Origin of the sequence: Vibrio variabilis (assembly GCF_003263785.1) — a bacterium.
GTDB classification, from domain to species: domain Bacteria; phylum Pseudomonadota; class Gammaproteobacteria; order Enterobacterales; family Vibrionaceae; genus Vibrio; species Vibrio variabilis.
The window spans coordinates 173,015-215,891 of record NZ_JYJK01000130.1 but is presented as its reverse complement, the minus strand read 5'-3'; the positions used below and the strand labels follow the sequence as shown (position 1 = coordinate 215,891).

At 46.9% G+C, this 42,877-nt stretch carries 31 protein-coding genes and 7 pseudogenes; 23 read left to right on the top strand and 15 right to left on the bottom strand.

Translation table 11 applies throughout. The features are described 5' to 3' along the window. Nucleotides 1-15 precede the first annotated feature (15 nt). On the bottom strand, nt 16-1,563 hold the full coding sequence (leuA, locus tag TZ48_RS22325; protein WP_112480830.1) for a 2-isopropylmalate synthase: 1,548 nt from the start codon (nt 1,561-1,563) through the stop codon (nt 16-18). 415 nt (nt 1,564-1,978) lie between these two features. Here leuA and TZ48_RS22315 point away from each other — a divergent pair, with 415 nt between their 5' ends. The 7 genes from TZ48_RS22315 to TZ48_RS22285 all read left to right on the top strand — a co-directional run bounded on the left by TZ48_RS22315 (nt 1,979) and on the right by TZ48_RS22285 (nt 12,334). Further along, nucleotides 1,979-2,629 carry a TetR/AcrR family transcriptional regulator gene (locus tag TZ48_RS22315; protein WP_112480828.1) on the top strand — a complete coding sequence of 217 codons (651 nt, stop codon included), beginning with the start codon at nt 1,979-1,981 and terminating at the stop codon, nt 2,627-2,629. 18 nt (nt 2,630-2,647) lie between these two features. Next, nucleotides 2,648-3,967, top strand: a complete 1,320-nt coding sequence (locus TZ48_RS22310) for an efflux RND transporter periplasmic adaptor subunit (RefSeq protein WP_112480826.1) — start codon at nt 2,648-2,650, stop codon at nt 3,965-3,967. Beyond that, nucleotides 3,964-7,065 (top strand): efflux RND transporter permease subunit, encoded by a 3,102-nt coding sequence (locus TZ48_RS22305; RefSeq protein ID WP_112480824.1) that lies wholly within the window; start codon nt 3,964-3,966, stop codon nt 7,063-7,065. The genes TZ48_RS22310 and TZ48_RS22305 overlap by 4 nt, the downstream gene beginning before the upstream one ends. 155 nt (nt 7,066-7,220) lie before the next feature. Continuing rightward, nucleotides 7,221-7,763, top strand: coding sequence for a phosphatase PAP2 family protein (locus TZ48_RS22300; protein ID WP_112480822.1), 543 nt, complete (start codon nt 7,221-7,223; stop codon nt 7,761-7,763). Beyond that, the gene (locus TZ48_RS22295; protein WP_112480820.1) at nt 7,764-8,807 is read left to right on the top strand and encodes an MJ1255/VC2487 family glycosyltransferase; all 1,044 of its coding nucleotides are present in this window, start codon (nt 7,764-7,766) and stop codon (nt 8,805-8,807) included. It abuts the gene before it with no gap. 556 nt (nt 8,808-9,363) lie between these two features. Next, on the top strand, nt 9,364-10,323 hold the full coding sequence (leuO, locus tag TZ48_RS22290) for a transcriptional regulator LeuO (protein WP_042496454.1): 960 nt from the start codon (nt 9,364-9,366) through the stop codon (nt 10,321-10,323). A gap of 205 nt (nt 10,324-10,528) precedes the next feature. Then, on the top strand, nt 10,529-12,334 hold the full coding sequence (locus TZ48_RS22285; protein ID WP_112480818.1) for an AMP-dependent synthetase/ligase: 1,806 nt from the start codon (nt 10,529-10,531) through the stop codon (nt 12,332-12,334). A 73-nt stretch (nt 12,335-12,407) separates the two neighbouring features. Here the strand turns inward: TZ48_RS22285 and TZ48_RS22280 are convergent, their stop codons facing one another. Next, nucleotides 12,408-13,697, bottom strand: coding sequence for a peptidoglycan DD-metalloendopeptidase family protein (locus TZ48_RS22280; protein ID WP_112480816.1), 1,290 nt, complete (start codon nt 13,695-13,697; stop codon nt 12,408-12,410). Between the two features lie 129 nt (nt 13,698-13,826). On the opposite strand from TZ48_RS22280, the gene tyrS reads away from it, so the two are divergent. Then, nucleotides 13,827-15,014, top strand: coding sequence for a tyrosine--tRNA ligase (tyrS, locus tag TZ48_RS22275; RefSeq protein WP_112480814.1), 1,188 nt, complete (start codon nt 13,827-13,829; stop codon nt 15,012-15,014). Between the two features lie 135 nt (nt 15,015-15,149). Here tyrS and grcA read toward each other — a convergent pair whose 3' ends face one another. Further along, on the bottom strand, nt 15,150-15,527 hold the full coding sequence (gene grcA, locus TZ48_RS22270; protein WP_112459559.1) for an autonomous glycyl radical cofactor GrcA: 378 nt from the start codon (nt 15,525-15,527) through the stop codon (nt 15,150-15,152). 372 nt (nt 15,528-15,899) lie between these two features. Here grcA and nfo point away from each other — a divergent pair, with 372 nt between their 5' ends. The 3 genes and pseudogenes from nfo (at nt 15,900) to TZ48_RS22255 (ending at nt 18,430) form a co-directional block, all read left to right on the top strand. After that, nucleotides 15,900-16,748, top strand: a complete 849-nt coding sequence (nfo, locus tag TZ48_RS22265; RefSeq protein ID WP_112480812.1) for a deoxyribonuclease IV — start codon at nt 15,900-15,902, stop codon at nt 16,746-16,748. Nucleotides 16,749-17,104: 356 nt separating this feature from the next. Further along, a pseudogene (gene ung, locus TZ48_RS22260) lies at nt 17,105-17,781 on the top strand (uracil-DNA glycosylase). A gap of 97 nt (nt 17,782-17,878) precedes the next feature. Then, nucleotides 17,879-18,430 carry a hemerythrin domain-containing protein gene (locus TZ48_RS22255; protein WP_112480810.1) on the top strand — a complete coding sequence of 184 codons (552 nt, stop codon included), beginning with the start codon at nt 17,879-17,881 and terminating at the stop codon, nt 18,428-18,430. Between the two features lie 95 nt (nt 18,431-18,525). On the opposite strand, the gene TZ48_RS22250 is transcribed toward TZ48_RS22255, so the two are convergent. The 7 genes and pseudogenes from TZ48_RS22250 to TZ48_RS22220 all read right to left on the bottom strand — a co-directional run bounded on the left by TZ48_RS22250 (nt 18,526) and on the right by TZ48_RS22220 (nt 23,912). Continuing rightward, nucleotides 18,526-19,710, bottom strand: coding sequence for a tetratricopeptide repeat protein (locus TZ48_RS22250; protein ID WP_162674690.1), 1,185 nt, complete (start codon nt 19,708-19,710; stop codon nt 18,526-18,528). Continuing rightward, complete coding sequence (locus TZ48_RS22245; protein ID WP_112480806.1) at nt 19,707-20,333, bottom strand: energy transducer TonB; 627 nt, start codon at nt 20,331-20,333, stop codon at nt 19,707-19,709. The genes TZ48_RS22250 and TZ48_RS22245 overlap by 4 nt, the downstream gene beginning before the upstream one ends. Next, entirely contained in the window at nt 20,334-20,738 is a 405-nt protein-coding gene (locus TZ48_RS22240; protein WP_042496473.1) for an ExbD/TolR family protein, read from the bottom strand. It lies immediately after the preceding gene. Then, the gene (locus tag TZ48_RS22235; protein ID WP_112480804.1) at nt 20,735-21,322 is read right to left on the bottom strand and encodes a MotA/TolQ/ExbB proton channel family protein; all 588 of its coding nucleotides are present in this window, start codon (nt 21,320-21,322) and stop codon (nt 20,735-20,737) included. The genes TZ48_RS22240 and TZ48_RS22235 overlap by 4 nt, the downstream gene beginning before the upstream one ends. Beyond that, nucleotides 21,312-22,654, bottom strand: a pseudogene (locus TZ48_RS22230) (MotA/TolQ/ExbB proton channel family protein). The gene TZ48_RS22235 and the pseudogene TZ48_RS22230 overlap by 11 nt, the downstream one beginning before the upstream one ends. Continuing rightward, nucleotides 22,654-23,421 (bottom strand): DUF3450 domain-containing protein, encoded by a 768-nt coding sequence (locus tag TZ48_RS22225; RefSeq protein WP_112480802.1) that lies wholly within the window; start codon nt 23,419-23,421, stop codon nt 22,654-22,656. The pseudogene TZ48_RS22230 and the gene TZ48_RS22225 overlap by 1 nt, the downstream one beginning before the upstream one ends. 305 nt (nt 23,422-23,726) lie before the next feature. After that, nucleotides 23,727-23,912 carry a DUF3545 family protein gene (locus TZ48_RS22220; RefSeq protein ID WP_042496493.1) on the bottom strand — a complete coding sequence of 62 codons (186 nt, stop codon included), beginning with the start codon at nt 23,910-23,912 and terminating at the stop codon, nt 23,727-23,729. A gap of 705 nt (nt 23,913-24,617) precedes the next feature. Here TZ48_RS22220 and TZ48_RS22215 point away from each other — a divergent pair. Then, nucleotides 24,618-26,056, top strand: a pseudogene (locus tag TZ48_RS22215) (alanine/glycine:cation symporter family protein). Nucleotides 26,057-26,162: 106 nt separating this feature from the next. Next, complete coding sequence (yaaA, locus tag TZ48_RS22210; RefSeq protein ID WP_112480800.1) at nt 26,163-26,936, top strand: peroxide stress protein YaaA; 774 nt, start codon at nt 26,163-26,165, stop codon at nt 26,934-26,936. A 73-nt stretch (nt 26,937-27,009) separates the two neighbouring features. On the opposite strand, the gene srmB is transcribed toward yaaA, so the two are convergent. Next, complete coding sequence (gene srmB / locus TZ48_RS22205) at nt 27,010-28,239, bottom strand: ATP-dependent RNA helicase SrmB (protein ID WP_112480798.1); 1,230 nt, start codon at nt 28,237-28,239, stop codon at nt 27,010-27,012. Nucleotides 28,240-28,338: 99 nt separating this feature from the next. Beyond that, complete coding sequence (locus tag TZ48_RS22200) at nt 28,339-29,061, bottom strand: tRNA1(Val) (adenine(37)-N6)-methyltransferase (RefSeq protein ID WP_112480796.1); 723 nt, start codon at nt 29,059-29,061, stop codon at nt 28,339-28,341. Between the two features lie 296 nt (nt 29,062-29,357). On the opposite strand from TZ48_RS22200, the gene brnQ reads away from it, so the two are divergent. Beyond that, complete coding sequence (brnQ, locus tag TZ48_RS22195; protein ID WP_112480790.1) at nt 29,358-30,668, top strand: branched-chain amino acid transport system II carrier protein; 1,311 nt, start codon at nt 29,358-29,360, stop codon at nt 30,666-30,668. A gap of 101 nt (nt 30,669-30,769) precedes the next feature. On the opposite strand, the gene fldB is transcribed toward brnQ, so the two are convergent. Continuing rightward, nucleotides 30,770-31,288 carry a flavodoxin FldB gene (gene fldB, locus TZ48_RS22190; RefSeq protein ID WP_112480783.1) on the bottom strand — a complete coding sequence of 173 codons (519 nt, stop codon included), beginning with the start codon at nt 31,286-31,288 and terminating at the stop codon, nt 30,770-30,772. 158 nt (nt 31,289-31,446) lie between these two features. On the opposite strand from fldB, the gene xerD reads away from it, so the two are divergent. From xerD to TZ48_RS22155, 8 genes and pseudogenes are all read left to right on the top strand, one after another. After that, nucleotides 31,447-32,379 (top strand): site-specific tyrosine recombinase XerD, encoded by a 933-nt coding sequence (xerD, locus tag TZ48_RS22185; protein WP_420822977.1) that lies wholly within the window; start codon nt 31,447-31,449, stop codon nt 32,377-32,379. A 5-nt stretch (nt 32,380-32,384) separates the two neighbouring features. Next, nucleotides 32,385-33,179 carry a bifunctional protein-disulfide isomerase/oxidoreductase DsbC gene (dsbC, locus tag TZ48_RS22180; protein WP_112480782.1) on the top strand — a complete coding sequence of 265 codons (795 nt, stop codon included), beginning with the start codon at nt 32,385-32,387 and terminating at the stop codon, nt 33,177-33,179. 38 nt (nt 33,180-33,217) lie between these two features. Beyond that, nucleotides 33,218-34,956, top strand: a pseudogene (recJ, locus tag TZ48_RS22175) (single-stranded-DNA-specific exonuclease RecJ). A 104-nt stretch (nt 34,957-35,060) separates the two neighbouring features. Continuing rightward, nucleotides 35,061-36,159, top strand: a protein-coding gene (prfB, locus tag TZ48_RS22170; protein ID WP_112480780.1) for a peptide chain release factor 2 whose coding sequence is annotated in 2 segments (ribosomal slippage) — nt 35,061-35,135 and nt 35,137-36,159 — 1,098 coding nt in all. Because the reading frame shifts where the segments join, the coding sequence is not laid out codon by codon here. Nucleotides 36,160-36,195: 36 nt separating this feature from the next. Then, a complete protein-coding gene (lysS, locus tag TZ48_RS22165; RefSeq protein ID WP_112480778.1) occupies nt 36,196-37,728 on the top strand; it encodes a lysine--tRNA ligase in 1,533 nt (510 codons plus the stop codon). 220 nt (nt 37,729-37,948) lie between these two features. Further along, nucleotides 37,949-39,276, top strand: a pseudogene (locus TZ48_RS22160) (sigma-54-dependent transcriptional regulator). Nucleotides 39,277-39,642: 366 nt separating this feature from the next. Continuing rightward, nucleotides 39,643-39,768 carry a hypothetical protein gene (locus tag TZ48_RS26020; protein WP_275426473.1) on the top strand — a complete coding sequence of 42 codons (126 nt, stop codon included), beginning with the start codon at nt 39,643-39,645 and terminating at the stop codon, nt 39,766-39,768. Between the two features lie 108 nt (nt 39,769-39,876). Beyond that, nucleotides 39,877-40,128, top strand: coding sequence for a DUF1127 domain-containing protein (locus TZ48_RS22155; RefSeq protein WP_112480776.1), 252 nt, complete (start codon nt 39,877-39,879; stop codon nt 40,126-40,128). A 90-nt stretch (nt 40,129-40,218) separates the two neighbouring features. On the opposite strand, the pseudogene TZ48_RS22150 reads toward TZ48_RS22155, so the two are convergent. Continuing rightward, nucleotides 40,219-41,252 (bottom strand): annotated as a pseudogene (locus TZ48_RS22150) (NADP(H)-dependent aldo-keto reductase). A 145-nt stretch (nt 41,253-41,397) separates the two neighbouring features. Here TZ48_RS22150 and TZ48_RS22145 point away from each other — a divergent pair. Then, nucleotides 41,398-41,703, top strand: a complete 306-nt coding sequence (locus TZ48_RS22145) for a DUF6482 family protein (protein WP_112480774.1) — start codon at nt 41,398-41,400, stop codon at nt 41,701-41,703. Nucleotides 41,704-41,716: 13 nt separating this feature from the next. Here the strand turns inward: TZ48_RS22145 and mutH are convergent. Beyond that, a pseudogene (gene mutH, locus TZ48_RS22140) lies at nt 41,717-42,381 on the bottom strand (DNA mismatch repair endonuclease MutH). Nucleotides 42,382-42,877: the final 496 nt, after the last annotated feature.

Below are 42,877 nucleotides of genomic sequence, written 5' to 3'. Positions count from 1 at the left end.
GACCAAGGATCATCTCTATACCGCTTCAGCCTTGCTCTGCTTCATCACTTCGATTTGATCCGCACGATGAATACTATTGATAACATGAAGTAGTGCCTGACCTGAAGCCTCAACGATGTCGGTTGAGATACCCGTACCGTGATATTTGCGGCCTTTGTAGTTGGCGATGATATCCGCCTGACCCAGGCCATCTTCACCTTCGCCTTTCGCTGTCAAATCAAACTTGTCTAGTACAATGTCGTAACCTGTTACGCGATAGATACATTGATAAAGTGCATCAACCGGACCGTTACCCACAGCCGCTTCGCATTTTTCTTCATCACCGCATTGGATCTTAATGCTAGTGGTTGCCATGATGCTGCCTGATTGAACGCTCAAGTAGTTCAACTTAAAGAAGTCGTCTTCTTCGCGCAAGTTAGCAAAGTGCATTAATGCTTCTAGGTCGTAGTCGAATACCTGACCTTTGCGATCCGCAAGCTTCAAGAAATCTTGATACAAAGTATCTAGGTTGTACTCATGCTCGCTGTAACCCATTGAATCCATATGGCTCTTAACCGCTGCACGACCAGAGCGGCTGGTTAGGTTCAAGGCTTTGTTTTTCAGACCAATAGACTCAGGGGTCATGATCTCGTAAGTGTTCTTATTCTTGAGCATGCCATCTTGGTGGATGCCTGAGGAGTGACTGAACGCGTTGGCACCAACAATCGCCTTATTGTCCTGAATCGGCATATTACATAGCTGAGACACTAGCTTACTGGTGCGGTGGATCTCTTGATGCTGAAGACCGGTGTGAACGCCTAACAACTCTTGGCGCGTTTTGATGATCATCGCGATTTCTTCTAGCGAGCAGTTGCCTGCACGCTCACCGATACCATTAATAGTACCTTCGATTTGTCTAGCGCCAGCTTGTACAGCGGCGATCGAGTTGGCCACTGACATGCCTAAGTCATCGTGACAGTGCACAGAGATGATGGCTTTGTCGATGTTTGGAACGCGATTGAAAAGTGTCTGGATAATGCCACCGAACTCATTTGGGACGGTGTAGCCGACGGTGTCTGGGATGTTTATGGTGCGAGCGCCAGCATCGATAGCGGCTTCTACCATACGACACAAGTTGTCGATAGGCGTACGACCTGCATCTTCACATGAGAACTCAACGTCATCAGTGTAGTTACGCGCATGCTTAACCGCCTTTACGCCCATCTCAACCACATCGTCGTAGCTGCGGCGCAGTTTGTCTTGAACATGGACGGTCGAGGTGGAAATGAAGGTGTGGATACGGAAGGCATCCGCCACTTTTAACGCTTCAGCTGCCGCATCAATGTCTTTCGCTACCGCTCGAGATAGAGCACACACACGGCTGTTTTTGATGTGTTTTGCGATGGTCTGTACCGATTCAAAATCACCTGGAGAGGAGATAGGGAAGCCAGCTTCGATAACATCCACACCCAGACGCTCGAGCGCGTAAGCAATTTGCAGCTTCTCTTTCACTGTTAGACTTGCTGAAAGTGCTTGTTCGCCGTCACGCAATGTGGTGTCGAATATAATCACCTGATCGTTCATATTTGCTTCCTCTTTTTCCAGGTTAATCGTTTACGTCCAGTTCAATCGATATAAAAAAACCCGCTTGTGTAAGCGGGTTTTTTGGAATTCTTTATGTGGTGTTTTTCGTCCACAACCTACCCGCGCGATGTTTTCACGATAAGGAGGAGGTTCAGGAGTAGAGAAAAACGTAATGACACTGTTATGCGTTCCACAAAAATAAGTTACAAGATTAGTACCGCACTCAGCTTCATGCGTCAAGGGTTAATCTGAATTTTTATGGATATCGGAGCAGTTCACTCTTTATTCTAAGAGGGGGAGGGAGTTGCTTACTTATAATTAATCATCTGATTAATATTTGATGAATTTAACTGTTCGCGGGTTGAACAAGCTTTACTCTACAATTAATCAATGATTAATAAAAGCAAGGATTGGTATGACGAACGCGGCTGAGACCACTCGTAAAGTTGGTCGCCCCAAAGAGCGCACAGATGCTAGGCAGAAGCTGCTTACTAACGCTCGTGATCTGTTCGTAGTGATGCCCTATGACAAAGTTTCTACACGTCTCATTGCGCAAAAGGCGGGCGTTAATATCGCCATGATTCGCTACTACTTTGGTAACAAAGAAGGCTTGTTTGAGACCATGGTACGCGAAACCCTGCAGCCAATGAAGAGCAAAATGGAATCGCTGATGAAAAATGGTGATTACGGCAACCTCACTGACTTCATGCGTACTTATTATTTTGAAATGAATAAAGTTCCGCAGTTTCCGCGCTTGATCTCTCAAGTCATGCACATGCCTCCCTCAGCCACGCAGCGTCGCTTGTTTGAAAAAGTGTTTGCCGACATTGGTCGTCCAGACCAAGATTTCATGTTCAATAAAATGTCTAAACTCGGATTGTTACATGAAGGGTTGAGCCCACGTATGTGCAAAATCTCACTCATTAGCCTAATGGTGTTTCCATTTATCGCACCTCCTGGACTTCTGAGCTTGCACGGCATTGAAGTCAATGAAGAATTTTTAAATGAACTCCTCGAACATAACATCGCCTTGCTTAAGCGTGGGTTGTTACGTGACCCATCCTAATTTGAAGAATGTATCTCTATGAAGTCTATAAACAAAAAACTCCTGTTCTTTCCAGTTTTTGCAGTAGGTGTCGTGGCTTTAATCGCCGCCGTTAACCTGCGTCCTGACGTGCCAACCAAACCGGCAGGCGATCGTTCACGAGTGGTGGATATCATGCCGCTACAGCCTCAGATGTCAGCGCCAGTAGCGATTGGTTTTGGTCGCGCAGAACCAAAAGTTCAATGGCAAGCCATAGCTGAGGTAACCGGGGCGGTTATCTACAAACACCCCAATCTTGAGAAAGGCACAGTGATAGCAGCGGGCACAGAAATTCTTCGAATTGACCCTTTAGACTATGAGCTCAAGCTATCTCAAGCCATTGCCGACCTGAAGTCGAGCCAAACCCAGTTAGCGCGCCTTGATCAAGAAGAAACCAACCTAAAGCAGACCCTGTCGATTGAGATGAATCGTTTGAAACTAGCGGAAAACGAGTATCAGCGCCGTGTGGACTTAAATAAGCGCGGGCTTACTTCACAGTCTGATGTAGATACTCAGCAGCAAAACATGCTTTCACAAAAGAAGCTAGTCCAAGAGATTGAAAACCAACTGGCGCTGATGCCAGATGAGCGTGGGGTATCTGAAGCGCTAGTTAAGGTCAATCAAGCAAAAGCCGATGAAGCGCAGCGCTCGCTAGAGAAAACCCGCATCACGCTGCCGATGACGATGCGTATCTCAGAGGTCGATGCTGAAATCAATCAGGTGGTGAACTTACAGCAAACCATGGTCACCGCGCACCTAAACGATGTCATGGAAGTAGAAGCTCAATTGTCGATCCACGACCTACAGCTGCTCTCTGACACACTCTCATGGGATGAGAGCCAAGCCGAGCGCGGCGAGCTCGATAAGCTGCAAGCGACGGTCGAACTCAGCAGCGGCAACTTAACCGCAACTTGGCCAGCCAAAGTTGCGCGTGTCAGTGAAACCGTGGATGCCAACCAAGCAACCGCTGGGGTGATCCTAGAGGTGTCGCAATTACCAAGCAGTAACGGCTTGGCGGGTACGCCTGTGCTGGTTAATGGCATGTTTGTGAAGGCAACAATTGAAGGGCAACAACAGCAATCTTGGTCTGTTCCTGAGCGTGCTTTGCATGGTGACAAAATCTATCTAATGAACGCTGAAAACCGTTTGGAAATGCGCGATGTGAAGGTCGAATATCGTCGTGACAATCAGGTGATCATTTCTGGTGATCTCGAAGCGGGTGAGAAAGTGATCCTCAACGATATCTTGCCTGCCATTGAAGGGATGCTACTGCGCGATAGTCAAAGTGATGATGACAGCGCTGGAGAGGTCACCCAATGATTCGATTTTTCTCCAAACACCCAACAGCGGCAAACCTATTGATGCTCGCGCTGCTGATACTGGGTATCAGTTCGCTGTCGACCATCAAGCGTGAGACCTTTCCTGAGTTCGATCCGCCCTACATCATGGCTGCGATCACTTACCCAGGCGCCTCTCCACAAGAAGTGGAAGAGAGCTTGTGTGTACGTATGGAAGATGCCGTTGACGGCCTTTCAAACATCGTCGAGACCAAATGTGAAGCGATTGAAGGCTCCGCAAGACTGACCCTTAAGCTTGATGAAAAAGCGGACATTGGCCGAATGCTGGTGGATGTTCAAACTCAGATCAACGCGATCAACGATTTTCCAGAAGAGATTGAATCACCTGTCGTGCAAGAGCTGGATTGGAACGAACCTGTTGTCGATGTGGCGATCACCGCTGAAACCAGTTGGCCAGAGCTAAAAGCCTATGCGGAACAATTAAAGCGCACGCTTAAGCTCGACTATGGTGTTTCACTCGTTGATGTCAGTGGCTTTTCTGATCACCAGTATCGCGTTGAGCTCAATACTCAGATCATGCGTCAGCTTGGGTTAAGTATCGGTGATATTGCGACCCAGATTGGTAATCAAAATATTAAGCTGCCAAGCGGTAATGTCGAAACGGAAGATAAGAACTTTTTGATTCGCTTTGATGAGAGGCGGATTACCCCTCAAGAGTTGGAGTCGATCGTGGTGGGCTCCAGCCCAAGTGGTGCGTTGATTCGTCTCAAAGATGTCGCGACCATTACCGACCGATTCGAACTGGATGAGCAAAAAGTCCTGTTTAACGGCAAGCCATCTGCCGTACTGAAAATCAGCAAGAACAAAGAAGACGACGCGCTACGTGTGAAAGAGAAGGTGACGGAGTTTGTTGAAGCGCAGCGCCTAATTGCCCCTGAAGGGGTCACGCTTGAGATGACCAATGATATGTCTTCCATACTGTGGGATCGCCTGACCATGATGGTGAAAAACGGCTGGCAAGGTATCTTGCTGGTGTTTGCAACCATGTGGCTGTTCTTTAGTTTCCGTTACTCATTCTGGGTAGCTGCGGGCTTGCCGGTGGCGTTCCTTGGTGGCTTGTTCTTGATGGCGAACCTCGGGCTCTCCATCAACATTATGTCTCTGGTGGGGCTGCTGATGGCGATTGGTATCATGATGGATGATGCCATTGTGATCGCGGAATCTATTCAGGCGCACTTAGACCGTGGGCAGAAAATTGATGATGCGGTGATAAACGGCGTTAAGAAGGTGCTACCAGGTGTTATCTCATCTTTCTTAACCACAGTATGTATCTTCGGCAGTTTGTTGTTCTTACAAGGGGAGATGGGCGCAGTGCTGAGAGCTGTGCCTCAGGTGCTGATACTTGTCTTGTCACTGAGTCTGGTTGAAGCCTTCTTGATTCTACCTAACCACTTATCTCACTCTTTGCATAAACATAATCGTGACAAGCAGCCTGTGAAGTTCAAACGTGTGTTGCTGGAGCGATTTGAGCACTTCAGAAACACCACGCTAGTGAATGCGGTAGATAAAGTCGTCTCTTATCGCTACGTCTTCATGGGCAGTGTGTTTGCGGCGCTGCTTATCTCTGTCAGTCTACTGGCTGGTGGTGTGGTGAAGTTCAATCCATTCCCTGCATTGGATGGTGATATTGCCGAAGCTCGTATTATTCTGCCTCCGGGGGCATCGTTGTCTCAGACGGAGCGAGTGGTCGATCAAATCGTTCTGTCCGCTGAAAAGCTCAATGAGCAGTGGAGTGAAGAGGTTGAAGGTGGTGAAACCTTGGTGAAGCAAATCACCAGTCAGTTCAACACTAACCGAGATGCCAACGAATCCGGTCCTCATATTGCGACAGTCAGGCTAGATCTGCTGAGTGCAGAGATCCGCAATACGCTGATCGATGAGTTTATTGATGCTTGGCGCGAAGATGTGGGAGAGCTTGCCGACCCAATCTCTATGGTCTTTAAGCAGCCTACGATGGGGCCAGGTGGTCGTGCGATTGAAGTGCGTATCGCACATGATGATCTGGATATGCTCAAAGCCGCATCGGTCGAGATCCAGCAATACCTCAATGAGTTTGATGGTGTGAGTGGTGTGCTCGATGACATGCGTCTCGGTAAAGAAGAGATCTTAGTTAAACTGCGTCCGGGTGCTGAGAGCTTTGGGGTGAACGGTCAGATGATCGCAAGTCAGTTGCGTGCGGCCTTCTTTGGTCAAACCGCCGATGAGATCCAAGTGGGCGTTGAGAACATTAAGATTGAAGTGAAGCTCGACAAGCAAGATATCGGTGACATTCAGCAGCTATCGAATTTCCCGATTTTCTTGGCGGACGGCTCGCAAGTACCGTTGGCATCGGTCACGACGCTCGATTTTCAGCGTAACTATGTTCGTATTCAACGTGTTAACGGCCTGAGAACGGTCAGTGTGTTTGGTGATGTTGATACCACTAAAGCGAGCTCAACTGATATTATTAGGCAGTTCCAAGCCGAAGAAGTCGCTAAGCTACAAAAAGAGTACCCAGGACTGCGTTTTGACTTTGAGGGTGAAACCAAAGACAGCGCGGAGACAGGCGCATCGATGGCGAAAGGCTTTTTGCTAGGGCTTTTTGGCGTGTTCACCATTCTTAGCTACCAGTTCAGAAGCTACCTAGAGCCGTTTGTGGTGATGCTGGCAATACCGCTTGCCTTTATCGGCGTGGTCTGGGGACACTTGTTACTGGGACACTCGATGAGTATGCCAAGTATTATGGGCTTTGTGTCTTTGGCGGGGATTGTTGTCAACGATTCTATCTTACTGGTGCAGTACATACGTCACCACGTTGATGAAGGCGACTCAGTGCATGACTCTGTGGTGAAAGCGAGCCGTGAGCGCTTTAGAGCTGTATTCTTGACATCAATGACTACGGCTGCGGGTTTGCTGCCATTGCTTACCGAGACCAGCCTTCAGGCTCAGGTTATTCAGCCTCTGGTTATTTCAATTGTGTTCGGTATTTTTGCGTCCACAGCTTTGGTGTTGTTCATGATTCCTTCGGCCTACGCCATTCTTGCAGATTGGGGATTGGTGCATAAACATGAAGAGCTTTAACACGCCATAAATCTCATCTCTCAATAAAATGAAAGTTAGTGACTAGGGTTCCTCTAGCGCTAACTTTCATCGTTTCTCCAATAAATCGTCACCGAATTGTCATTGTTGCTGACTACTTTTTGATCATGAACTGCGCGTCTAACAAGGAGTAGGTTGTGCGAACGATTGAACCCATAGCAAGAATGGATTTGGCTTTTTCATTGTTTTGTTTAAAGCATCGCTTTAACGCCCAAGTAGCATCGGTGAGTCGTTGGGTGTCTAGAACGGGCGACGGTCATTTGTACCTGTTACTTGGCATCGCGGTTTTTTGGTTAGATGACGCTGTTGGCAAGTTGTTTTTTGCCACAGCCTTGTTGGCGTTTGCTATCGAGTTACCGATTTATTGGTTAGCGAAAAACAGCTTCAAGCGTCGCAGGCCTGAAGAGTTTTCTCATTTACTGCAGGCCTTTATTACCCCGTCTGATCGCTACAGCTTACCGTCAGGGCATACTGCAGCCGCTTTTTTGATGGCGACCATTATTGGTCAGTTTTATCCCGAGTGGCACGATTCCGCGCTGATGTGGGCAGTGCTCATTGGCGCTTCACGCATTCTGCTTGGAGTGCATTTTCTTACCGATGTGGTGATTGGTGCGGTACTGGGGATGTCATCGGCGTACATTGCGCTTGAATATGTACAGGCTTGGTTAGGAGGCGTGTAAATGAAGATACTTTATGGTGTACAGGGCACGGGTAATGGCCATATTGCCAGGGCAAGAGCGATGAGCCAGGCGCTGGCCAACCATGATGTGCAAGTCGACTTTTTATTTTCCGGACGAGAGAAAAGTAAGTACTTCTCGATGGAGCAGTTTGGTGATTACCAAACGCGCCGCGGGTTTAGCTTCGTGACGGAAAACGGCCGTGTGAACTATATGAAAACGGCGTTTGAGAACAGTCTACCTCACTTTATTCGTGAAGTCAGAGAGCTCGATGTTTCTGGTTATGATGTGGTGGTCAATGACTTTGAGCCAGTTTCTGCTTGGGCGGCAAAGCAGCAAAAAATTCCTACAGTGAGCATTAGCCACCAAAACGCATTTCTGTTTGATGTCCCTCAAAAAGGCGCCAACTGGCTGGATGATTCAGTGATTCAGTACTTCGCACCGTCGCAGTATCAGCTTGGTCTACATTGGTATCATTTTGGGCAGCCGATTTTGCCACCCATTGTGCATACGTTAGGAGAGGATGTGACCTCAGAAGACTTTATTCTTGTCTACCTTCCGTTTGAAAGTCCTGACGCTATCGTCGACCTGTTGCTTAGATTTGGGCAAAACAACTTTATTTGCTACCACCCTGAGAATATTGAACAGGCGCAGATAGAAAACATCTTAATGAAACCGCTTGGTCATGAGAGTTTTCAGTGCGATCTCCATCGCTGTGCTGGTGTGATTGCGAACGGTGGCTTTGAGTTGCCATCAGAAGCGCTCAGCTTAGGCAAGAAGTTACTCGTTAAGCCACTGGATGGTCAATTTGAGCAGCAGAGTAATGCAGCAACGCTTGATAGTTTGGGGCTTGCTCAATCTATGGACTTTCTTGATGCCAGTGTGATTCGCGATTGGTTAGATGAGAAACAAGCTGAACGGGTTTTTTATCCAAATGTTGCTGAAGGCATTGCCGATTGGCTAGTCAGCGGAAATTGGTCATGTAGTGCTAATTTGCGTAAGCGCCTTTGGGACAAAGTCGACTTTCCTAGTTACGCCTCAGTTTAAGCGCACTTCACCATAACCCGACCAACCTTGAGGTTAGTTGGGCATAACAATAACAAGACCCGAATCTCACTTTGATTCGGGTTTTGGTGTTATTGTTATGGGTTATATGCAACTGCGTGCCTTTCTTTTGTGTTCAAGAATGTTCCATACCGATAGATATTAACTATATGCCATACGAATAGTTGCGGTTGCCTTTTGTGCGCGCATTAAATAGGCTCTGTTCTCCCTTTTGGTGGGTGTCATAGTACTTGGTTATGTATCTGGCTGCTTTTCTCAACAAAAGTTATTAAAAATATAATTTATCTTTTTTTATATATGATGTAACTTATTGTTGTTTAAGGTTATTGCTTTTCTCTCGATAAAATTTGATGATTCTTTGTCAATCTTGTTGGTGTTGGGTCAATTATTGGTGGATAGTTGGTTTCGTCCTCGAAGTATGCAGAGGATTAATAGAATGACGTAAGGTACACCACGGGCGATGACGCTGTTCTCATTGTTCTGTTTTATTGGTTACCTACCCCAATAGTCGAGATTGAAATTACACGAGGCTTACTAAATGTTAGACAAAAAAGATGCTATGAGCGCAATCGCTAGTTACCGCATGGAAAGCACATTACGCGGCGTAGATCTAAACCTATTGACTGTATTCGACGCAGTGATGCAAGAGCAGAATATCACTCGCGCGGCGCACAATTTAGGTATGTCGCAACCTGCAGTAAGTAACGCAGTAGCGCGCCTTAAAGTGATGTTCAACGATGAACTGTTCATGCGCCAGGGTCGTGGCATTCAGCCGACTCAACGTGCACGTCAGCTATTTGGTCCTGTACGTCAAGCGCTTCAGTTGATCCGCAACGAGCTACCAAGCTCAATCTTCACTCCAGAGACTTCAACGCGTCTATTTAAGATGGCGATCTGCTCTCCTTGTGATATGCGTTTTGCACCGCGCATCATGCAAACTATTTCTGAGCAAGCGCCACACGTTCAGCTTCACCTAGATGCAGAAGCAGACCGTCAGCTAGCTGACCGTATGCGTTTCCAAGAGATTGACTTCGTTATCGATTACGCTCGCTACGATGCTCAAGGTTTCTCTAGCACTGAGATCTTCCAAGATGAATTGGTTGTGGTAGCGGCGAAAAACCATCCACGCATTCACGGTGCAGTCAGCACAGCACAGCTAGCAAACGAAAAGCACGCTAAGCTATCAAAAGTTCATGGCGTTCGTAGCTTCTCAGAGCAAGCTTACCGTGACCTAGAGTGCCAAGCGTCTTACGAAGGTACTAGCCTAAGCAACGTACTTTACGTGGTTGGTCAATCTGAGCTAGTCACCATCGCGCCGCGTTGGTTGGTTGAAAACGCAGTAAACAAAGATCAGCTTCAAGTACTGACGCTGCCTACTGAAAACAACAAGATCAGTGGCTTCCTAAGCTGGCATGAATCTAGCGAAAAAGACAAAGGCCACATTTGGTTGCGTGACCAACTCATGGTTATCTGTGGCGAAGTGGTTGCTTTGTCATAATCCATTACAACTTAATTCTAAAAGCCCTGAGTACGATGTATTCAGGGCTTTTTTCATACTGGTCAGACGCTTATTATCACCCAGTGGAAAAGCTGCCAGGAATTATTGATAACTTTGATGTCGGTCTGTTGCCTTTTTCGGCGGCACAGGTACACTTGTGCGCTCAAAAAGGCTTACATGTGTAAGCTAAAAGGTAAGATAGAACATGGCTAATTTAGATTTCCATATCGTAACTAAGATTCGTGAGCGAATCGCACAAGGTGGCGACAAGATCGCCTTACGACATAAAATCAACAATGTATGGCAAGGGATTAGCTGGAAAGAGTTTGGCGTTAGCGTCGATGCGCTGTCACTCGCGCTACTCGGAAAAGGAATCCAACCTCAAGATAAAATCGGTATCATTTCCAATAACATGCCGAAATGGACCATTGCTGATCTGGCTGCGCTTCAAGTTCGCGCAGTGACTGTGCCCATTTACCCTACGAATACACCCGCTCAAACCAGCTATATCGTACAAAACGCCGATGTCCGCATTCTTTTTGTTGGTGAGCAAGAGCAATATGACGCGGCCGTTTCCATCTATGAAGAATGTGCGCAATTAGAGCTGATCGTCGCGATGAGCGAAGAGATTGTTCTGGCTGACAATGATTTCTCTATGACTTGGCAGCAGTTTACTGCCGATGTAAGCAGTGACGTCCAACCTGAATTAGACGCGCGACTTGAGCAAGCCAACTACGACGATTTGCTGACACTTATCTATACATCAGGTACCACAGGCCAGCCGAAAGGGGTAATGCTAGATTACGCCAATATTGCCGCTCAGCTACAAGGACACGATGAAAGATTAAGCCTTAGTGAAAATGATGTTTCGCTGTGCTTCTTGCCGCTTTCGCATGTTTTCGAGCGTGCATGGACTTTCTATGTATTGTACCGAGGTGGCACGAACTGCTATCTGCAAGATACGATGCAAGTACGTGATGCACTTGGTGAGATCCGGCCAACTGTAATGAGTGCCGTTCCTCGTTTCTACGAGAAGATCTTCTCAGCGATCCACGAACGAGTATCTAAAGCACCTGTCCATCGCAAGATCCTATTTACCTGGGCGGTAAATATGGGCGCGAAAATGGCGCAGTGCCGTCAAGATAACGTGGAGCCTTCGTTGTTACTCAAGAAGAGTTACGCGCTAGCGGACAAGATCGTATTAGGTAAACTTCGCGAGTTACTAGGCGGCCGTATTAACTTCATGCCGTGTGGCGGTGCGAAATTGGATGAAACCATTGGCCGCTTCTTCCAAGCGATTGGCATCAACGTCAAGCTTGGTTACGGTATGACTGAAACCACAGCGACCGTTTCTTGCTGGGATGATACCTGCTACAACCCTGGCTCCATCGGTATGCCGATGCCCGGCGCGGAAGTGAAGATCGGTGACAATAATGAAATCTTAGTGCGCGGCCCTATGGTGATGCGTGGCTACTATAAGTTGCCAGAAGAAACCGCTAAGACCTTTGACGCTGATGGCTTCTTGAAAACTGGCGATGCCGGTGAGTTTGACGCAGCAGGTAACCTGTTCATTACTGACCGCATCAAAGAGCTAATGAAAACCTCAAATGGCAAGTACATTGCTCCCCAAGCGATTGAAGGCGCGATCGGTAAAGACCATTACATCGAGCAGATTGCAGTTATTGCGGACACGCGTAAGTTTGTTTCTGCTTTGATTGTACCTTGCTTCGATACGCTCGAAGAGTATGCCAAAGAGCTAAACATTGCTTACCAAGATCGCTTAGAGCTCATCAAGCACCACCAAGTGGTGGAGATGTTTGAAAAGCGCATCACTGAGCTGCAAAAAGAGCTGGCTAAGTTTGAACAGGTGAAGAAGTTTAAACTGCTTCCTAACGGTTTCTCGATGGATAAAGGCGAGTTGACACCGACGCAGAAACTGCGCCGCAAGGTGATTAACGACCGTTATCAAGATGAAATCGAAGAGATGTATCGCGATACGCCTAGTAAATAATAGGCTTCTCTTCTCCCAAAGCCCATAAACGAAAGCCCCAAGCTAATGCTTGGGGCTTTTTAGTATCTTGTTGCTAGTTGTTGGCGTAAAGCAGCTCGCTGTATCGGTCTAGCGTATTGAGGCGATTTTGCGCATTGGCTAAGAAAGTTTGCTTCGCTTTACCCGTTAGAGATTTAGATTGCGGCAGTTTGACCGTTCTTGGGTTTTTGTGCACGCCGTTGACCAAGAATTCATAGTGTAGGTGAGGCCCTGTGACTCGTCCTGTTCCACCAAGTGTACCGACTGTTTGTCCCTGTTTCACTCGCTGACCGGTTTTCACCTTACGTTTTTGTAGGTGCAAGTACTTAGTAATAAAGGTGTTACTGTGCTTGATAAACACATAGTTACCATTAAACTGGTTGTAGCTTGATTTGATGACAGTGCCGTCACCAGCCGCCCAAATTGGCGTACCAACAGGCGCTGCATAGTCAGTGCCTCGGTGGGCGCGCACTTTACCTGTCACTGGGTGGCGTCGGTTAGGATTAAAGTTGGAAGTTACGCGGCGAAAGTCCAATGGAGCACGTAAAAAGGCCTTTTTCATTGCTCGGCCATTTTCATCGTAATAGTTGCCTGTTTTGTCATCGAAGATAGCGGTAAAGGTATCATTTTGGTTTTTAAAGATAGCGGCGATGATCTTGCCGCGGCCAATCACTTCACCTTCGACGACCTTCTCTTGATACAGCAGCTTAAAGTAATCGCCAGAGCGGATATCTAACGCAAAGTCGATATCCCAACCAAAAATACCGGCAAGCTCCATGATTTGGTTCGCTGTCAGTCCAGCGCCAATTCCGGCATTCCAGAAGTTTGAACTGATTTCTGCTTGGGCGTAGTTATATTGGTAGTCGACCTGCTTTTTGTCCCAGCTAGAGGTAAAGCCTTTATCGGTTTTGGTGACTTTGAAGGTCTCATAGTCATTGATGCGGCGCTTTAACTGCACGAAGTCACTGTTTTCATCAAAACCAAACGTCAGTTTGTCACCGGGGCGTAGACGAGAAAGCTGCTGCTTAATGTCATCGTTGGTATAGATAAGGTCATGAAGTAGGCGAGGGGAAAGGCCAAGACGTTGAAATAGAATGGCGGCGCTCTCTCCTGAGCGAACGGTGTGTTCTTCCCATTTCAGTACTACGGTCGGCGGAGCGGCATTGCCAACAGGGAATGCATCGCTGTCAATGGAGAGCGCGTAGTGCTTGCCAATTTCGAGTCGGTCGTTTCTATCATCAAGCTCTGAGATATCAGGCAGAAACAGTGCAACGACGATAATGGCACTAAAAAAGGCGATGAGCGCGCGGTGTAGCCAAGGCAAGCGCTTAAAAACAGAGACCATGAGCGTTTAATTCAACATTATTTTTGTAATTTCCTAAACCAAATAGTCTAACTGGTTTCAAAAAACATCGCTATTCAAGTAAGATGTCCAACTAAACTATTTTTGCCAAATCTGTGGGAGTGAACAAGAATGGCGAACCTTGAAGCAGCGTTGGCTGAAATCAAACGCGGTGTCGACGAGCTAATTCCAGAAGAAGAACTGATTGCGAAGCTAAAAGAGAACCGTCCTCTTCGCATTAAACTGGGTGCCGATCCAACTGCGCCAGATATTCATCTGGGTCACACAGTTATCTTCAATAAGCTACGTGCTTTCCAAGACCTGGGTCATGACGTAACTTTCCTGATCGGTGACTTCACTGGCATGGTTGGCGACCCAACGGGTAAGAACACCACTCGCCCACCACTAACGCGTGAAGACGTACTGCGTAACGCAGAAACGTATAAAGAGCAGGTATTCAAAATCCTAGACCCTGCAAAGACTAAGATTGCATTCAACTCTGAATGGCTATCTGAGCTGGGTGCAGAAGGCATGATTCGCCTTGCTGCAAACCAAACGGTTGCTCGTATGCTTGAACGTGACGACTTTAAAAAACGTTACGGCAACAACCAGCCAATCGCAATCCACGAGTTTATGTATCCACTGCTTCAAGGTTACGATTCAGTCGCGATGGAAACGGATGTTGAGCTTGGCGGTACTGACCAGAAGTTCAACTTGCTGATGGGTCGTGAACTGCAAAAAGCACACGGTCAGAAACCACAAGTTATTCTGACCATGCCACTACTTGTTGGCCTAGACGGTGAGAAGAAGATGTCTAAGTCGGCGAACAACTACATCGGCATCAGCGAAGTACCATCAGAGATGTTCGGAAAAATCATGTCGATTTCCGATGATCTAATGTGGAACTACTACGACCTGTTGTCATTCCGTCCGCTGGAGGAAATTGCTCAATTTAAGACGGACATCGAGAATGGTAAGAACCCTCGTGATGTTAAGATCTTACTGGCGAAAGAAATCATTGCTCGCTTCCACTCAGAAGCAGACGCTGACGCGGCGGAAAAAGAGTTCATCAATCGTTTCCAAAAAGGTGCGATGCCAGAAGAGATGCCTGAGTTCGACTTCGATGCAGGCCTTCCAATCGGTAACCTACTAAAAGAAGCCGGTCTTGTGAGCTCAACGTCTGACGCTATGCGTATGATCCGCCAAGGTGCGGTGAAGATCGATGGCGAGAAGGTAGAAGATACTAAGCTAGTGCCAGCAGCAGGCCAAGCGGTTTACCAAGTGGGTAAACGCAAGTTTGCTCGTGTGACGTTGAAGTAATCTTCAATGGCGTGAAAATGCTGTAAAAACCTCCTTCGGGAGGTTTTTTTGTATCGGTTGATTGCCGATTCACAGGCATAAAAAAACAGACGCTTGTGCGTCTGTTTTTAGTATTCGTTTACTTAGCGTCTCTAATTATAGAGACTCAGTAAAGGTACGAGCGATAACGTCACGTTGCTGTTCTGGCGTTAGTGAGTTGAAGCGTACTGCGTAACCAGAAACACGGATAGTTAGCTGTGGGTAGTTCTCTGGGTTAGCGACTGCGTCTTCTAGAGTTTCGCGCTTAAGAACGTTCACGTTTAGGTGCTGACCGCCTTCGATCTTTGGAGCAGCTTCGATGGCTACTTCACGGCTTTCGTACTCACCTAGGTCGCTAACAGCGATAACTTGGTCAGCTTCGAAACCAGCATTTGCTGCAACACAACGAGCTTCGTTTTTCTCGCCGTCGATCAGCCAGATTGAGTTTAGTAGATCGTCGTTTGCTGCTTTAGTAATTTGGATACCTTGAATCATCACTATCTCCTAATCCACTTTCAGAGTGGTAAACTTATGGTGTTAATTTTCAAATTTTGTTGAGCTGGTCTATGTATAACCTGTTACGGCCATTTTAGTATTGATTTAGATCAGATTACAACAAAAAACATTAAAAACATCAGGGTTAATTTTTTGACCAAGGTCAACTAAACCTTTAAAAATGGTGCCTTTAAATGATATTTTAACTATTCAAATATATTTGAATACTCATTTTGTTGTAATAAAACTACAAAATGAGCCGATTTATTGCTCTGGAAACCAAAAATCAACGATTTCCATAGCTAAAACTGAAAGTATAAGATCGCTAAATAACAGTTCTAAAAATGTGATCTCGATCTAGTGAAGGTAAAGATGAATAAATTTATTGGGGCGCACGTTTCTGCGGCTGGTGGTGTGGATAATGTGCCACAAAGAGCCCATGCGATAGGTGCAAACGCGTTTGCGTTATTTACTAAAAATCAGCGTCAATGGGTGGCAAAGCCGCTTGATGAAAAAGTCATTCAAAACTTTAAAGCGGAATGTCAAAAATACGGCTTCCGTGCGGAACAAATTCTTCCGCACGATTCCTACTTAATCAACTTAGGTGCGCCGGAACAAGAGAAACTCGAAAAATCTCGAGCGGCGTTTATTGATGAAATGGAACGCTGCCATCAGCTCGGGCTGACCCTATTGAACTTCCATCCGGGCAGTCACTTGAAGAAGATCTCGGAAGAAGAGTGTCTGGACAGGATTGCCGAATCGATCAACCTCGCTCACCAAGCCGTGCCTGAGGTGATTGCCGTGATTGAGAATACGGCAGGGCAGGGGACAAACCTAGGTTGGCGCTTTGAACATCTGGCGCACATTATCAGCAAGGTAGAAGATAAGTCTCGTGTCGGGGTCTGCATTGATACGTGCCACACGTTTACGGCGGGTTATGACCTTAGAACCAAAGAGGCATGTGAGGCGACGTTTGCGGAGTTTGATCGTGTTGTGGGTATGCACTATTTGAGGGCTATGCACCTAAACGACTCAAAGATACCTTTAGCGGGTAAGGTCGATCGCCACCACTCATTGGGTAAAGGAGAGATTGGATGGGACTGTTTTGAATATATCGCAAAAGATCCGCGATTTGACTCTATTCCATTGATTTTAGAGACAATAGAGCCTGAGATTTGGGCCGATGAGATCCAGCAATTGAGACTATTTGCAATTAATTGATCTTTTTTTATTCCTCAATTAAGCATTTTGGCATCTTTCTTTCATAATGAATTACATGCATGTTGCATAATTCTGTGACTTTATAAGGTAGGTGCCATATGACTCGTCCAGCTGCTCCAAGACCAAGTACAACACGTTCATCACGTTATCCAAGTCCTAACCGTCATATTCATTGTCACGGGCACTACCGAACGCCGCAGATGAAGAATCAGCATCATTGATAAACTGACGAACTGGATAACAGCACCGACGTTCAAAAAACGCGTCAAAGGTGCGTGGCATAAAGCCAAATGACAGTAGTGGTGACCCTCCATTGAGTGATAGACTACGCCCCAGATTTCACCATCTTGGGGACGATAATGACAACACTCACCTGGCAAGACGTCATCGGTAAAGAGAAACAGCAAGCATATCTTCAGCAAACCCTGGAGTTTGTTGAGGAGCAGCGCGAAGCGGGTAAAATCATCTACCCCCAGCGAGCGATGTGTTCAATGCATTTCACTATACCGAATTTGCCGATGTGAATGTGGTGATTCTTGGTCAAGATCCTTATCACGGTCCCAATCAGGCGCATGGTCTCTGTTTCTCGGTACTTCCGGGTGTAAAGACGCCGCCGTCGCTCGTCAATATGTACAAGGAACTCGCTCAAGATATTCCTGAGTTCGAGATCCCAGCGCATGGTTATCTTAAAAGTTGGGCTGAGCAGGGCGTACTGCTTCTAAACACCGTGCTCACGGTCGAGCAGGGGCAGGCGCACTCTCACGCTAAGCTAGGTTGGGAAACCTTCACCGACAGAGTGATTGAAGCGCTAAACCAAAACAGTGACAACATTATATTCTTACTTTGGGGCGCTCACGCTCAAAAGAAAGGAGCAATGATTGATCGTCAAAGGCATCATGTATTAACTGCGCCGCATCCATCGCCTCTGTCGGCACGCCGAGGTTTCTTTGGTTGTAGCCATTTCTCTAAGACGAACCAGTTACTAAAAGAACTTGGCAAGCCCACCATTAATTGGCAGCCCCGACTCGACTAGCTTTATCTTTTGAGTTGGCGGTTTTTCGAGCATCATCAAAACACGCTTCCAGATTCTCTTATACACTTATAAGGAGTATGGATATGGGAGAAGGATTATGATGATCGAAAGGATTAGGCGTGAGCACGGCTATATGGTGCGATTGCTGGCGATATTGAACCGAAAAGTGCACTTGCTCGAGCAAGAGCAACCTATCAACTACGGGGTGATCAAAGAGATTGTTGATTACCTTGCTAATCACTCAGAGAAAATCCACCACCCTAAAGAAGATATTCTTTATCGTTACTTTATCGATAAGTATGGCTCGCAAGAGCATATCGATAATTTAGAAAAGGATCACCAGACACTGTCAGAGAAAACGCATTCATTTTTGGATATTGTTGAGATGATTCTGCACGATGCGGTGGTGCCACAAGATCTGTTCATCGGGCGGTTATCGGAGTTTATCCAAGATCAGAAAAAGCACCTTGATTTGGAAGAGCAATCGGTGCTGCCATTGATTGAAAAGCGTTTTACCACTTCGGATTGGCAGCAGGTGGAGAGCCAGTGGACTGTGGCAGAGGATGATCCGGTGTTTGGTGAGACGATTGCTGACCGCTATAAACAGCTTGCTGAGCGGGTAAGACAAAACGAGTTAGAGAGTGTTTAGACGCCCATAAATGATAATTCCCTCATTAGAGGGAATTATTGGGTACCATTTTGGTTTTGCTAACTCGACTCTGCTAATAAAGCGTGCAGGCCGAATTAATGTGCACGCCTCATCTGCTGTAGATATTGCAGCCAATCAGCACTTTGCGTGGTTGGTTTAATTCGGTGTGCTTGTTCGGCCACTTTCGCCGCTTTTGCGTAGTCTTTCAATCCCACATAAGCGCGTACTTCTAGCAGTAATCGCTCTTGCTCCGGCATGCCTTTCACTTTGCTAAGTGACGCCAATGCTTGTTTGAAATCGCCCTGTTGCAATTCAAGTCGCGACACTTCTTCATAGTATTTTCCATTTAGCCTTGCTGCTGCGAGCCAAGCCGTTTGTGCGTTTGTCCACTCGCGCGCCATTTGCCAATGTCTGGCTTGCTTGATAATGGTGTCGATATCGGTCTCTTTCACTTGCAAGTCAGCGTACGACTCTGCCGCTTTTTCGGGAATACCTTGTTGAGAGTAGAGCTGCGCTTTACTCAACTTCAAATTGTCCGGGACTTGAATACCTGCTCGTTCGGCGGAGACTAGTGTCGCGAGCGCCAACTTGTACTGTTTGGTTTGCATATACAGTGAACTAAGCTGCTGCCACCACATGACGTTGTCTGGCTGCAGAGCGAGTAACTTTTGCGTGGTTAAAATCGCACTTTTCAGGTGGTTTAACTGCATCTCAGCGCTAAGCTGTAGGCTCAATGGTTGCAGTTTTGGCGTGCTATCGAGCTGGTGGTAGTGTTTGATCGCGGCCAGTAACGACTTCCACTCTTGAAGTAGGTAGTGAGCGCGAGCCTTGTTTAACCAAACGCCGGTGATCTGCTGCTTCGACAGCTTTTCGTAAGAGTTTGCTGTCTTGGCCAAGTTGTTAAAGTGAACCAGCGCTTTCTCAGGCATATCTTCGGAGAGCATAAGCTCGGCAAGCATACGCTCTGTTTGCCAACCCTGTTCATCTTTAAACGCTTTTGTATCGACGGCGATTTGCAATTGTGTGATGGCTTTCTTTGGCTGCTCGGCTTGCCAGTAGTAGATGCCGAGCATGCGAGCGACATACGCCTTGTCAAAGTTTGCGTTAGGCTTTAACCCTTCTAATAGTGTAATGGCTTCGTTAAGTTTCTCTTCCTGCTCTAGCTCGTAGGCTTTGGATACTTGAGCTGCGGTGCGCATTCCAAGCTCCTGGCTTGCGAACGCACTTCCGGTTAACACGCTAAGAGATAGGGCAAAGAGCGTTAATACACGTTTACTCATTGATTCAACTTAAACTCTAGTTTTACGGTCTGGCCAATACGAGGCGTTGCCTTACCATTGACGACCATAGGCTGATATTTCCACTGTTTTAACGCGACCATAGCTTCTCGCTCAAACATGCGCTTAGGGTTGGCTTCGACCACTTCGATATCGGTTGGACGACCACGCTCATCAATGGTGAAAGACATCACCACATAGCCCTGAATATTGCGCTGCAAAGCACGACGTGGATAACGGGGCTCTTTGCGATGCAATGGCATGACTTGTTGGTTTTGGCCAATGTCTGGCACAGTCGGTGCGTTTAGCGACACGCCCGCTACCTGAGTCGATACCGAAATATTCGGCAGTTGCGGAGTGCTTGGCGTTTGAACGCTAGATACCTGAGAGCTTTGCTCAACCACTGCTGCAGATGGCGGGGTGGATGGCATTTTTGGTGGCTCTGGCAAAGTACGTTGTCGTCTTGCGGTCTCACTGTCGGGTTCAACCATCACGAGATCATAGCTCAATCTTGGCTTCTCATCTGGCTTAGATTTTGGGCCAATATCAATCATCCAGCTCATAAACGAGAATAGGGCAAACGCGAGGGCGGCTGCGAGCGGTATACTCGCAAATACTCGAAGCATCTATGGACTCTCCGTCGCCAGTGCAATCTTGGTTACGCCTGCGCCTTTAGCGCTGTCCATCACCTCGACAACGGTACCATTGAAGGCATGTTTATCGGCTTGAATAACCATAGAGGCATTCGGTTGCTCAAGAAGCAGTTTCTCAATAGTCGCTTGCACTCGCTCAACATCTACACGGCGTTTGTCGATATAAATGTCGTTAGACGATGTGATTGCGACAAAGATGCCAGCATCTTTTTGACTGACCGCATGGCTCGCTTGTGGGCGATTAACATCAACACCGGACTCCCGCACGAAGGAGCTTGTAACGATGAAGAAGATAAGCATGATGAAGACAATGTCGAGCATCGACGTCATATCGATGTTGGCTTCATCATTTTGTTTTCTACGGTGACCTAATCTCATTGTGAGTCTCCATCAGCAGGCTGACTGGTTTTAGCAATAGCGGTTTGACGCTCACTACGCAGTAGCTGCTCAAGTTGAAGCAGGCTCTTGCTGCTCCATTTTTGAATACGGGAAAAGGCGAGCATGCCAGAAAGTGCAGCAACCATGCCCGCCATTGTTGGGATAGTCGCCATAGAGATGCCTGCTGCCATCAGTCTTGGCTGCGAACTGCCTTGCGCTGCAAGGGTATCAAACACGGTGATCATGCCGGTTACAGTACCTAGCAAACCAAGCATCGGACACAGGCTTAATAGGCACTTCAGCAAGTTAATGTTCTGCTTGAGTTTATTCTCTGCCTCACTAAGCATGGCGTTGCGTTGCGACTGGGCATACCAAGAGTAGTGATCTTGGCGCATCGCCCATTTATCCACCCAGGTTTTCCTTTCTGAGGGAAAGATCTTGGCGAAATAGATGACGCGCTCAACGGCCACTACCCAGAAGATGAACACAACAGCGGCCAGCCACCAAAGCACTGGCCCACCTTGTGTCATAAACTGATTTAAGTGCTCGCTTCCTGGCAACCAACTAAAGAGGTTATGCGGCATACGCTTGCTTAGTCTCCATGGTTTGCGCTTCAGCTTGCTCTGCGACAAGACCCACACTCTGTCTTTCTAGAACGTTGCGGATCGCTTCTGCTTTTGAGCTTAATAAGTTGTGAGCAAGAAGCAGTGGCATAGCAGTAATCAAACCAAGAACCGTGGTCACAAGCGCCATTGAGATGCCGCCAGCCATCACTCTTGGTTCCGCATTACCAAATTGTGTGATGACCTGGAAGGTTTCAATCATACCCGTTACGGTGCCGAGTAGGCCAAGCATCGGAGCGAGTGCTGCCAGAAGTTTCAACATGCTCAAGCCGCGCTCAAGATGTTGCTGCTCATCCATGATAGATTCAAGGAGTCGTAGCTCAAGCGCTTCTACGTGCAGTTTTTTCTCGCTGTTATAGAGCTGAGTACGCGACCTAACGGGTTGTCGGTTGGCGTTTCTGGAGTTTTAAGCTGCTTCTTAATCTTTTGTTCTGTCGTCGTAAGAACCACAGCACGATACAGCGCGATGATCATACCAATGGCAAAGAGACCTGCAATGATCTTACCGACAATACCACCATGGGCAAAACGCTCGCCAAGGGTCGGGGTGTCCGCAAGTTGCTTGTAGATGTCTCCGCGGCTTGGGTCGATAAGCGTTGCGGTTTGACCTGTCACAATGCCCGCGGTTTCTGCCGATGTCGGCACTTCTTTTGGTAAGCGAGGGAAATCGCTCGCCAGTTTACCGTTCCAGTCAATTGGGCCGTGCTTAGCAAGCAGCGCAAAGTTACCTAAACGAGTCGCGTTAATCGTGGTGATTTCACCAGCGCCGTTAACAAATGGGACTTTAACGTCCGCATAGGTAGCACTTGAAGCGATTTGCGCTTGGTAGGCTTCCCACAGGCCGGTAAGTTCTTGAATAGAAGGCAGTGTTTTTGCAGCAACAATGTTGTCAATTGCTTGAATTTGCGCAGACTGCTGCGTGTTTGCAACAGATTGCTCAAGTTCGACTTGCAGCTCTTTCGCTGATTGACGCACCACACCAAACAGTTCACCTAAGCTACCTGTTTCTAGATGCAGTTTCTTTTGCTGCTCCGCCAAAGTACGTTCGTTTTCTGAGAACGCGGTGCTCAATGACTCGATGCTCTCTTCAAGCTTAGCTTTACGACTTTCCAGCTGCGCTTTACGAGCTGCTAGTGATTGCTCTTCTTGCTTAAACTTCGCTTCACGTTCGCTGTTGTGAGCACGTTCTTGCTGCTGTGCTGTCTGTGCCTTTGATGTCAGCGAGTCTGCAGCGAAGCTTGGTTGTGATACGCCGAATGCAAGCAATGCGGCGAGAAATACGGAATTGCGCATTAGCTTGGATCCTTCTGTAAAGACACTGGAAGCTCAATCAGAGCAGGAGAGGCTTGCTTGTTGGCAATCGCAAATGCTTTGTCAATTTGTGGCGCCAGAGCGGCATCGACAGCAACCCAGCTGTTTTGGTGGCTATCCCAAGTCCAGTATTGGTTTCGGTCTAGGCTGCGAGCAACCAATGACAAACGACCAAGATACAATTGTTCAGCTTCAATCTCGCTGCCGACGTTGATAAGAGAACGATAGCTACCTAGCTTGATGCCGTAATCCATCTCAATCTGGTAAGCCTCAAGAATGCGGCGATATTTTTCTGCATCACTCACATCAGCCTGTGGCATCAGAGCTTTTAGCTCGTCGAGCCTTGCTAGGCGAGCTTGCTGGCGAATCGGCTTGTCGCTAGCGATGTGTTGTTCCAGACCTTCGAGCATTTGGTACATCAAAGGCACAACACCTTGGCGAGTGTCATTGATTTGCTCAAGCTGTCTATCAATGCTCGTCATCTCTTGCTGTTGGTTTTCAACGACATCTTTTAGGTGGCGCTCATAAACCTCAAGATTAGCCACTTCCTGCTCAAGCATGGCGATATCTGACTTGAGCTCGAAGGCTTTATCGCTGCTCTGGTTGATGCGAGCTTGGCTTTGTGCGCTTTGCGTAATAGTTTGTGCTTCGACGTTGCGAGCCGTATTGAGGTCATTTGCATTCGTGACACTGCTCATGGTGAGCAGTGGAAGCGAACACAAGGTGAGACGAAGAGCCGTCTTGTTCATTTCTATAGCCTTCTGCTGTTACTAGAAAGTACCGATAGTGTATTAGGATGACGTCGACAGCACTGCGCTGCTATCGAACGAAACGAAGGCGTATTGTAGGGCAAGCGCAAAAAGAAATACAGACTAAATGATATTGATATGAGTTATCATTTGACTTTCGTCAATTTGTTCTCGGGGGATGAATCACAAATGCTCATTAGTTAGATAAAGAAAAACCCTCTTAAAAGAGGGTTTTACGTGTTATCAGTGACGAGGTTTCAGGCTCATCATCACCGAAAATTCGTGATTGAAGGTTGAGTAATCATTTAAAGGTCAACATCGTCGAGCGCAAAGTCGAGACCAATGTCCATGTCGTTGAGTTCTTTTTGTAGGCGCTGTCTGTCTTTAATGGCCTCAATTTCACGCCATTTTCTTTTGACAGGTTTCGAGCGAGCGGCGCGCCCTCTAGGTGCGTCTACTTCCGTAATCTCATCCAGTTCAAAGCCGTCCATAAGCTACCTCACTTGTTTTTGTTCTCCCTACGGAGCCCTTTAAGTACCACATTCTTACGCAGACTAACTTTGATATGTTTCTCATTTGTTTCGAGACTATGAATGTTTTATGCCATTTTGAACTCAATCTCACATTTTTAGAGTTTAGAATCGAATGAAAAATGACCACTTAAATCACAAATTGCAAAAGAGTCCTTCAGTGAGTTTTGTTAATGCTCTGTGCGAATCGGGCTGAAGGGCAACGTTTGCGTGCTACGATAAGCATTCTCATTGCCTGATAACTGCTAAAAAGTACCTCGTTTGGTCAATGAGCGTAGACCCGTTGTGCTAACAAGGTTTGCACCAATTTTGCCTAACCCTAAGCGCTTCGCGGCTAACACCTAAAGGTTGTTGTATATTTGATGCGAGTTTGAGGCGAAAAAGTGAATCATTTGCTTTGCTTAGTGTTAACTTTTCGTGATTTTAAGGTGAAAAATAACAATAATATACCACTGATTGCGTATTGCTTTTTCGTGAGCATGGCTGCAAAATCCGCTCCGTCAAAAAATACGCCGACTTGTATGCCGTTCTCAAGTGGTAAGAAATACAAGCTAAGTTGCCGTGAAAAAGAAAGAAATGAACAAAACTTCACGGATGGAGAAGACCATGGCGCTTAGGACGCACTCGGAAGTGCAGCTCGGACTCTAACTTTAAGTGAGGTTTAAAGTGACAGACGTTATTAATCTAATGAACGATCTACTTTGGGGATCGATTCTTGTTTACTTGCTCGTAGGTGTGGGGATTTACTTTACAGTACGCCTTGGGTTTATTCAGTTCCGCCATTTCGGTCACATGTTCAGTGTGCTGAAAAACAGCCGTAAAGCAGACACTGCTGGTATTTCATCTTTCCAAGCACTTTGTACCAGTCTAGCGGCTCGTGTGGGCACAGGTAATATGGCAGGTGTGGCTGTTGCGCTAACAGCTGGTGGCCTGGTGCTATCTTTTGGATGTGGCTAATTGCAATGCTGGGTATGGCGACATCATTCGCAGAAAGTACGCTAGCACAGCTATACAAAACCAAAGATGACGACGGTAACTACCGTGGTGGTCCAGCTTACTATATGGAAAAAGGCTTAGGCATGCGCTGGATGGGCGTATTGTTCTCTATCTTCCTTATTATTGCTTTTGGTTTGGTGTTCAACGCGGTTCAAGCCAACGCGATTGCCAATGCGATGAATACCGCGTTTGGTTTTGATCCAATGATCGTGGGTGTGGTGATTGTTCTTATCTCTGCATTCGTTATCTTTGGTGGCGTGCGTAAGATTGCGCGTACTGCGGAGCTTATCGTTCCAGTCATGGCGCTGGCGTACCTTGTTCTGGCATTTGTCGTGATGTTCATGAACATTGAGAAAGTGCCAGATGTGATTGCTTACATCTTTAAGAGCGCATTCGGCTTTCAAGAAGCTGCAGCGGGTGGTCTAGGTTATGCTATCGCTCAAGCGATGATCCAAGGTATCAAGCGCGGTTTGTTCTCAAACGAAGCTGGTATGGGTTCTGCGCCTAACGCAGCGGCATCAGCAACGCCTTATCCGCCGCATCCTGCGTCTCAAGGTTACGTACAGATGTTAGGTGTCTTTACCGATACTATCGTTATCTGTACGGCGACTGTGGCTATCATCCTAATGTCGGGTGAATATGTACCGCACAGTGAAATCACGGGTATCGAGCTGACTCAGCGTGCATTGAGCTCTCAAGTGGGTGAATGGGGTGGCATTTTTGTAGCGGTTGCGATCTTCTTCTTCGCGTTTACCTCTATCATTGCCAACTACTCATACGCAGAAACGAACCTGATTTTCCTAGAGCATAACCATAAAGCGGGTCTTGGTCTGTTCCGTGTTATCGTACTAGGCATGGTGATGTTTGGTTCGGTGGCAACGCTGCCGATGGTATGGGCGCTCGCGGATGTGTCCATGGGTCTGATGGCGATTGTTAACTTGATTGCGATCATCCTGCTATCAGGTATCGTGATCAAGCTTGCTAAAGACTACAACCAGCAGCTCAAAGCAGGCAAGGTGCCAACCTTCGATGCCAATGATTACCCAGAGCTGAAATCTCAGCTTGAAGAAGGTATTTGGTATGATGAGAAGGATACAGCGAACAAGTAATCGCTTTTACCTATCTCAAAAATAGAAAAAGCCATGCACTATTTCATTGATGAAAGTGCGTGGCTTTTTTTATACTGAAGTAAACCACTATTAAAAGAGTAAAGTCATGCTTATTGTTGTTTCACCCGCGAAGACCCTAGATTATGAGTCACCGCTCGCCACCGAGCGATTCACTCAACCAGAGTTGATTGAACATTCTGCTGAGCTTATCAAGGAGTGTCGTAAGCTCACCCCGGCCGATGTCTCTGCTTTGATGAAGGTGAGCGATAAGATCGCTGGCTTGAACGTGGCGCGTTTTGAAGAGTGGTCAGAAACGTTTACAACAGACAATGCTCGTCAAGCTATCCTCGCGTTTAAAGGCGATGTATACACTGGATTGGAAGCAGAAAGTTTGTCTGAGGATGACTTTGACTTTGCTCAGCAGCACTTGCGCATGCTCTCTGGCCTTTATGGTCTACTCAAGCCATTGGACTTAATGCAGCCTTATCGTTTAGAGATGGGCACTAAGCTTGCCAATGAGCGCGGCACTAACCTGTACCAATTCTGGGGCGACATTATCACCAACAAGCTCAATGATGCACTGAATGCACAGGGTGACAATGTGCTGATTAACCTAGCATCGAATGAGTACTTTAAGGCGGTCAAGCCAAAACAGCTCGATGGCAAGGTGATTACACCCGTATTTAAAGACTGCAAAAACGGCCAATACAAGGTCATCAGTTTTTATGCTAAAAAAGCACGCGGCATGATGGCACGTTACATCATCGAGAACCGTATTGATTCGATTGAAAAGCTGACGGCATTCGATGTTGCAGGCTACTACTTTGTTGAAGAAGAATCGACGGCGACGGAGCTGGTGTTTAAGCGCGAAGAGCAGTAATTAGATATCGAAAGTGATCAAAAAGGGTGTCAGACCAAGTCTGACACCCTTTTCTATTATTTGATGTTCGCGTTTATTTCTTCTTAGCGCTTTTCTTTTTCTTCACCGCTTTTTTCTTGTCGTCTTTCTTTGGCTTTTTCTTCTTGAAGACTGGCTTTTTGTGCGTTGGACGCATGCCGTCGATGAAGCGCTCTTTGATGGTCTCTTTGGTGTAGCGAGCGACGCGATCCATCATTGGTTGATCGTGTGCTTCTACAATAGAGATAGCGATGCCTTTTTTACCTGCGCGAGCAGTACGACCGATGCGGTGCAGGTAGACGTCGGCACTGCGTGGCATGTCGTAGTTGATGACGTGAGAGACATCTGGCAAATCGATACCACGTGCGGCGATATCGGTCGCGAGCAGGACATTCACTTGGCCATCACGGAAGCGGCTGATCGCGTTGTTACGACGATCTTGTAGCATTTCACCTTGGATCCACGAGCATGGGATCTGCGCGCTATCTAACTGCTGACGAAGCTCGCCTAGCCGTTCGCGCGTCTTTACGAATACGATAGTACGCTGAGCTTGCTCGGTTAGGATGTGTTTTAGCAAGTTCAGTTTGTGGCTCGCATCATCGGCGCGGTGATACCACTGGGTGATCTTTTTGCGCTCGCGTGTTGATGGCTGTGCTTCGAGTTCTGCTGGATTTTTCAAAAGATCGGCAGTGAAACCTTCTACACCACGACCTTCAAGCGTTGCAGAGAACAGCAGCGTTTGCTTACGCCAGCGACACTCTGCTGATAGGCGGTCAACCGTTGGACCAAAGCCCAAATCCAACATGCGGTCTGCTTCATCCAGTACTAACCATTCGATAGCACGGCAGTCAAAGCGCTCTGCTTCGATGTATTCCATCAAACGGCCTGGCGTTGCTACCACGATATCTTGAGTCTCTGCCAGTGTGGCAGCGTGTGAGTCATAGGTGACACCACCGGTAATGGTCGCGACTTTAAGACGAGTGTACTTCGCGAGTGCCGTTGCTTGCTCTGCTACTTGCATTGCCAGCTCACGAGTTGGCGTTAGGATCAAAATGCGTGCTGGCCCTGCCTTCTTGCGAGGGAAGTCGAGCAAGTACTGAATGGCTGGGATGGCAAAAGACGCGGTTTTACCTGTTCCTGTTGGTGCCGAGGCAAGAATATCCCTTGCATCCAATGCTTGTGGAATAGCCTGAGCCTGGATATCAGTTGGGCGGCTAAAGCCCATTTCTTCAATCGCTTCTAAAAGGACCGGATCTAGATCGAGTTCGGCAAAGGTTCTGATCACTATAGTGTCTCCACAAGACGTAGGTTAACCCTGAACAAAAAAACATCAAACAGGGAAAAAGTAGGGCGGCTATTATACTCAAACGAACGCGCGGCGCACTTACATTTTAAGGTAAAAGTCTTTAGTTAGAGTAATAAAGTCCGCAGAATATCCACCGGCGTCACCATGGATAACCAAATGCTCCTCTCTACACGCTTCAAATACTTTACTTAAGGTGAACAGCAGACGGTGACAAGGCTTTTTAGGGGTAGTTTGCACTCGACATAGACGTGTTAAATGCCAACCCTGTTGCTTAGCCATTGCGATGAACTGCTCACCTTCTGGTGTTGGTAGGACAAAGCTGGCTTGCCCCTCTTCTGTAAGCAAGGTTTGGCAGCGTTCTAGTAATTGCTCATGAGCTAGGGTATGGGTGTGTCTGGCGGTCGCTCGCTGAGCATTGTGCGCGACTTCACCGCTATTGAAGTAGGGTGGGTTGCAAATGATCCCAGTAAAGCGCTCGCTAAAGCTCTGCTTTAATATATCTCCTTGAAGCAGAGTTAGACGCTCACTCCATCCAGTTTCCGCAAAGTTGCGTTTGGCGTCATTAATCGCCGTGCTGTCGATATCGATCGCTGTTATCGCGGCAGTTTGAAAGCGCTGCGCACTCATCAAGGCTAGAAGGCCTGTACCAGTACCGATATCGAGCAGTCGCTCGGCGCTGGAATATTGTGCCCACGCACCCAGAAGTACGCCATCGGTGCTGACAGGCATCCCTGAGTGACCATCGAGAATGGCGAACTGTTTGAATTGAAAGCCTTTCGTTTTTGATGTGCTACTAGTCATAAGTTATCTTGTTAATCGTTTGCTTTTTAGTGATAGGTACTAGTGTTAAATTTTTGAGTAGTGATATGTTCTGCATGTAAGCGATGTGTGTAAGAAAATGATCGAGATAAAATTCCGCTTTTATTTGTCAGTCTAGTTATTCAAACTGCTTTTAATTCAATTAAACAAATTTATATAGTGTTTATATCTATATCTATTGCTTATTGACTAGTGATTCGTCATCATGCCCGCCTTATTTTACGAGGGAACCAAGATTCCTTCTACAGAAACACAACATAACAAGTAAGGGCATATCTGTGAAACAGACGTTAAAAACAACAGATATTATAGCAGTCGGCTTTATGCTGTTTGCGTTTTTCCTTGGTGCTGGCAACATCATCTTTCCACCACTAGCGGGTCAATTAGCGGGTGAGAACTTGCTCCCAGCAATGACTGGTTTTCTTCTCACTGCAGTAGGTCTTCCTCTTATTACCATTATTGCTGTTGCAGTGGCAGGAGGCTCTTGGGAGCACCTGACAAAAGATTTGCCAAAGAAAGCGGCGACGCTGATTGCGGTACTGATCTTTATTATTATCGGCCCTGCATTCGCTGCGCCTCGTACCGGTCTAGTCGCCTATGAAATGGCGATTCGCCCATTCTTCGCTGACGCCGCCCAAGTCCACCTAACGATTTTCTCAATCCTGTTTTTTGCTGTTGCTATGTCATTTGCTTGGTCGCAAGGCAAACTGATTGATGTGATCGGCAAGGTGCTTACGCCTGTTCTGTTTGTTGGCCTCATTGTTCTTGCTGGTGCGGTATTCATTGACCCACAAGGTGAGATGATTACTCCAGTTGGAGAGTACCTAAGTCAGCCTCTGACCAAAGGCTTCCTTGAAGGTTACAACACCATGGACACCTTCGGCTCTTTGATGTTTGGTATGTTGATTGTGGATGCACTGCGTAAGAAAGGCATCACTGAGCAAGCAGCAACGACTAAGTACCTAATTAGCGCGGCATTCATTGCAGCAGCAGGTCTTGCATTTGTCTACATCTCACTGTTCTACCTAGGTGCGACAAGCGCGACGGTTGCAGCAGGTGCTGACAACGGCGGTGCTATCTTAAGCCAATACGTACAAGCCTTGTTTGGTCCATACGGGCAAATCGTACTTTCTGTGATTGTATTGCTCGCGTGTTTGACGACGGCGATCGGTCTGATCTCAGCGTGTTCTGATTACTTCAGCTCACTCACATCTATCAGCTACCAGAAGTGGGTTGTGATCATTGGTGTGGCATGTGCTGTTGTAGCAAACGTTGGTTTGGCACAGCTTATCTCACTATCGGTTCCGGTACTGTTTGCACTATACCCAGTAGCGATTGCGCTAGTCGCTTTGACATTTACTCGCAAGTACCTAGCGAACCCGAAACTTGCTTACCGCGTGGTTATCTTAGTATCACTGGCATTTGCCATGATCGATGCTGCGAAAGTAGCGGGTATTGATGTGTCTGCATTCAACGCATTGCCACTGTTTAGTGTGGGCATGGGTTGGGTAATGCCTACATTTGGTGCAATTGTTTGCATGTGCTTTATTGGTCGAAGTGACCAAAGTCTAGAGCAAGAAGCTGCCTAGTAGAGCATGCTAATAGAAAAAGTCTGCCAGTAAGACTGCAAAAAAACGAAAAACGGCGCTTGATAGGCGCCGTTTGTTTAGGTATTTTTTCTTTGTCAGCATCAAAGCGTTTGCTGATACTCAACAAGGATCTGCTCAACCCAGCTTGCAATGCGCTCGTCGCTGAGCTCGTATTGAGAGTCTTCATCCAAAGCAAGACCGACAAACTGACTGCCATCTTCGGTGAGTGCTTTTGACGCTTCAAATTCGTAGCCTTGGTTATTCCAGTACCCAATGAATTGCGCGCCGGTTGGTTTAAGCTCGTCGTGTAGCATGCCCATGGCATCGAGATACCATTCGCCATAGCCTTCCTGATCGCCTAACCCGAACAGAGCGACGACTTTATCATTAAGTGATACACCGGAGATTTGATCCCAAATTGCGCCCCAGTCTTCCTGGAGTTCACCAAAATCCCAAGTGGAAATGCCTAAGATGAGCAGGTCGTATTCGCTCATCTTGGTAATAGGTGTCTCTTTTACGTTGAAGATGTCGACGATATCAGGGCCGATGATGTCGCGGATTTTCTCTGCAGCCATCTCGGTGTAGCAGGTGGACGAGCCGTAAAATAAGCCTATTTTCATAACTTCACTGTATCTTGGTTGTGATGATTGGCCAAGATTCTACTCTGAATTCGACCATCTTTGCAGCGCTTATTCGCTAGGTGGTGGTTTTTTATGGCAATCTGGTTTTTTCTCGCTTACTCTGTTCAAAGTACTGTATAAACATCCAAGAGGTAGTCGTGAGCGACGTCAATATCCAAGATCAGGGCTTAGTGGAGCAATTTCTCGACTCCATGTGGATGGAGCGAGGGTTGTCAGAAAACACCTTGGCGTCTTATCGAAATGATTTGGTGAAGTTGTTGAAATGGATGCATGAGCACAACTATAAACTGGATTTTATTAGTTTAGCGGGCTTGCAGGAGTATCAAAGCTGGTTGGCGGATCAAAACTACCAGCATAGCTCCAGAGCGAGAATGCTGTCTGCGATCCGTCGATTGTTCCAATATCTGCACCGAGAAAAACTGCGCTCGGATGATCCGACTGCACTATTGGTGAGCCCCAAACTTCCCAAGCGACTACCGAAAGATTTAACCGAAGATCAAGTGACGGCGCTCCTTGATGCGCCCGATCCGAACGATCCAATAGAGCTTCGCGACAAAGCGATGCTAGAACTTCTTTACGCTACAGGCCTTCGTGTTACAGAGCTTGTGAGCCTGACGATGGAAAACATTAGCCTCAGACAGGGCGTGGTGCGCGTTGTTGGTAAAGGCAACAAAGAGCGCTTAGTGCCTATGGGCGAGAACGCCATTGATTGGATCTCTGAGTTTATCGATAAAGGTCGCCCGCAGCTGCTTGGTGAGAAAACCTCAGATGTTGTGTTTCCAAGTAAACGCGCCAAGCAGATGACTCGACAAACCTTTTGGCACCGTATTAAGTTCTATGCTGTGTTGGCTGATATCGATACCGAGTTATTGTCGCCACACGTATTAAGACACGCTTTTGCGACGCACCTATTGAACTATGGTGCAGACCTGCGTGTCGTACAGATGTTGCTAGGGCATAGTGACTTATCCACGACACAAATTTATACTCACGTAGCAACTGAACGATTGAAGAACATTCATAGCCAGCATCATCCAAGGCTTAATTTAACGTTTTCTATACAAAGGTGATTTTAATGAGCGTATTACGCCGCTTAACTCTACTTTCTCTGCCATTTTTCGTGACGGCTTGCGGTGCAGAAGAATCTCAACCAAGCCAAGTAACACCAGCACCTGTCGTTGAAGCGGCGGCGGTAAGCAGCACAGCAGACGAAGCGGCCATCCGTGAACGATTTGCCAAAATCGGCATTGAGGTATCAGAAGTCGTGGCTTCAGATATTGCGGGTCTGGTAGAAGTTCGTACTCCTGGCGGTATCTTGTTCGCATCACCATCTGGTGATCATTTTATTGCTGGTACCTTGTACTCGATTGATGCTGACGGCAATTACAAAGACGTGATTGCTGAGCGCCAAGCGCCAATCAATGCGGAAAAAATTGCCTCTTTTGCTGACACAGTCATCGAATACAAAGCAAAAGACGAGAAGTACGTAGTGACGGTATTCACTGATATTACGTGTGGCTACTGCGTGAGACTGCACAGCCAAATGGAACAATACAACGACCTTGGAATTACGGTGCGCTACCTTGCTTACCCACGACAAGGCGCGACAGGCTCGGTGGCTGATCAAATGGCGAAAATCTGGTGTTCAGAAAATCCAGCAGACGCGATGCACGATGCGAAAGTTAACCGCAAAGAAGCGGTGTTTGATGGTGATCTGAAGCAGTGCCAAGAGACCGTAGCTAAACACTACGAGCTTGGACGCGAGCTAGGTATCAGTGGCACGCCAGCAATCTTCCTACCAAATGGTGAAATGGTCGGTGGCTACCTTCCTCCTGCTGATCTTCTAAAGCGTCTTCAACAAATTCAATAACGATTAGGATTGGGGCCTTTTAAGGCCCATTGCACTTTATGATAGAAATCCAACGCCGTCCTGATGTCGATATTTCGATACTTCCTGACTCTATTCCTGCTTTGCTACGCCGTCTGTACATCAGCCGTGGCGTCAGTGATGTTGCTCAATTGGAAAAAGCGGCCAAAGGGCTGCACTCCTACCAACAGCTAGCAGGCATTGACGCCGCTGTTGAGCTGCTGTTTGAGGCGATTGAGCAGCAAAAACGCATTATTGTCGTCGGTGACTTTGATGCTGATGGTGCAACGAGTTCTGCGCTTTCTGTGTTGGCTCTTCGAATGCTAGGCAGCCGCAATGTGGACTATTTAGTGCCTAACCGTTTTGAAGATGGCTATGGCCTAAGCCTGAGGTGGTTGATCAAGCTATCGAGATTGGCGCTGAAGTCATCATGACCGTTGATAATGGTGTCTCTTCGATTTCCGGGGTGCAGTACGCCAAAGACAATAACATCAAGGTGTTGGTGACTGACCACCACTTACCAGGTTCTGAGCTGCCGAATGTGGATGCCATGGTCAACCCCAATCTCAACGAGTGTGGGTTTCCATCGAAAGCACTTGCCGGTGTTGGCGTTGCATTTTATCTGATGATGGCACTTTGCGTTTATATGAGAAAGCGCAATTGGTTCGCCGAGCAAGGTATGGCTGAGCCAAAACTGATGGAGCTGATTGATTTGGTGGCGCTCGGTACCGTTGCCGATGTGGTGGCTTTGGATGAGAACAACCGCATATTAGTGCACCAAGGCTTACAGCGAATTCGAGCAGGCAAAGCCAGACCCGGCATTCAAGCTTTGATTGAAATCGCTAAGCGCGATGCAAGAAAGCTGGTGGCATCCGATTTTGGCTTTGCACTGGGTCCAAGAATCAATGCGGCAGGTCGTTTGGATGATATGTCGTTCGGTGTTGAGCTTTTAATGTCGGATAACATCCACGCTGCTCGTCGTATGGCCAGTGAGCTTGATGGACTTAACCAGACACGTAAAGACATCGAAGAAGGCATGAAGCAAGAGGCATTGGCATTTTGTGAGCGCTTGCAAATTAGCGATAAGGCGGCGCTGCCCTATGGTCTAGCGCTGTTCCAGCGTGACTGGCACCAAGGTGTGATTGGTATTTTGGCCTCGCGTATCAAAGACAAATTCCACCGTCCGGTGATTGCGTTTGCCGATGGTGGTGAAGGGACGATCAAAGGCTCTTGTCGCTCTATCCAAGGCCTGCATATGCGCGATGCCCTTGACCGTATTGATACCCAGAACCCGGGGTTGATTTTGAAGTTTGGTGGTCACGCGATGGCAGCCGGTCTTACTATTATGGAAAAAGACTTTGAGCGCTTTAGTAAGCTGTTTGATGAGGTGGTGCGTGAAGAGCTAGGTGATACCGCGCTAAAAGGGATTATCTTGTCAGATGGCGAGTTAATGCCGGAAGAGTTTTCCATGCATACAGCAGAGCAGATCCGTGCTGGAGGTCCTTGGGGGCAAGCGTTCCCCGATCCTGTGTTTGATGGTGAGTTTAAAGTGCTGCATCAAAAGTTGGTGGGTGAAAAACACCTCAAGCTGATGGTTGAGCCGATGCACAAAGGGTTTGGCACCAACATTATGCTGGATGCGATCGCCTTTAACGTGGATCTGCGCCGCTGGCCAGATGCCTCGGTGAAAACGGTCACTCTCGCTTACAAACTGGATATTAACGAGTTTCGTGGAAACCAGTCGCTGCAACTGATGGTCGACCATATTGAGCCTCGCTAGGGGCTTAATATTTCGGTCAAGGAAAATCGATATTTTCCTGTATCTTCGTCACATTTTTGAGTAGAATTCTGCGGTTAAATTCTACTCATAAATGCTGAGCAAATATGTTTGAAATCAATCCTATCAAAAACCGCCTACAGGATGTGTCTGAACGCACAAATATCCTGAGGGGGTATCTTTGACTATGACGCTAAGAAAGAGCGTCTAGAAGAAGTCAACGCAGAACTTGAACAACCGAATGTATGGAACGAGCCTGAGCGTGCGCAAGCACTCGGTAAAGAACGTGCCTCACTGGAAGCGGTTGTTGAAACCATTGATCTTCTTGACCAAGGTGTAGAAGACGTAGACGGTCTTCTTGAGCTTGCGGTTGAAGAAGAAGACCAAGAAACCTTCGATGAAATTGAACCAGAACTTGCTGAACTGGAAGCCAAGCTAGAGAAGCTTGAGTTCCGCCGTATGTTCGCCGGTGATCACGATGCGTCAGATTGCTACATCGACTTGCAATCGGGCTCTGGTGGTACCGAAGCGCAAGACTGGACTAACATGATGCTACGTATGTATCTTCGTTGGGCTGAAGCGAAAGGCTTCAAGACAGAAATCATCGAAGTATCAGAAGGTGAAGTGGCAGGCCTTAAAGGCGCGACTGTGAAGGTATCGGGCGAGTATGCTTATGGTTGGCTGCGTACAGAGACAGGTGTTCACCGTCTAGTTCGTAAGTCACCATTTGACTCAAGCGGCCGTCGTCACACTTCATTTGCGTCTGCGTTTGTGTATCCAGAGATTGATGACAACATTGATATCGAGATCAACCCGTCTGATCTTCGTATCGACGTTTACCGCGCATCTGGTGCGGGTGGTCAGCACGTTAACACCACGGAATCTGCGGTTCGTATTACTCACGTTCCAACGAACATCGTGGTTCAGTGCCAGAACGATCGTTCTCAGCATAAAAACAAAGACCAAGCGATGAAACAGCTGCGTGCAAAACTGTTCGAGCATGAACTGCAAAAGCAAAATGCAGAGAAGCAAGCGAACGAAGATGCGAAATCTGACATCGGTTGGGGCAGCCAAATTCGCTCTTACGTACTTGATGATTCACGCATTAAAGACTTGCGTACTGGCATTGAAAACCGCAACACTCAAGCGGTTCTTGATGGCGACTTGGACAAATTTATCGAAGCTAGCCTAAAATCAGGCCTGTAAGCTTTTCACCACTTTTAAAACAGGATACATCGAAAAATGACTGATGCTGTTCAAAACGAAAACGCACAAGAAGCCTATTCACCTGAAGAAAATAAGCTAATCGCTGAGCGCCGCGCAAAACTGGATCATATCCGTAAAAGCTGCAAAGCGAACGGCCACCCAAATGATTTCCGTCGTGAGCACTTAGCGGGCGACCTTCAAGCGGAATTTGGTGAGAAGACGAAAGAAGAACTAGAAGAGCTAAACCACGTAGTGGCAATTGCAGGCCGTGTTATGGCTAAGCGTGGTCCATTCCTAGCGATTCAAGAAACGTCAGGTCGTATCCAAGCATACGCCGCAAAAGATGTTCAAAAAGAGCTAAAAGAGAAATACCAAGGCCTTGATATCGGTGACATCATCGGTGTGAAAGGTGCACTGCACAAGTCTGGTAAAGGCGATCTTTACGTGAATATGGAAGAGTACGAGTTGCTAACCAAAGCACTTCGTCCACTACCAGAGAAGTTCCATGGTCTCACTGACCAAGAGATGCGTTACCGTCAGCGTTACGTTGACCTAATCGTTAACGAAGACTCTCGTCACGCGTTCATCATTCGCTCTAAGCTAGTATCGGCAATTCGTAACTTCATGAGCTCGAAAGGCTACCTAGAAGTTGAAACGCCAATGATGCACGTAATTCCTGGCGGTGCGACTGCGCGTCCATTTATCACGCACCACAACGCGCTTGATATCGACATGTACCTACGCGTTGCACCAGAGCTTTACCTAAAACGTCTAGTGGTAGGTGGCTTTGATCGCGTATTCGAGATTAACCGTAACTTCCGTAACGAAGGTCTATCGCCACGTCACAACCCAGAATTCACAATGATGGAATTCTACCAAGCGTACGCGGACTACAAAGATCTGATGGATCTCACTGAAGAGATGCTAAGCACGGTAGCGATGGATGTTCTAGGTTCAACGTCAATGCCTTACGGCGATGAAATGGTTGAGTTTGGTGGCACATACGCTCGCATGAGTATGTTTGAAGCGATCAAACACTACAACCCTGATCACGCTGAAATCCAAGCGCTAACAGAAGAAGACCTCACTAACCGTGACAAGATGGTTGCAATTGCGAAATCTGTACACGTTGAGGTTGAGACGTTCTGGACATGTGGTCAGCTTCTTGAAGAGATCTTTGGTGAGACGGCTGAGCCTCAGCTCATCCAGCCAACGTTCATCACTGGCTACCCAGCAGATATCTCTCCACTGGCGCGTCGCAGCGATGACAACCCATTCTTCACTGATCGCTTTGAGTTCTTCATTGGTGGTCGTGAAGTGGCGAACGGCTTCTCTGAGCTTAACGATGCAGAAGACCAAGACGCACGCTTCAAAGCACAGATGGATGCGAAAGATGCGGGTGATGATGAAGCGATGTACTACGATGCCGACTACATTACTGCACTAGAGCACGGCCTACCGCCAACAGCGGGTCAAGGTATTGGTATCGATCGTCTAGCGATGCTATTTACTAATACGCACACCATTCGCGACGTTATCCTCTTCCCAGCGATGCGTCCTCAGCAGTAAGTTCTCTGCTAAGGTTATGATTTCCTACAAAGCCTCTCTTCGGAGAGGCTTTTTTTCATGCCAAATTTCCTTGAATGTTTATAGAAAAGTCATAAATCGTGCACTAGTCTTATTTATGAGACACCTCTGTACGTTTTAAACGCGATTTGTGTGTTTGATAGATAGGTTTATTTGCATAGAATTAATCTGTTGAATCTAAAATAATAATAGGAATGATGTAATGGGAACCGAATTTCGGATGGATTCAATCCCCGGCTCTTTAGTCGTGGTGGGGGAGTTTACGAGCCTTGGCTGTCTGTTCTGGAGCAAGCAGGTTGGCGCTGCACGCAATGTTCTGATCTTCGCAAAGCCGATGCGCTATTTTCTGAGATTGGACCATGTATTGGTATTGTCGATCTCACAAGGGACGATTTTAGTTTAAATGGCATTGCGAAGCTTGTTAGCACGCATAAGCAAGTGCGTTGGATTGCTTTTATTCGAGAATCGCAGCTCAGCTCCGATACTATTTGCCAATTTATCGTCAACTTCTGTATCGATTTCTTCACTACACCAATTCCAGACTCAAGGCTGATGAGTACCATAGGTCACCAGCTTGGCATGCTCAAATTGGAGCAAAAAGTTTGGCCGCACAATGGTAACGACAATGATCTAGGCATAGTCGGGCAATCGTTGCCCATTAGACGACTACGTGACCAAATTCGTCGTATTGGTCCAACAGACGTGAGTATTATGATCCACGGTGAGGTTGGAGCGGGTAAGGAGTCGGTCGCCAAAGCGATTCATCGCTGCTCAGCTCGCTCGCAAAAACCGTTCATTGCTGTCAATTGTCGTGCGTTCTCGGATGCTCGGTTCGAAAACGAGTTTTTTGGTATGCATGACGCTTCCCAGAGTTCATTGCTGGATCAAGCATCAGGCGGCACCATTGTCCTCAACGATATATTTACCCTGCCACCCAAGCAGCAACTGAACTTATTGAAGTTCTATCAAGATGGACAAATTGAAACCGCTAAAGGCATCAAAGAATTTGATGTGCGTATTTTAGCGGCGGATTCTTCAGATATTGAGAAAGCCTTGGGCGACGGTACCTTTAATGAGGAGCTCTTTCACTGCATTAATGTGCTAAGAATTAATGTCCCTAGCCTTAAAGAGCGTGCGACAGATATTGCGCTATTGGTCACTCATTACATAAACCAATTTTCTAAAGAATTTAATTCGCCTGTGAAGTCCATTGACGACGATGCAATTAAGTCACTGACTTATTATCATTGGCCTGGAAACGTGAAAGAGCTAATGAATCAGGTAAAGCGCGCAGTATTAATGACCGAAGAAGAGGTATTAGCGAAAAAACATTTTGAGCTACCGGGCACCTTTTCAGGCAAACGTAGCCTGAAGAGTATTCGTGAACGCTCAGAGCGTGATGCGCTTATTTTGGTGCTCGATAGTCACAACGGGCAGGTAACGCAAGCAGCGAAAGAGCTAGGTATTTCACGTGCGACCATGTACCGCTTATTGAATAAGCACAACTTGATCACAGAAGAGACGATGTAGCTCAAGGGCTGGACTTTGAACAACAAAAGGTGCTTCGGCACCTTTTTTGGTTGAATAGGTACCGTTTTTAGGGGGTTGCATTGCAATTACATGTAAGATTGATGCAGCTCGCACTAATTGAGCTTGAAATAATATCAGGTTGTATTTTGCTTAAATAAAATAAATCACCGTACTTTGGTGGGTGATTGACTAAATATTCGGCACTAAAACACTCGTGATCATCATCACTAGAGTATTCATTTGTTTTTCACTTTTTTGTATATGTTTTGTTGATTTAATAAACGAACTGCATAAGAATTAACCGTGAGCGAGACGCTCACTTACCCAAATTTCAGGATTAATCAAGTTAGTATGGAGGCACAGAAAATGATGAATCGTATTTCTTTTATCAACGCTCGTGCTGTTCGCCGTACTGATGCTGATCATATGTGTGGTCTAGTTTTGACCGCCACCGTCGCCGATAAACCGGTAGCAAATTCAGCACAAGCTTAATTAATCCGTAACCTTATGAGGCTGCGGAAATAGCAGTCACATAAGGGTTTTTATATCTTTCCTAGACCGCTATTTCTCTCCTCTTTATTTCTTAATCTGGAGATTATTATGCGTACTTCTGTATATCTAACTATCGCAACTTGGCTAATCAAAGCAGACATTCAAAAAGAAGAGCGTGAGTGGAAAAGACGCTACCGTCGCAATGCGTATCAACTACCACTTCACAGCGAACACCTGCTAAGAGACATCGGCCTAGACAAAGAGGGTCGTCCACTTGGTCATGTTGCTGCTCCTCAAGTTGTCGCTAAGCGTAAAGCTCGTCACCTGCGTCGAGAGTTGCAGTCAAGATTAGCTACGTAACTCAAGGCGGGCAGTGTCACTGCCCGCCGATGACTCGAGATAGCGAGGTTGGATCATATTTCCATTCCTCGCACACAGTAAAAAGTAAGATTAGGGGCAAGGGTTTGAATACCTTGCCCTATTATTTGTAGCTCTTCTAACAGTTCATCGGACAAGGTAATGTCAATACTATCGATATTACTTTTCAGTTGGTCGAGGTTGGTGGCACCAATAATATTGGAGGCGACAAAAGGACGTTGATTCACAAATGCCAGCGCCATTTGTGATGGATCTAGACCGTGTTTATGGGCAAGATCCACATAGGCTTGAGTCGCTTCGATACCCTGAGGCGTGAAGTAGCGAACAAAGCGTTCAAATAGGCTACAACGTGCGCCTTCTGGTCTCTGTCCATTGAGGTATTTACCGCTCAAGCAGCCGAAGGCTAATGGCGAGTAGGCGAGTAGCTCAACCCCTTCATGATGACTGATTTCCGACAGTCCCACTTCAAAACTTCGATTAAGCAGGTTGTACGGGTTTTGAATGGAAACGATTCTTGGCAGGTCGTGCTTTTCCGCTAACTTGAGCAATGTCATTACGCCCCATGGTGTTTCGTTCGATACGCCAATGTAGCGAATTTTCCCTACCTTAATCAGCTCGTTGAGTGCTTCGAGCGTTTCAATCAAGGTGACTTCTTCATTGTCGTCAGGATAAGGGTAATTGAGCTGGCCGAAACAGTTGGTTTTACGCTGAGGCCAATGAAGCTGATAAAGATCGATATAGTCGGTTTTTAATCGAGTGAGGCTGTCATCAAGCGCTTGATGGATGTTGCGGCGATCTAGGCTCATATTTTCGCGAATGTAAGGGACGTTGCGCGGGCCTGCGACCTTGGTTGCCAACACGACTTTTTGTCTTTTATCAGAATGCGATAGCCAGTCACCGATATAAGACTCAGTTAACCCTTGCGTGTTTTGTTTGGGCGGAACTGGGTACATCTCAGCAGTATCGATGAAGTTGATCCCGCGTTCAACGGCATAATCAAGTTGTTCAAAGGCTTCTTGCTTGGTGTTTTGCTCACCGAATGTCATGGTTCCCAAACAGATTTTACTGACTTCGAGCGAAGAGTGAGGGAGCTTGTGGTATTTCATCGAGCCATCCTTGCTTGTTGTTATTTGATTCCACTATACCCCGTTTTTATAAAAGATCTGCTCATTTTATGCGCAACTGGCTGCGCTTTGGCTAAACTGATAGTGATAAGTCACGCATTATCCACAAAAGCAAAGGAGGTGGACTATGCAAAAACATCAGCTCGATCGTTGGATACACGGACATCACAAAGAGAGTTATAAACCACCTAAGGTGTTTGTGATCGGTTGTGCTGATATTTCACACTATTTACTTGCAGTGGAATACAAGCACAAACTCGAACCCATTAAACAAGATGATGAGCCTATTCATTACGAGTCATTAGATTCTGTAAAAGAAGCACTGACACGTCTCGGTGTGGAGAAGGCCTATCTGAGGCTTCACAACGCATATGATGAGTGCGGCAGCGCAGAGATGAATCGCTACTGCGATATTGAACTCAACTTGCACTAAGCATTAGGCTAAATCAGGCAAAGTAGGTTTCTAAGATATAACCTGTAAAGCTCGCTCTGAGGTAAAAGCCTCGGGCAGGGTCTTTATTGGTTGTCCATTGGTGCCATACGCTTCCGTCTTCGCTCGGCTGTTGGCCGCTTTTGGCCTTATTTGCAGCACTTCACCGCTTCTGGCGGTAATTTGATTAACATCACCGAGTGCAATCAAATCCATAAGCTCTTCCCAGTCGTTTTTGAGTAAAGTCTCTTCTTGCAACGATGGACTCCAGATAAGCGGTGATCCCACACGCCTCTCTGCGACAGGGATTTCACGCTCACCCTCTACAGGTAGCCAAAGGACTCGCGACAGTTTGTTGCGGATATGACTGGTTTCCCAAGTTAACCCAGTGATCCCTGTTAATGGGGCGACACAAACGAAGGTCGACTCTAGTGGTTTGCCATTGTAGCCAATTGGGATGCTTTTTAGCTCGACACCAATTTCAGGAAAATCCTGTACAGGCTTGCTACCCGCCGTTGCACCGAGGTGCCATTCCAGCAACTGACCAACCCAACCTTTATCCCGCTTGAGATTATCAGGTACACGCATGTTGGCTTGTTTGGCAAGATCGCCAAAGCTCATACCAGCGATTTGACGGGCGCGTTTTAACAGTTCGGCTTCGGATTTTGGTGCTGTGTTCATCGGTGTTAATGTCGCTGTTTTTTCTAACCGCCGCTAGTTTAACATGAGTACGAGTTCTATCTCTGTACAAAAAAGGATCACTTCGCTGAAAACTTGATCTATTAAATAGTTATCCACAACAATGACGCCTAAATGACACTAAAAATGAATGCATGGATAAATAATCAGTATATTTACCCCGACAAACTGCTTGAAATATCGGGCTTTGTATGAAAATTGGCAAACCTAATGTGGATAAACTACTCTGTGGTGGATCTTTGACCGATCTGAGTGGTGGCAAATCATAATCATAAGAACTACGAATGAGATATGACGATTGTGTGTTTAAGTGTCTGTTTATTAGGTTTTTATTTTCATCCTATATTTTGGGTACAGTTTAGTAGGTTCTGGTTTTTCTACGATTTTTCCGAGAGATCAACGATTCTGCACACAGTTATTCACAGAAAAGGTGAATAAATGTGGCCTATGTCTCATTGTAGTGTTGATAACTACGGTG

Coding starts and splice junctions, on each gene's coding strand:
- TZ48_RS22255 (WP_112480810.1), top strand. CDS start 17,879: ATGATGATCGAAAGGATTAGGCGTGAGCACGGCTATATGGTGCGATTG.
- TZ48_RS26020 (WP_275426473.1), top strand. CDS start 39,643: ATGATGAATCGTATTTCTTTTATCAACGCTCGTGCTGTTCGCCGTACT.
- leuA (WP_112480830.1), bottom strand. CDS start 1,563: ATGAACGATCAGGTGATTATATTCGACACCACATTGCGTGACGGCGAA.
- TZ48_RS22305 (WP_112480824.1), top strand. CDS start 3,964: ATGATTCGATTTTTCTCCAAACACCCAACAGCGGCAAACCTATTGATG.
- TZ48_RS22280 (WP_112480816.1), bottom strand. CDS start 13,697: ATGGTCTCTGTTTTTAAGCGCTTGCCTTGGCTACACCGCGCGCTCATC.
- TZ48_RS22245 (WP_112480806.1), bottom strand. CDS start 20,333: ATGCTTCGAGTATTTGCGAGTATACCGCTCGCAGCCGCCCTCGCGTTT.
- TZ48_RS22285 (WP_112480818.1), top strand. CDS start 10,529: ATGGCTAATTTAGATTTCCATATCGTAACTAAGATTCGTGAGCGAATC.
- grcA (WP_112459559.1), bottom strand. CDS start 15,527: ATGATTCAAGGTATCCAAATTACTAAAGCAGCAAACGACGATCTACTA.
- TZ48_RS22220 (WP_042496493.1), bottom strand. CDS start 23,912: ATGGACGGCTTTGAACTGGATGAGATTACGGAAGTAGACGCACCTAGA.
- fldB (WP_112480783.1), bottom strand. CDS start 31,288: ATGAAAATAGGCTTATTTTACGGCTCGTCCACCTGCTACACCGAGATG.
- TZ48_RS22235 (WP_112480804.1), bottom strand. CDS start 21,322: ATGCCGCATAACCTCTTTAGTTGGTTGCCAGGAAGCGAGCACTTAAAT.
- TZ48_RS22240 (WP_042496473.1), bottom strand. CDS start 20,738: ATGAGATTAGGTCACCGTAGAAAACAAAATGATGAAGCCAACATCGAT.
- TZ48_RS22315 (WP_112480828.1), top strand. CDS start 1,979: ATGACGAACGCGGCTGAGACCACTCGTAAAGTTGGTCGCCCCAAAGAG.
- TZ48_RS22295 (WP_112480820.1), top strand. CDS start 7,764: ATGAAGATACTTTATGGTGTACAGGGCACGGGTAATGGCCATATTGCC.
- TZ48_RS22200 (WP_112480796.1), bottom strand. CDS start 29,061: ATGACTAGTAGCACATCAAAAACGAAAGGCTTTCAATTCAAACAGTTC.
- TZ48_RS22225 (WP_112480802.1), bottom strand. CDS start 23,421: ATGAACAAGACGGCTCTTCGTCTCACCTTGTGTTCGCTTCCACTGCTC.
- TZ48_RS22250 (WP_162674690.1), bottom strand. CDS start 19,710: ATGAGTAAACGTGTATTAACGCTCTTTGCCCTATCTCTTAGCGTGTTA.
- dsbC (WP_112480782.1), top strand. CDS start 32,385: ATGAGCGTATTACGCCGCTTAACTCTACTTTCTCTGCCATTTTTCGTG.
- TZ48_RS22310 (WP_112480826.1), top strand. CDS start 2,648: ATGAAGTCTATAAACAAAAAACTCCTGTTCTTTCCAGTTTTTGCAGTA.
- tyrS (WP_112480814.1), top strand. CDS start 13,827: ATGGCGAACCTTGAAGCAGCGTTGGCTGAAATCAAACGCGGTGTCGAC.
- leuO (WP_042496454.1), top strand. CDS start 9,364: ATGTTAGACAAAAAAGATGCTATGAGCGCAATCGCTAGTTACCGCATG.
- lysS (WP_112480778.1), top strand. CDS start 36,196: ATGACTGATGCTGTTCAAAACGAAAACGCACAAGAAGCCTATTCACCT.
- TZ48_RS22145 (WP_112480774.1), top strand. CDS start 41,398: ATGCAAAAACATCAGCTCGATCGTTGGATACACGGACATCACAAAGAG.
- yaaA (WP_112480800.1), top strand. CDS start 26,163: ATGCTTATTGTTGTTTCACCCGCGAAGACCCTAGATTATGAGTCACCG.
- nfo (WP_112480812.1), top strand. CDS start 15,900: ATGAATAAATTTATTGGGGCGCACGTTTCTGCGGCTGGTGGTGTGGAT.
- TZ48_RS22155 (WP_112480776.1), top strand. CDS start 39,877: ATGCGTACTTCTGTATATCTAACTATCGCAACTTGGCTAATCAAAGCA.